Raw genomic sequence first — 55,847 nt, 5'->3', positions numbered from 1 at the left:
GCGGCGACCGCCGCCCCGTCGGGCCGCGCCGTCGCGCCGGCGCCGAGCAGCAGCATCGGCCGCTCGGCCGCCGAGAGGATCGGGGCGAAGTCGCCCTTGCCGGCGGCGAGGTCGGCGAGCGTGTCCGGGCCGGCGCCGAGATAGTGCACCGGATAGGTGAGGTCGACGCGCGGGCCGATCAGGCCGACCGCGAACGGCCCCATGCGCCAGCGCTTGCGGATGCGGGCGTTGAGGACCGCCGCCTCGCGCCGCGGATCGGCGCCGACCACGACCAGCGCGTCGGCCTTCTCGATGCCGGCGATGGTCGGGTTGAACAGATAGGTGCCGCGACCGAGCGCCGGGTCGAACGCCGCGCCGTCCTGGCGGCAGTCGATGTTCGCCGAGCCGAGCCCGGAGAGCAGCTCCTTGAGCGCGAACATCTCCTCGACGGTCGCGAGATCGCCCGCGATGGCGCCGATGCGGCCCGGGCCGGTGGTGTCGATCCTGGCGGCGATCGCCTTGAACGCCTCCGCCCACGAGGCCGGCCGCAGCCGGCCGTTCTCGCGCACATAGGGGCGATCGAGGCGCTGGACCCGCAGCCCGTCGACGACGTGGCGGGTCTTGTCTGAGATCCACTCCTCGTTCACGTCCTCGTTGAGGCGCGGCAGGATGCGCAGCACCTCGCGGCCGCGCGAGTCGACCCGGATGGCCGAGCCGACCGCGTCCATCACGTCGACCGACTGGGTCTTGGACAGCTCCCACGGCCGCGCCGTGAAGGCGTAGGGCTTGGAGGTGAGCGCACCGACCGGGCAGAGGTCGACCACGTTGCCCTGCAGCTCGGAGGTCAGCGCCTGCTCGAGATAGCTGGTGATCTCCATGTCCTCGCCGCGCCCGATGGCGCCGAGCTCGGGCACGCCGGCCACCTCGGTGACGAAGCGCACGCAGCGGGTGCACTGGATGCACCGGTTCATCGAGGTCTTGACCAGGGCGCCCAGGTACTTGTCCTCGACGGCCCGCTTGTTCTCCTGGAACCGCGAGGAGTCGACCCCGTAGGCCATCGCCTGGTCCTGCAGGTCGCACTCGCCGCCCTGGTCGCAGATCGGACAGTCGAGCGGATGGTTGATCAGCAGGAACTCCATCACGCCTTCGCGCGCCTTGCGGACCATCGGCGAGCGGGTCTCGACCTGCGGCGGCTCGCCGTTCGGGCCCGGCCGGCAGTCGCGCACGCCCCAGGCGCAGCTGGCGACGGGCTTCGGCGAGCCCTTCAGCTCGACCAGGCACATGCGGCAGTTGCCGGCGATCGACAGGCGCTCGTGGAAGCAGAAGCGCGGAATCTCGGCGCCCGCCGCCTCGCACGCCTGCAACAGCGTGTATTCGGGCGGGACGTCCACTTCGATGCCGTCGACGACGATCTTGGTCATCGCGCTTCCCTTGTCCTCTCCATCGTCACGCCCCGCCCGGTGCCGGGCATCCATGATCCGAAACCGTGGACGGCCGGGACGAGCCCGGCCATGACGTCAAATCCCCTGCCTACGCGTCCGATGGCTCGAGCCGGCGCTCGACGCGCTCCAGTCTCTGCTCGAACCGATCCATCCGGCGATACACGCCCGCGAAACCGTCCTCGATCGCCGTCACCCGAACCTTCAGATCGTGAAGGTCCTGGGCCATGCGCCCGGTCCGCTCGTCGATGCGACGCAGCGGGACGAGCATCGGGCTTTCGGGAGCGTCGGCCATCGCCCTACTCCGCCGCCTCGGCGACCGTGTCGGGATCGCGCACGCCCTCGTCGTCGGGACGCCCCGCGTACTCGTCGATGCGCTTCTCGATCTCGTGGCGGAAATGGGTTATCAGGCCCTGGATCGGCCACGCCGCGGCGTCGCCGAGGGCGCAGATGGTGTGGCCCTCGACCTGCTTCGACACCTCAAGCAGCATGTCGATCTCGCGCTTGTGCGCCCGCCCCTCCGCCATCCGGGAGACGACGCGCCACATCCACCCCGTCCCCTCGCGGCACGGCGTGCACTGACCGCAGCTCTCGTGGCGATAGAAGTAGGAGATGCGCGCGATCGCCCGGACGATGTCGGTCGACTTGTCCATCACGATCACGGCGGCGGTGCCGAGACCCGACTTCAGCTTCATCAGCGAGTCGAAGTCCATCGGCAGGTCGTTGCAGAGATCGGCCGGCAGGCAGCGCACCGAAGAGCCGCCCGGGATGACGGCGAGCAGGTTGTCCCAGCCGCCGCGCACGCCGCCGGCATGGCGGTCGATCAGCTCCCGCAGCGGAATGCCCATCTCCTCCTCGACGTTGCACGGCTTCTCGACGTGCCCGGAGATGCAGAAGAGCTTGGTGCCGGTGTTGTTGGGCCGGCCGATGGAGGAGAACCACGACGCGCCGCGCCGCAGGATGGTCGGACCGACCGCGATGCTCTCGACGTTGTTGACCGTGGTCGGGCAGCCGTAGAGGCCGACATTGGCCGGGAACGGCGGCTTCAGCCGCGGCATGCCCTTCTTGCCCTCGAGGCTCTCCAGCAGCGCCGTCTCCTCGCCGCAGATATAAGCGCCGGCGCCGTGATGGACGTAGAGCTCGAAGTCGTAGCCGTGGATGTTGTTCTTGCCGATCAGCCGGGCCTCGTAGGCCTGGTCGATCGCCGCCTGCAAGCGCTCGCGCTCGCGGATGAACTCGCCGCGCACGTAGATGTAGCCGGCGCTGGCGCCCATGGCGAAGCCGGCGACCAGGCATCCCTCGACGAGCAGATGCGGGTCGTGGCGCAGGATCTCGCGGTCCTTGCAGGTGCCTGGCTCGGACTCGTCGGCGTTGACGACGAGATAGCTCGGCCGGCCGTCCGCCGAGGTCTTCGGCATGAACGACCATTTGAGGCCGGTCGGGAAGCCGGCGCCGCCACGGCCGCGCAGGCCGGACGCCTTGATCTCGTTGATGATGCCGTCGCGCCCCTTCTCCAGGAGCGCCTTGGTGCCGTCCCAGGCGCCGCGCTTGCGCGCGCCCTCGAGCCCCCAGTCGTGGAGGCCGTACAGATTGGTGAAGATGCGATCGCGATCGTGCAGCATCATTCCCGCCTGGTGGTCTTGCGGCGCTTGGATCCGTCGCCGACCGGCGGCTTCGGGGTGCCCTCGTCACGCACGTTGGCGGCCTCGCCCGGCCGCTTGGCGTCGGCATCGGCGAGCGCCGGCTCCTTCGCGGGCGCCGGCCCGCCGGTCCCGACCTCGCCGGTCAGCGTCGTCGGCCCGCCGACCGGTGCCGAGAACTGCCGGTCGATCTGCGGTCCGGTCTTCACCTCGCGACCCGCCGCCAGATCGTCGAGCAGCCTGGAGAAGTTCTCCGGCGTCAGATCCTCGTAGTAGTCGTAGTTGATCTGGGCCATCGGGGCGTTGACGCAGGCGCCCAGGCACTCGACCTCGACCCAGGAGAAGGTGCCGTCGGCGGAGACGTGGTGCTCGTCGCCGATCTTCTCCTTGCAGACTTTCTTGAGCGCGTCGGCGCCGCGCAGCACGCAGGGCGTGGTGCCGCAGAGCTGGACGTGGTGCCTGCCGACCGGCTCGAGGTTGAACATCGTGTAGAAGGTCGCGACCTCGAGCACCCGGATGGTCGGCATGCCGAGCAGCGCCGCGACGTGCTCGATCGCCTTCTGCGGCACCCAGCCGCCGGCCTGCTCCTGGGCCCGCCACAACAACGGGATCACGGCGGAGGCCTGGCGCCCTTCCGGATACTTGGCGATCTGGCCCTTGGCCCAGTCGAGATTCTCGGCCGTGAAGGCGAACTCCTTCGGCTGCTTCTCGGCGGGAGCGAGACGACGGACGGCCATCTAGTGGATCTCCTTCGCAGCCGGAGCCGGCCCGAGCAGCGACGCGACCGCGACCGTGATGCCGGGCGGGTCGAGCACGATGTCGCCATCCTTGACGATGCGGGTGTCGATGGTGCCTTGGTCGTTGCGACGGTGATGGATGACGGTCCGCTTTTCCGAGAACACGATCAGATAGTGGCGGATCGTCGGAACGACGAAATAATCGATGAACTTGGTCTGCACGTCGTCGCGCTCGCTCGACGGCGACACCACCTCGACGACGATGCACGGCGCCTCGATCAGCATCGAGTCGAGATCGACGTCGCCCCCGCACTGAACGGCGGCATCGGGCTCGCGGACGGTCCGCTCGTCGATCGCCACACTGGCTCCGTCGGTGAAGACCGTGCAAGGCACTCCGGCGCGGCGGACCGCTTCGCGCAGGGCGATAGCGACCTCGAGCTTCACCAGGTTGTGGCGATTGCGTTCCGGCGACATGGCGACGACCTTCCCATCGACCAGCTCGTAGCGGTCGGTCTCGGGCTGCCGCTCGCTCCAGGCCAGGAACTCCGGCACCGTCATGGGGACCGAGGGAAGCGGCGCGTTCATCGGTCGACCTCCCCGAACACCAGGTCGAGCGAGCCGATGATGGCGGTCATGTCGGCCAGCATGTGGCCCTTGCTGATGTGGTCGATCGAGCTCAGATGGGCGAAGCCGGTCGCCCGGATCTTGCACTTGTAGGGCTTGTTGGTGCCGTCGGACACGAGATAGACGCCGAGCTCGCCCTTGGGCGTCTCGGCGGCGGCGTAGACCTCGCCGGCCGGGACATGGAAGCCCTCGGTGTAGAGCTTGAAATGGTGGATGAGCGACTCCATCGAGCGCTTCATCTCGCCCCGCCGCGGCGGCGTGATCTTGTTGTCCTCGGCGAGCACCGGCCCCTGCCCGTCCGGCTGCTTCAGCTTGGCGAGGCACTGGCGCATGATGCGGATCGACTGCCGCATCTCCTCCATGCGCACCAGGTAGCGGTCGTAGCAGTCGCCGTGCTTGCCGACCGGGATGTCGAACTCCATCTCGTCGTAGCACTCGTAGGGCTGCGCGCGGCGCAGGTCCCAGGCACCGCCGGCGGCCCGCACCAGCGGCCCCGAATAGCCCCAGCCCCAGCACTCGTCGAGCGTCATGATGCCGATGTCGACCATGCGCTGCTTGAAGATGCGGTTCTCGGTCAGCAGCGCGTCCAGATCCGCGATCATGTCGAGGCACGGATCGCAGAACGCCTCGATGTCGTCGAGCAGCTTCTGCGGGACGTCCTGGTGCACGCCGCCGGGCCGGAAGTAGTTCGCGTGCATGCGGGCTCCCGAGGCGCGCTCGTAGAAGCCCATGATCTGCTCGCGGAACTCGAAGCCCCACAGCGGCGGCGTCAGCGCGCCGATGTCGAGCGCGCCCGTGGTGATGTTGAGGATGTGGTTCTTGATGCGGGTCAGCTCGAGGAACAGCACCCGCAGGAGCTGGCCGCGGCGCGGCACCTCGAGACCGAGCAGCTTCTCGATCGCCATGCAGAAGACGTGCTCCTGCGACATCGGCGACGAATAGTCGAGGCGATCGAAATACGGGATCGCCTGCATGTAGGTCTTGTACTCGATCAGCTTCTCGGTGCCGCGATGCAGGAGCCCGACATGCGCGTCGGCCCGCTCCACCACCTCGCCGTCGAGGTCGAGCAGCAGCCGCAGCACGCCGTGCGCGGACGGATGCTGCGGACCGAAGTTGATCGTGAAGCTACGAACCGAAGTCTCGGCCATTTCGACCCTCTAAACCCCGGCGGCCTGCGCCGCGCGCGCCTTCTCGCCCACCCGGGCATTGAACTTGTCCCACGCGACGACCACCCGCTCGTGGCGGCCCTCGCCGATCGCGTCGACCCCGTCGTGCGCCCTGACCCGGAAGCCGAGCTTGCGGCCCTCGACCGAGACGCACTCCGCCTCGACCGTGACGGTCAGGCCGGGCGGCGTCGCCGCCAGGTGGCTGACGTCGATGTGGGTGCCCAGGCTGCCCTCGCCCGCATCGAGATGCGGGGCGAGGAGCTGGACGCAGGTCCACTCCATCAGCCCGACCATGAAACCGGTGGCGAACACCTCCGGCATGGCCTGGAACTCGGGCGCCTCCGGATAGAGGTGCGGCACCGTCTTGCTCGCCGGAACGGCGAACGAGAAGCGATGCGTCAGCCCGGGCTGAAGGGTGGGTTTCATGCTCGATCCGGCCCTCACTTCGCCTTCTCGTCGCCCGGCAGCACGTAGTCGGTCCCTTCCCAGGGCGACAGGAAGTCGAAGTTGCGGAACTCCTGGCCGAGCTGCACCTTCTCGTAGACGACCCGCTTCTGCTCGTCGTCCCAGCGCACCTCGAGGAAGCCGGTGAGCGGGAAGTCCTTGCGCAGCGGATGCCCTTCGAAGCCGTAGTCGGTGAGGATGCGGCGGAGATCCGGATGGCCCTCGAACACCACGCCGTAGAGGTCGAACGCCTCGCGCTCGAACCAGTCGGCGCCCGGGAACACCGAGATGATCGACGGCACCGGCGTCGTCTCGTCGGTCTCGGTCTTGATCCGCACCCGCCAGTTCCTGGTCGGCGAGAGCAGATGGTAGACCACGTCGAAGCGCTTCGCGCGCTGCGGCCAGTCGACAGCCGTCACGTCGACGAAGCCGACGAAGGCGAACTCCGGATCGTCGCGCAGCCGTGTCGTCACCGCGACGATCTCGGACGCCTTCGCCGTCACGGTGAGCTCGCCCACCGCGACCGTGTAGCCCGTCACCGCGCCGGGCAGCGCGCGCAGGATGGCCTGTCCGAGCTCGTCGAGCCTGTCCACGACGACCTTGTCGTCCATGACGCTGACCTCGCGCCTATCGTTCGATTGTGCCGGTACGGCGGATCTTCTTCTGGAGCAGCAGCACGCCGTAGAGAAGCGCCTCCGCGCTCGGCGGGCAGCCCGGGACGTAGACGTCCACCGGGACGATGCGGTCGCATCCCCGCACCACCGAGTAGGAGTAGTAGTAGTATCCGCCGCCGTTGGCGCAGGAGCCCATGGAGATGACGTAGCGCGGCTCCGGCATCTGGTCGTAGACCTTGCGCATCGCCGGCGCCATCTTGTTGGTCAGCGTGCCGGCCACGATCATCACGTCGGACTGGCGCGGCGAGGCACGCGGCGCGAAGCCGAAGCGCTCAAGATCGTAGCGCGGCATCGCCGCGTGGATCATCTCGATGGCGCAGCAGGCGAGGCCGAACTGCATCCACATCAGCGAGCCGGTGCGGGCCCAGTTGATGATCTCGTCGGTCGCCGTGACGATGAAGCCCTTGTCGGCGAGCTCGTCGTTGACCCCGACGAAGAACGGATCGTCGGCGCCGACCGGCTTGCCGGTGCGCGGGTCGAGAACTCCGGTCGCGGCGGGCGCCACCAAGGTCCGGTCGGCTTGGGTCCGATCGGTCAGTCCCATTCGAGGGCTCCCTTCTTCCATTCGTAGACGAAGCCGATGGTCAGGACTCCGAGAAAGACCATCATCGACCAGAAACCGAACAAGCCGATCTCGCCGAATGCCGCCGCCCAGGGAAAAAGGAAGGAAACCTCGAGGTCGAAAATGATGAACAGGATGGAGATGAGGTAGAATCGGACGTCGAATTTCATGCGGGCGTCGTCGAATGCGTTGAACCCGCATTCATAGGCCGAAAGCTTCTCCGCGTCGGGATTCTTGTGGGCGAGCAGGAACGGCGCGACCATCAGGCCGAGCACGATGACCAGCGAAATGCCGATGAACACCACGATGGGCAGATAGTCGAGCAGCAAGGCGTTCATTCGAGACCCCTGATCGCGATCGACATCCCGACGGGAGGGAGGTCCCTGCCGGCGGTCGTTTTCGTGTTTCTGGTCCCGGACGGCTCCAGTCCGGTCATCCCCGCTGTGCCCGCGTCGCGGCCGCTCGGTCCTGCTTTTGAGCGGTTCCAGGGCGGTGTCGCGTGACGCTTACCGCAGTGCCCCCACGGCCGCAAGCGGCGCCGATGCCACAAGAAGTGGCAGCGGCCTTGCAGCGGCGGACCGGTCGCCCGGGCGGTGGCGTGGAGGATGGCGGCGGGCGCCCGGGAGACCAGAAAATAGACACGTCCGTCGGCTTTTCCAGCCGGCGGCGAGAGATTTTCGCAGCGCCGGCCGCGGCTGCCGGACCGGCACCGCGACGATGGTGCCTCGATCCAGAACGCCGCGATGCTGCGGTGCGGTGCGCGCCGAATCAGGCGCCGCGGCCGATCGAACCCGCGGTCCGGCGACGCCCGCCCCGCCCCTGCCCCGCGGCCGGGTCACTCCGCGGCGCTCGCGACCGCCCCGGCGGCGGTCAGGTCGAGCACGACCTTGCACAGGCCCGGGTCCTCGGGATCGTGCTCGATGCGGAAGCCGAGATCCGTGCACATGCGGAGCATCGTGGTGTTGTCGCGCAGCACCTGGCCCTCCACCTCCGCGAGTCCCTCGGCCCTGGCGTAGTCGATCATCCGCTGCATCAGGATCCAGCCGAGCCCGCGCCCCTTGAGGTCGGAGCGCACCAGCACGGCGTACTCGCCCTTCTGGTAGTTCGCGTCGGAGTGGATGCGCACGCCGCCCAGCATCTCGCCGGTGCGCTCCTCGATGGCGACGAACGCCATGGCGCGGGCGTAGTCGATCTGTGTCATGCGGGCGATGAAGGTGTGGCTGAACTCCTTCACCGGGGCGAAGAACCGCAGCCGCAGGTCGTTCTCGCTGACGTGCCTGAAGAAGTCGAGATAGAGGTTCTCGTCCTCCGGGCGCACCGGGCGCAGCAGCACCGGATGGCCGTCCCAGCCCGGAACATGCGTCTCCAGCTCCTTCGGATAGGGCCGCACCGCGAACCGGGTCCGCGCCCCGGCGGCGACCGGCGCGATGGTGACGCGGGCGTCGACCGCGATCACGCCGCTGTCGTCGGCCAGCACCGGGTTGAGGTCCATCTCGCGCACCTCGGGCACGTCGGCGAGGAGCTGCGACACCTTCACCAGCACCAGCTCGATCGCCTGCCGGTCGGCCGGCGGGACGTTGCGGTAGGCGCCGAGCAGCGGGCCGGCGCCGGTGCGGTCGATCAGATCGCGGGCGAGCTTCATGTCGAGCGGCGGCAGCGCCAGCGCCTTGTCGTTGAGCACCTCGACGGCCATGCCGCCGCGGCCGAACACCACCACGGGCCCGAACACCGGGTCGTCGGTGGTGCCGACGATCAGCTCGCGGGCCTTCGGCCGCACCACCATGGGATGGACCGTGACGCCGATCAGGCGCGCCTGCGGATGCGTCCTGCGGGCGCGCGTCAGGATGTCGTCGGCCTCGCGGCGGACCGCCTCCTCGTTGAGGATGTTGAGCCGGACACCGTCGATCTCCGACTTGTGGACGATGTCGGGCGACAGGATCTTGAGCACCACGGCCTGCCCCTTGGCGAAATACGGCCGGGCGGCGCGCGCCGCCTCGAAGCCGTTGCGGGCCAGGTGGCTCGGCGCGATCGGGATGCCGTAGGCGCCGAGCAGCGTCTCGATCTCCATCGGGTCGAGCCAGGTCTTGCCGGCGGCGAGCGCCCGGGTCACCACCTCGCGCGCCGTCTCGGTGTCGGAGACGAACTGGGTCGGGACGCTGGGCGGCGTCTCCATCAGCGAGTCGTTCGCCTCGCGGTAGCGGACGAGGTGCATGAAGCCGCGGATCGCCTCGGTCTCGCTGTCGTAATGCGGGATGCCGGCGGCGTCGAAGATGCGGGTCGCCTCGCCGCGGTCGCCGACCCACACGCACAGCACCGGCTTGCGGGTCATGCTGCGGGCGCGCTCGCGCTGGATCACCTCGACGACGGCGGCCGCCGACTCGGCCGGCGAGGCGAGGCCGGTCGGACAGTTCATCACCAGCACGGCGTCGTTGTCGCGGTCGGCGACCAGCTGCTCGAGCGCCGCCCGGTACCGCCTGGCGTCGGCGTCGCCGATGATGTCGACCGGGTTGCCGTGCGACCAGCTCTTCGGCAGCACCGCGTCGAGCTCGGCGATGCGCTTCTCCGACAGGGTCGCCAGCGTGCCGCCGAAGTCGACCAGCCGGTCGACCGCCAGCACGCCGATGCCGCCGCCATTGGTCAGGATGGCCAGCCGCTTGCCCTCGAACGGGCTGAGATGGCCGAGCGTCTCGGCGGCGGCGAACAGCTCGTCGAGGTCGAGCACCCGCAGCAGGCCGGCGCGCCGGAAGGCGGCGTCGTAGACGGCGTCGGCGCCGGCCAGCGCACCGGTGTGGGTGGCAGCCGCCTGGGCGGCGAGCGGATGGCGGCCCGACTTGACCACGATGACCGGCTTGACGCGGGCGGCGGCGCGGGCCGCCGACATGAACTTGCGCACGTCGGTGATCGACTCGACGTACATCAGGATGGCGCGGGTCTTGCGGTCGAGGGCGAAGTAGTCGAGCAGGTCGCCGAAGTCGACGTCGACCGCGTCGCCCATCGAGGCGACGGCCGAGAAGCCGATCGAGCGGCTGCCGGCCCATTCGACCAGGCTGGAGGCGATGGCGCCCGACTGCGAGATCAGCGCCAGGTCGCCGACCTTCGGCATGCGGGTGGCGAAGCTGGCGTTGAGCGCGAGGCTCGGCACCAGGACGCCGAGGCAGTTGGGGCCGAGGACGCGCAGGCCGTGCGGCCGCGCCGCCTGGGCGGTCGCCTCGGCGAGCGATCCCGGGCCGTGGCCGAGCCCCGAGGTGATGATGACGGCGGCCGGAATGCCGCGCGCGCCCGCCTGGGCGACGAGGCCCGGCACCTCGCCCGGCGGCGCCGTGATCACCAGCATGTCCGGGAGGCCGTCGAGCCTGTCGAGCCCGGCGACCGACGGCACCCCGTCGATCTCGGCATGGCGCGGGTTGACGAGCTGCAGCCTGCCCTTGAATCCGCCCTCGCGGATGTTTCGTAGAACAATACGGCCGAGCGAGAGGTCGCGCGGGCTCGCTCCGGCGAGCGCCAGCGACCTCGGGGCGAAGAGCGACTGAAGGCGGTAGGTGCTCATGAATTCGCCTCGTCTGGAACCTGGGGGCCGCGGCTGTCGGCCGCCCGGCGGAAGGGTCGTCGGCTCGATGCGACGAGCGCGCGGCACGACGCGACAGGGCTGCGACGCAAAAATACTGGCGGGATGCGAAAACAGAAAGGCGACGGACGCGAGGGAGGGGCGACAGGCTGTCTCGGGTGACCGACCACGCGGGGGACCTGCACTCGCACGACACCGGACGCGGCCGCCGGCGAAGCGATCGGCCACGGGCGTGTCTAGACCGACTCGCACTCATGGCGCGTGCGCAGTTTCCCGGAGCGCGACCCAGCGCCGCGCCGCAGCATGCGCCCGCGGCGGCGGGTCACGCGGGAGCGGCGCGGCCGTAGGTGTCGATCCGGTCCGGGCCGAGCCGCGCGGTCGCCCGCAGGGCCAGGGCCGGCCCGCCGGTGAGGGCGGCGAGCGGCAGGCCCTCCAGCGGGTCGAGCCCGTCCGGCCCGATCGGCCGCTCCCCGGTGAGCAGCACGGCAGCGTCCACGAGGTCGGCCCGCACCAGGACGGCCGCGACGGTCGGGCCGCCCTCCACCAGCAGCCGGGTCACGCCGAGGGCGCCGAGGGCGCGCAGCGCGGCATCCGGGTCCACCCCGGGACCGCCGGCGGCGGGCGCCACATGGATCAGGTGGGCGCCGGCGGCGCGCAGCCGCGCGGCGGCCTCGGCCGGCGCGTCGGGGCGGGTCACGATCCACAGCGGCGTCTCGCCGGCGGTCCGCACCAGCCGCGCGGCGGCAGGCAGCCGCAGGCCCGCGTCGACCACCACCCGCACCGGCGAGCGGTGCGCGAGGCCGGGCAGCCGGCAGGTCAGGAGCGGGTCGTCGGACAGCGCCGTGCCGATGCCGACTAGAATGGCGTCGTGCATGGCCCGCATCATGTGGACGCGGGCGTTCGCCGCCTCGGCCGTGATGGCGACCGGCCGCCGGCCGGCGAGCGCCACCTTGCCGTCGGCCGACAGCGCCATCTTCAGGGTGACGTGCGGCCGGCCGTCGAGGATGCGGCGGACGTGGCCGGCATGGGCCTCGCGCGCCGCGTCGGCGCCCACCCCGACGTCCACGACGAGGCCGGCCGCGCGGAGAATCGCGTGGCCGCGCCCGGCCACCCGGGTGTCCGGGTCCTCGATCGCCGAGACGACCCGGGCGATGCCGGCGGCCCGGATGGCGTCGACGCAGGGCGGCGTCTTGCCGTGATGCGAGCACGGCTCCAGCGTCACGTAGAGGGTGGCGCCGCGGGCCGCCCCGCCCGCCCGCTTCAGCGCCTCGGTCTCGGCATGCGGGCGGCCGCCCGGCTGGGTCCAGCCGCGGCCGACGATCCGCGGCGTCCCGCCGTCGAACCGGACCACCACGGCGCCCACCGCCGGGTTCGGCCAGGTGTTGCCGAGGCCGCGCCGGCCGAGCGCCAGCGCCAGCGCCATGAAGCGGGCGTCGACGGCGGGGTCGGATCGGTCGGCGGGCGCGGGCGGGGCCGCGGCGGGGTCGGAGCGGTGCATCAGGGCTGCGACCATGCCGGCGCCGCGCCGCCGCGGCAAGGGCCGGGCGGCGCGCCGGCCAGGCGTGTCGCGCGAAATCCGCATCGTCGCTGCGGGGCCGCCCGCATGGACGGCCGCGGTGCCGCGGTGTGTAATCCCCCCACCCCCGCCTCATGGCCGCGACTCGCGCGGCATTCCGGAGTGCAATCGATGAAGACCTTCGTGCTGGTGCACGGGGCGTGGCACGGCGGCTGGTGCTGGCGCCGCGTCTCCGACCTGCTCGTCGCCCAGGGACACCGCGTCTTCGCCCCGACCCTGACCGGGCTCGGCGAGCGTTCGCATCTGCTGAGCCCCGCGGTCGGGCTCGACACGCACATCGCCGACGTCGTCAACGTGATCAAGTGGGAGCGGCTCGAGGACGTGATCCTGGTCGGCCACTCCTATGGCGGCTTCATCATCTCGGGCGCCGCCGAGGCGGTCGGCCCGTCGATCGGGGCGCTGGTCTATCTCGACGCCTTCATGCCGGAGAACGGCGCCGCCATGATCGACGGCACCTCGCAGGGCATGCGCGACGCCATCGCCAACGCGCCGAAGACCGGCGAGATCGCGCTGAAGCCCTACCCGGCCGCCGCGCTCGGGGTCGCCGAGGCGGACCGGCCGTGGGTCGACGGCCTGTGCACGCTGCACCCGATGAAGACCTACACGGACCGCATCGCCCTCACCGGCGCGGCCGACCGGGTGGCCCGGAAGGTGTTCATCCGCGCCAAGGGCTTCCCGAGCGCCCCGTTCGACGCCGTGGTGGCGAAGCTCGCCGCCGACCCGTCCTGGCGGGTGGAAGAGCTCGCCTGCGGCCACGACGCCATGGTGGCCGACCCGGACGGGGTGGCGCGGATTCTCGCGGCGGTGTGAGGCAGATAGAGCCGGAGGGCCGGGTATCGCAGCCTTCCCCCTCATGGTGAGGAGCGTTCCGAAGGAACGCGTCTCGAACCACGAGGCCTGGACTCCGGTCCGCCCTCGCCCTTCGAGACGCCCGCTGCGCGGGTTCTTCAGGGTGAGGGCGGAAACGGCGTTCGCCGTATGGAGCGAGTCAGAACGAGTCCGGTCGACCAGTCGTCATTCCGGGGCGCAGCGAAGCTGCGAACCCGGAATCCAGCGGCGAGTTCTGCAGTCGGGGTTGGATTCCGGGTTCGGCGCTGCGCGCCGCCCCGGAATGACCACCGAAGGGATCGGGCGGATGCCGGGTCAGAACACGCGGACGGCCGAGTCGACGATCGCTCTTTTCAGTGCGGGATGCAGGCTGTCCCGGGTCGTGAGATCGACCTCGACACCGAGTTCTTCTTCGAGGAACAACTTGATGCCGACGAGGTCGACCAGGGAGAATTTCTTTTCGGGATCGTAGTCGAGGAACAGATCGAGGTCACTGTCCGGCTCGGCCTCGTCTCGCGCCGTCGCCCCGAACAGGTAGAGCGCCGTCGCCCCGCGGGCCATCACGGCGCCGGCGTGCTCCTTGAGGCGTGCAATGGCATCGGCGCGATGCTTGTTGTCACCCTCCCTCGTGGTCCTCCGCGGCCGGAGTCGCCGGCTCCGGCCCTACCGCCCGGTCGGGGCCGGCTCGTCCTCGTCGCCGGCGAGCTCCGCGAGCGCCTGCTCGAAATCCTTGGCCTCGCGGAAGTTCTTGTAGACCGAGGCGAACCGCACATAGGCGACGTCGTCGAGATCCTTGAGGTGGGCCATGACGGTCTCGCCGATCGTCTCGGCCGTCACCTCGCCCTCGCCCAGGCTCTCCAGCTCGCGGACGATCCTGGAGATCGTCTGCTCCACCCGGTCGGGATCGACGTTTCGCTTTCTGAGCGCGATCTCGATCGAGCGGGCGAGCTTGTCGCGGTCGAACGGCACCCGCCGGCCGTTGCGCTTGATCACCGTGAGCTCGCGCAGCTGCACGCGCTCGAAGGTGGTGAAGCGGAAGCCGCAGGCGAGGCAGAGCCGCCGGCGGCGAATGGCGGAGGAGTCCTCGGTGGGACGCGAGTCCTTCACCTGGGTATCGAGGCTGCCGCAGCTCGGACAGCGCATTCCGCGTCCCCCGTCCTCTCTCCGGCGGCCCGCCGGCCCGGTCCCGACCTAGGTGGTGTAGATCGGGAAGCGGGCGACCAGCCGCGACACCTTCTCGCGCACCGCGCCCTCGACGAGGGCGTCCTCGTCGGCGTTCTTCTGCGACAGCACGTCGAGCACCTCGGAGATCATCTCGCCGATCTCCTTGAACTCGGCGACCCCGAAGCCCCGGGTGGTGCCGGCCGGCGTGCCGAGCCGGACGCCAGACGTCACCATCGGCTTCTCGGGATCGAACGGAATGCCGTTCTTGTTGCAGGTGATGTGGGCCCGCCCGAGCGCCGCCTCGGCGACCTTGCCGGTCAGCCGCTTCGGCCGGAGATCGACCAGCATCAGGTGCGTGTCGGTGCCGCCCGAGACGATGTCGAAGCCGCGCGATTTCAGGGTTTCCGCAAGCGCCTTCGCGTTCTCGACGACGTTCTTCGCGTAGATCTTGAAGGACGGCCGCAGCGCCTCGCCGAACGCCACCGCCTTGGCCGCGATGACGTGCATCAGCGGGCCGCCCTGCATGCCGGGGAAGACGGCCGAGTTGATCTTCTTGGCCAGCGCCTCGTCGTCCGACAGGATGACGCCGCCACGCGGGCCGCGCAGCGTCTTGTGGGTCGTGGTGGTCACGACATGGGCATGCGGGAACGGGCTCGGATGCGCCCCGCCCGCCACCAGTCCGGCGAAATGCGCCATGTCGACGAACAGATAGGCCCCGACCTCGTCGGCGATCTCGCGGAAGGCGCGGAAGTCGATCACCCGCGGATAGGCCGAGCCGCCGGCGACGATGACCTTCGGCTTGTTGGCGCGGGCGAGCTCGCGCACCTGGTCCATGTCGATGCGGTGGTCGTCCGGCCGCACCGTGTACGGCACCACCTTGAACCACTTGCCCGAGACGTTGACGGGCGAGCCGTGGGTGAGGTGGCCGCCGGCGGCGAGATTGAGCCCCATGAAGGTGTCGCCCGGATTCATCAGGGCGAAGAACACGGCGGCGTTGGCCGAGGCGCCGGAATGCGGCTGCACGTTGGCGAAGCCACATCCGAAAAGCTTCGTAACCCGCTCGATCGCCATGCGTTCCACGACGTCGACATACTGGCAGCCGCCGTAGTAGCGCTTGCCCGGCAGGCCTTCCGCGTACTTGTTGGTGAGCACCGAGCCCTGCGCCTCGAGGACGGCGCGGCTGACGATGTTCTCGGAGGCGATCAGCTCGATCTCGTCGCGCTGGCGGCCGAGCTCCTGCTCGATGGCGCCGAAGATCTCGGGGTCGGCCTCGCGGACGGACGCGGAAAAGAAGGCTTCGGCTTCGCGCGAAGCCGGGTTGGTCACGGACATCATGGTCTCCTGGCGCCGCGGAACGCGCAAAGAAGCGCCTGCGACAGGCGTGTGCCGGGGTGTTTGGGCCGCCGGATTAGCACATCGGCCGCCAAGCGCCAAGTTGTGGGACGGCGGCACGGCGCCGGGCTCAATATCTGGGGTCTCCGGGATCGCGGCTGCATTCGTGGGCCGCCCCCGCGGCTCAGCGGCCGCCGCCCTGCCCGCCGCCCTGCCCGCCGCCTTCCTGGGCGAGCCGGCGCTCCAGCTTGCGCATGGCGAGGCGCTGCAGCTCCCAGCGCGGCGCCGTCAGCGGGCCCATGACGGTGACCTCGATGCCGGTGGCGGCGTCGATCGCCACCACCCGGACGGTGCCGCCGACCGTCATCATCTCGAACAGCACCTCGCGACCCGCTGATTCGTCCGCCATCCCGGCCTCGTGCAGTGGAGCCGGGAGGCTAGCAGATTTCCGCCCCGGGACGACGGCGCCGATCGTCGCCGCCCCGGCGGGAGCGGACGGCCGCCTGCGGGCCGCCCGGCCCGGCCTCAGGGCCGCGCCTCCAGCACCATGTTGAACGGCGTCGTCACGGTGCGGCGGACGTGGGAGAAGCCGCCCTCGCGCAGCACGGCGGCGAGCCGGGCCTCGCCGGCCTGGGCGCCGAGCGCGGCGCCGACCTCCTGGCTCAGCGAGGCCGGCACGCACAGGCTGGTCGAGTAGGCGTAGAAGGCGCGGCCGACCGGGCCGAGGTTCTCGGCGAGCGAGTCGCCGGCGGCCGGCTCGACCACCATCAAGGTGCCGTCGGGCGCCAGGCTGTCGCGGATGTGGCGGGCGGCCCCGGCCGGATCGCCCATGTCGTGCAGGGCGTCGAACAGGGTGGCGAAGTCGAAGCCGTGGCCGGCGAAGTCCTGCGCCCGCGCCACCTCGAAGCGGACGTTGCGGCGACCCTCCAGGTGCGAGCGGGCGTGGTCGATCGACGGGGCGTGGAAGTCGATGCCGACGAACGCGGAGCGCGGGAAGGCATCGGCCATGATCAGGGTCGAGGCGCCGTGGCCGCAGCCGACGTCGACGACGCGGGCGCCGGCCTCGAGCTTCGCCACCACGCCGGCGAGCGACGGCAGCCACTCGGCGACGAGATGCGCCCGGTAGCCGGGGCGGAAGAACCGCTCGGTGCCGCAGAACAGGCAGGCGCAGTGCTCGCCCCAGCCGATGCCCTCGCCGCTCCGGAACGCGGCGGCGAGCCGGTCCTCGCCGGCATAGACGGCGCCGAGCCCGGAAAAGCCGCCGCCCATGAACACCGGGCTGTCCTCGTCGGCCAGCACGGCCGCCTGCTCGGCGGTGAGCCGGAAGGTCCCGTCCGCCGCCTCCCAGGTCACGAAGCCGGAGGCCGCCTGGGCCGACAGCCATTCGCGCACGTAGCGCTCCTGCGTGCCGGTCGCCCGCGCCAGCGCCGCGCTGGTGAGCGGCCCGTGCCGGTGCAGGGCCCGCCAGAGGCCGAGCCGGTCGCCGAGGCTGACGAGCACGCCGTTGGCGGCGGCGCCGAGCTCGACGACCATGGTTCCGAGCAGCGCGTTCAGGCGCTGCGTGTCGAGGGTCATGCTGTCCATCGGGGGGTCCTTTCGGGTTCGTCGCACGGCCGCGCGCGGCCACGGACGGCCCGCGCCGCGCGCGGTCCGCCGCACGGCACGGTTGGTATCGCTGGCGCGGTTCGTCGTTCAGGGGCAGACTGGCCGGGACCGGGGGGTATCGAGCCAACAGGGAGCGGTGCCGTGCCGACCACGCCGCTGCGCGTCAGCATCCCGGTCTTCCCGGAATGCGATCCGTCGATCGTCTACGGCGTGTTCGACACGCTGTGGGCCGCCGGACGGGTGTGGGACATGCTCCAGGGCCGCCCCGCGGGGCCGCCGCTGTTCGAGCCTCGCATCGTCGCCGCCACCACGGATCCGCTGGTGCTCTTCACCGGGGTGAGCATCGTGCCGCAGGACGCCGCCGCGGACATCGGCGAGACCGACATCGTCTTCGTCCCCAACGTGATGGTCGACACCCCGGAGTCGCTGGACCGGCTCGATCCCGCCCTGGTCGCGTGGATCGCCCGCATGCATGCGGGCGGCGCCCATCTCTACGCCGCCTGCGGCGGTTCGCTGGTGCTGGCCGCCGCCGGCCTGCTCGACGGGCTGGAGACGACGACGCACTGGGCCTATGCGCCGCTGCTGCGCAAGGCCTTCCCGACCGTGCGGGTGCACGCGGACCGCATCCTGGTCCAGGCCGGCGAGGGCCATCGCATCGTCTGCTGCGGCGGCGCCTCGTCGTGGCAGGATCTGAGCCTGCTGCTGATCGCCCGCCACGCCGGCACCGAGGAGGCGCTGCGCATCTCGAAGGTCTTTCTGTACCAGTGGCACCGGGAGGGGCAGCTCCCCTACGCGTCGCTGCTCGCCAACACGAGCCACGAGGACGCGGTGGTCGGCGCCCTGCAGACCTGGCTGGCCGAGAACTACGGGCGGCACGACGTGCTGACCGAGATGCTGCGCCGCGCCGCGCTGCCCAAGCGCACCTTCGACCGGCGCTTCAAGCGCGCCACCGGCTACGCGCCGCTCGCCTATGTGCAGGCGCTGCGGATCGAGGAGGCGAAGCAGCTCCTGGAGACCAGCGAGGCCTCGGTGGAGGCCGTCGCGGCCGAGGTCGGCTACGAGGACGTGTCCTATTTCCGCCGGCTGTTCCTGCGGCTCACCGGCATGCGGCCGGGCGACTACCGCCGCAAGTTCCAGCTGCCGCGGCTCGTCGCCGGGCGCGGCGCGCCGGGGCGGCCAGCCGCCGGCGGCGCGGAGGATGCCGAAGCGGGGTGTGGCGAAGCCGGGCGCGGCGGTGCCGCCGCCCCCTACCCGCGCGTCGCGCCGGCCGTGCTGGCGGCGAGGCCGTCGCGGGAATAGATGTCGTCGCGGAACTGGACGACGCCGTCGGGCGTCACCCAGGCGGTCACGTAGACCCAGTAGAGCGGCACCGGGCTCGACAGGCGGGCGTCCTTGCGCTCGCCCGACTTGATCACCGCGTCGATCTCGGCGCGCGTCCAGCCGGGCGTGTCGGCGAGCAGCCAGACCACCAGCTCGCGGACGTTCTGCACCCGCATGCAGCCCGAGGAGTGGAACCGGAAGTCCTCGCCGAACAGGTTCTTGGACGGCGTGTCGTGCATGTAGACGCCGTCCTTCGAGGGGAAGTTGATGCGGATCGAGCCGAGCGAGTTGAAGTCGCCGGGATCCTGCTTGAAGCGGTAGTTCACCGCCTCGTTGGTGTTCCAGTTGATCTGGGTCGGCTGCAGCTCGGTGCCGCGGCCGTCGAAGATGCGGATGTGATTCTTGGTGAGATAGTCCGGCTCCTCCTGCATGCGCGGGATCAGGTCCTTGCGCACGATCGAGACCGGCACGGTCCAGTACGGGTTGAAGTTGACCTCGACGATGCGGGTCTGCAGGTCGGGCGACGGGCGGTCCGGCTTGCCGGCCACGGTGACGTGACGCGACACCACGACGCCGCTGTCGATCGCCTCGATCTGGGCGGCCGGGATGTTGGCGACCACCAGCTTGGAGCCGAGATTCTGCGACAGCGTGCGCAGCCGCACCACGTTGATGCGCAGCTGGGCGAGCCGCACCTGGGCCGGTACGTTGAGGGCCTTGAGGGTCTGCTGGCGCACCACCCCGTCGACGGTCAGGCCGTGGCGCGCCTGGAAGCGCCGCACCGCCGCCTCGACATAGGAATCGTAGACGTCGCCCGCCCCCGCCGCGGCCGGATCGATGTCGCCCGACACCGCGAGCCGCTCGCGCAGCACCGGGACGGCGGGATTGCGGTTGCCGAGCCGCAGCCGCTCGACCTGCGGCACCGCCGGCCAGCCGCCCTGCGCCACGATCGCCTCGTAGCGCGGGATGAACTGCTCGGTGGTCTGCGCCGTCGACGGGTCGAGGGTCGGCAGCGAGGCCTTGGGCATCAGGATGGTGCGCGAGGCCGAATCGAAGCCCTGGCCGAAATTGCGCCCCTGGCTCTGCTGGATGAGCTGCTCGAGCACGGCGTCCTGGGCGCCGGCGCTGCCGATCCCGGCGATGCCGGCCGCCCCGCCCGCCAGGGCGCGCAGGACCGTCCGCCGGTCGAAGCCAGGGATCCGCGGCGACATCGGCTGCGCGCCATCGTTCCGGTGGAGCCCCGCCGCGCCACCGTGGTTCTTCACGTCCCCGTCCATCTCACCTCGCAGCGACCTCTGAGGCGCGCCCCGACACTGCCGCGCCTCGCCCGTCCGCATCCCGAAGATCCCGGCCATTACGGAGCCGAGCCGGCGTTTTTATGTCACCTCGGCAACGATCGTGCACGCACGACGATGCTCTGCAGCTCTGCAGCCCTGCATGGTGATCGCGAGAAACGTGTCGGGGCGCGAGCATTGACGGTATTCCAGGGTGTTCCGTAAGTTCGCCGCGCACCGATGCGCGAGTCCGTCCGCCCCGGCGAGGGCCGCGCATCGCAACCCCCGAACGGCAATGGAGCCGATCTCAATGAGAATGACCGTTCTGTCCGCCGCGGCCCTCGTCTCGATGGTCGCGACGACGGCGCTCGCGCAGAGCCGGCAGGACTTCACGCTCGTCAACCGCACCGGCTACGACATCAGCGAGGTCTACGTCTCGCCGAGCAAGGCCGACGACTGGGAAGAGGACGTCCTGGGCGACGACACCCTGGAGGACGGCGAACGCGCCAACATCACGTTCAGCCGCGCCGGCAAGACCTGCCTGTGGGACCTCAAGGTCGTCTACAGCGACGACGACTCCTCCGCCGTCTGGCACGACATCAACCTGTGCCGGGTCGAGCGGGTCACGCTCCGCTACAACAGCAAGACCGACACCACCTCCGCGACGTTCGACTGAGAGCGGGCCGGGCTCGTCCCGCCCATTCGGCATGCGGGCGTGGCCCGAAAACGCACGAAGCCCCGGTCCGCCGAAGGCGGCCGGGGCGTTCGTCCGGGGGGTCGGGTGCGGAGCACCCGCCGGTGTTCGACGGATCGGACCCGCGATCAGAGCCGATAGAGGATCTGGTCGGTCCAGAATCGCTCGAGCCGATGCAGCGCCTTGTTGAGGGTGGCGAACTCCTCGGCGTTGACGCCGCCCACCTGCTCCACCGTGCGCACGTGCTTCTGGTAGAGCGCCTCGATGATGTTGCGCACCTCGCGGCCCTTGTCGGTCAGCTTGATGCGCACCGAGCGGCGGTCGACGCGCGAGCGCTGGTGATCGAGGAAGCCCATCTCGACGAGCTTCTTCAGGTTGTAGGAGACGTTCGAGCCCAGGTAGTAGCCGCGCGTGCGCAGCTCGCCCGCGGTGAGCTCCTTGTCGCCGATGTTGTAGAGCAGCAGCGCCTGCACGGAGTTGATGTCGGCGCGGCCGCGGCGGTCGAACTCGTCCTTGATGACGTCGAGAAGCCGGCGGTGCAGCCTCTCGACGAGCGTCAGCGATTCCAGGTAGAGCGGCCGGATATGGTCGAAGCGCATATCCCGCTCGGCGGGTTCCGCCGGCCTAGCGACTGCTTTCATGACGACGCCTGTTGGTTGTTGTACGACGAGGCCCTGTATTCCTCGTTCGTCCTATTCCTACGTGACACGCTCTAAAAACGGTTTAAACAATACAATAAAGAACCCGTTTATTTGCCGAGGTAAACCAACGACTAAGGATGGAATCCGAGGGGTTGGTTTTACCTTGCGTTCACCGCTTTTCGACTGGACCGTGGAACCGGCAAGTCCGGTCGGGCGCACGGGTTTTTCGTTCACCCGAAAACGATCGCGGCGGCCCCTGGAGCCGCCGCGATTGCCTGCCGGGTCGCTCCGGACGCGGACCGCAGGTCCGCCGGCCCGGGAAGATGCGTCGCGTCAGTTCACCCGGGTCCAGGTCTGGCCGCCGCAGAACATGCCGCCGAAGGCACAGCCCTGCACCCGCATCCGGTCGTCGCCCTTCATGGCGAGGGTCGAGTCGTAGATGCCGCCGCCACCATTGCGGGTGTCCTTGATGCGGCCCTTCCAAACGCTGCCGGACGGCTTCATGTCGATCAGCACCTTCTGGCCGTTGCGGCCGGTCTTCTCGTCGACCGCGTAGCCGCAGAGATTCGGGCCGCAGGCCTCGACCCGCACCATGCCCTCCTTCTTCTCGGTCGCCCACAGGCCGATCGGGCCGGTGGCGGCGGCCGCCGGAGCGGGCGTCGGAGCGGGTGCGGGCGGCAGCGCGGCGACGCGCGGCTCGGGCTGCGGCGCCACGGCCGGGGCCGGAGCGGGCGGTGGAGCGGCCGCGGCAGCCGGCGGCGTCACCGTGACGGGCGCCGGATCGGAGCGCCCGGTGACGGGCGGAGGCGCCGGCGGCGGGGGCGGCACGGCGACGACGCCCGCGGTGGCCGGGGCCGGAGCCGTGGTGGTCGGCTGCGGCGGCGGGGCGGCCGGCGCGGTCGCGGTCCCGGTGCCCGGGCGCGAGCGCCACTGCGGCGCCGGCACCGTGGCCGTCTCGGTCTCCTCCTCGTCGTCGTCCTTGCCGAGGCCGCCGAAGCCGCCGAGCTTGCCCTTGGCGAGGCTCTCGATGTCCTTCCAGCCGATCCCGGGCAGGTCGTAGCGCTGGGCGTCGCGGGCGCCGCGCTCGCGCCAGGTGACCGAGCCGCACAGCCTGTCGCGGCAGCGCTCGTCGATGTCGAAGCGGACCGTGCCGCCGTTGACCGGGACGCTGAACGAGCCGGCCTGGGCGGCGCCGCCCAGGACCACGAAGGCGGCGGCGAGACCGAACGTCCGACCCAGCGTGCGGCCAAGAGCGCGAGCAAGGGTGTTCATGGGATCCTCCCGTCGATGGGCCCGGCGGCCCGTGTCGAAGGCGAGGATGCGCCGCAGCCGGCGCCACAACCGTGAGGTGGATCACACGCGGCCGGCGCCGCCGTCGGCCGGCCGAACCGCCGGGCGTGACGCGACAGGGCGGATCCCGGCGACCCGCCCTGCCCGCCCGTCGCCGCGCGGTGGGTCCGCCTCGCGGCGGCTCAGTGGCCGTTGACCGGGAGGGCCGGTGCGGTCGAGACGGCCGGGCGATCGACCTCGTCGATCGAGATGCCGGCGCGCGACACCTGGGTCGCCCACAGCGGCATGTCGAGCTCGAGGAAGGCCGAGAAGGCTTCGATCGGGGCGCGCACCGGCTCGGCGCCGCTCGCCGTCAGGTTCTCCTTGAACAGCCGCGACTCGAGGGCGCGGCCGATCGCGTTGGCGAGCTCGCGCTGGATCTCGGTCGGCACGCCGCGCGGCGCCATCAGGCCGAACCACAGGCTGACGTCGACGCCGGCGACGCCGGTCTCGGCCAGCGTCGGCAGCTGCGGCGCCACCGCGCTGCGGCGCGCGCCGGTGACGGCGAGCTGGACGATGCGGCGGTCGGCCGCGATGCCGGCGATGGTCGGCAGCGGCGCGAACAGCACCTCGAGCCGCCCGGCGACCAGGTCGGCGGCGGCCTCGTGACTGCCGCGATAGGAGACGTGCTCCAGCCGGATGCCGGCGGAGGCCTTGAACAGCTCGGCGGCGATGTGCGGGCCGGTCGCCAGCCCGGAGGTGCCGTAGCGCAGGGCGCCGGGCCGCGCCTTGGCGAGCGCCACCAGCTCCCGGATCGAGCCGACGCCGAGCGCGCGGTTGACCACCACGACGGTCGGCACCCGCCCGAGCAGCGCGATCGGCGCGAAGGCGTTCGGGAACGCGAAGGGCTGCTCCGGCAGCAGCGCCGCATTGGCCGACTGGGCGTTGCTGGCGACGAACAGCGTGTAGCCGTCCGGCTCGGCGATCGCCGCCGCGGCGGCCGCGTCGTTGCTCGAATGGCCGGGGATGTTCTCGACGATGAAGCGCTGGTTGAAGTACTCGGTCAGCTTGTCGGCGTAGATGCGGGCCAGGATGTCGGTCGTCGAACCGGCTGGGAAGCCGACCACGATGTGGACCGGGCGGATGGGATAGATCTGGGCCTCGGAGACGGCCGTCGAGGCTCCTCCGGCGAGGAGCACCACGGCGATCAGGGCCAGCAGTCGGCGCAACACGGTCGTCTCCCGTCACGGGCCCTCTCGCGGGCTCCGTCTCGCGGCGCACGCCGTCGCCTCTCGCATGTCGGGGGACGATCGGCGGTGGGAGGGACTTCGAACGTGTCCGCCGACACGCGGGGAGCGGCGCACGGGCCGTCCGGGATCTATTTAACCTCGCCTGCAACCAGTTGAATCTGTCGGATCACGTAGACCCGCATGCGTATCATCGCGGACAGACGCGCGCCCCGCGCCGGTCTCCGCGAACCGAATATTCACGAATCGTGAACCATATGACGCGGGCGCGCGGACACCCGGCCCGCCGCGCCCGCGTGCCGCGGTCAGAAGCGGACCGCGAGGGTGCCGCGCACGCCGTGGTCGGTGATGTCGGGCCCGTACTGGCCGCGCCACGACACCCCGGCCGTGACGTTGGCGGCGACCGCGACGTCGAGCCCGAGATCGCCGACGAAGGCGTCGCGGGCGATCGGCGCGCCGGCGACCGTGAAGGCGCTGCCGCCGGCGAGCGCCAGCGTCGCCAGCGGGCTCGTGTCGCCGAAGGCGTGCCGCCAGCCGACCGTCCCGCGAAGCTTGGCGAGCGCGGCGCCGAGGGTCACGTCGGCGGAGCCGTGCAGGCCGAGCGTCGTGAAGGTCACGGCGGTGTCGTCGGAGCCGGCCGCCAGCGCCGCGCCGTTGCCGCTCTCCGCGAAGGCGTCGGTGTGCAGGTTCACATGGGCGAGCGCCGCGAACGGCTCCAGCACGGTGCGGCCCGCCGGCAGCTTCCAGCCGAGCTCGACGAAGCCCTGCGCCATGCCGGCGCCGTAGTCGGCGGTCGGCAGGTCGGAGAAGCCGCTCATGATCACGGCGCGCGACGTGGCGATGTCGTCGTGCGTGTAGGCGGCGCCGGCGCGCAGGCCGAGCGCGCCCCACTGGCGGCCGCCATAGGCGCCGACGTGATAGCCGTCGGCGCTCGCCGATCCGGCCGCGCCCGACATGGTGGTGCGGCTGTAGCCGGCGAGCAGGCCGAGGCGCCAGCCGTCGAGCACGACGCCGTCGCCGCCGACCACGAAGCCGCCGGTCGAGCGGTCGAACGCACGGGCGTTGCCGTCGCCCTGCGCCGTGCCCCACATGCCGAAGCTGCGGCTCCACAGCGTGGTCGCGCCGACCTGCGGCCCGACCGCGTCGAAGGCGCCACGCACGCGGTCGAGGGCGGCGTCGCGGACGAGCCCGCCGGTCTCGATCAGGGCGCCCTTCAGCGAGGCGTGCACCTCGCCCGAGATCTGGTCGAAGGCCTGCTGCGCGGCCGCGTCGCTCGGCAGGAACGCCACCGCGTTGTAGAGCGCGCTCGCATTGGTCAGCCCGCCGACCGCGCCCGCCGCGGCGGCCTGGTTGGCGGTCGCGGCGGCCGCCGTGAAGGCGCGGGTGAGCGCCACGTCGAGATAGACGTTGGTGCTGTCGTAATCGAGGGTCGCGGTGGCGAAGGCCGACACCGCACCGCCGTTGGCGACGGCGTCGTAGGTGCCGGTCACGCCGCCGTCGGCGGTCAGGATGGTGTAGCGGGTGCCGACCGTGGCGATCCCGTAGGTCGTCACCGCGACGGTGCCGCCCTGGATGTCCGCCGTGCCGGTGGCGTGGATCAGGTCGGAGGTGCCGTTCGCCCCGATCTCGACCGCGTAGGTCGTGGACGCCCACTGTGTGTAGGTCCCCGCGACCGTCAGGGTGCCGATCGAGTTGCCGGGCGCCACCGTGCCGCCAGACGTCACGATGGTGTCGCCGATCGTGCCGGAACCATTCAGGGTGCCGGTCTCGCCGACCACCACGGCGCCGTCGACGGTGCCGTTCACGTTCAGGGTGCCGTCGACCTGCACGGTGGTGGCCGTCAGGCTGGCGCCGGCCGCGATGGAGAGCACACCCTCGTTGTAGAAGGTGGTCCCGATCAGGTTCAGGCTCGATCCGGCGCCGAGCGAGATCAGTCCCGAGGCCGTGTTGGTGAAGGTGGTCAGGCCGTCGAGTGTCGCGGAGCCGCCGGCCGCCACGGTGACCAGGCCCTCGTTGGTGAAGCTCGACGTGCCGGTCAGGGTCCAGCTGGCGCTCGTGACGCCGGTCGGCAGCAGGTTCCAGGTGCCCTGGTTGACGATCTCGTTGGTGCCGCCGGCCGTGGTGAGGCCGCCGTTGACGGTGCCGGTGTTGGTGAAGGTCGCCGTGCCGGTGGTCACCGACAGCGCGACGGCGACCGGATCGGTCGCCGCGGTCGCCGTGACGATGCCGGAGTTCGTGACCGTCACGTCGCCGTCGCTGCTCTCCGCCCGGATGCCGCCGAGCGCCGTGACGGTGCCGGCATTGGTGACGGTGACGTCGCCTGACGCCGTCAGCGCGACGATGCCGTAGCCGCTCGGCGCCGAGATGGTGCCGGTCGCCGTGTTGGTGACGACGACATCGCCGGAGGTGCCGGCCTCGGCCCAGATGCCGACATGACCGTACGTGCCGGCATCCGTCACGGTCGTGTCGTCGTAGGTGAACAGGCTGCCGCTGTTGGTCACCGTGACGGTGCCGGTCTCGGCCACCGCCTGCACGGCGACGTCGTCGTAGGCCGTGACGGTGCCGGAGTTGACGATGGTCGCGTCGCCGGCCGCCGACCACGCGACGAGGCCCTGGCGGGTGGTCGCGGTGACGGTGCCGGAGTTGTCGATGGACGACAGGCCCTGCCAGTTGACCGCGCGGATGCCGGCCAGATAGCCCGAGACCGTCCCGGAGTTGGTGACCGACACCGTGACCGGATCGGCACTGGTGTTGTTGTAGCCGCCGTCGGCGTAGATGCCGCGGTCGTCGGTCGAGACGACGGTCCCCGAATTGGTGATCGAGACCGCGCCGAGATTGGTGGTCGCCGTGATGCCCGGCCCGCCCGTCGCCGTGACGGTGGCGGCGCTGTCGATGGTGATGTCGCCCGACGTCTCGTTGCGGATCCACACGGCGCCGAAGCCGGCGAGCGACGTGATCGACACGCCGGAGCCGAGATTGACCACGATGTCGTGGTCGGGCGCATCGGCGTAGGAGTAGACGGCGCTGTAGCTCGGGTTGGAGACGATGGTCGTCCCCGTGAGGGTCAGCGTGTGGCTGGTCGGCGTGGTCGCGCCGGTGGCGGGCGCCAGGAAGACGCCGACCGTCGTCATGTCCGTGACGGTGAGCGAGGTGGCGCCGGTGCCGGTGCGGACGTCGACGAAGCTCGCGTCGCACTGGCTCGACACAACGGCCACGTCGCCGGTGATGGTGCAGCCGGCGACGGCCGCGTCGGACAGCGCCGCCTGCAGGGCGGCGAGCGCGACTCCGCTCGCGAGGATCGTCCGCACCGAGCGGCACGGGGACGAAGACGCCCGGCGCGCGCTCGACGCGACGGGGAGAGACCGGCTCGGGATCACGGGGGCACCTCGGGGCGTGGCAGGGGGCGCGCGGACACGCGCCGACGACGAGGCTAGAGAGCCGCCGCCGCCGCCGCCAACCCGCGAACGCCGACGGAGCCTCGTCCCGGGGGGTTAGCTCCCGGGTTGTAGCTTCCGTGCAACAGATCGTGCCGGACCCGCGCTCGCGTTCGGACGCGAGGCCGTCGAGCGCCTACCCTGACGTGCCGAAACGAATGCGGCGGCCGGGGCTTGGCCCGGCCGCCGCAACCGAAATCGCAAGATCCGGCAGTGATTCGCGCCGCGCCGCCAGCCGCGCCGGCTAGCTGCGGCGCTCCGCCGTCCAGGTGCCGGCGCAGGCGCCGCCCGTCCACTTGCCGGTGCCGGATTCGCCCGACAGGCGGCCCTGGCCGGTGGCGCTCTTGCCGCCGTAGCTCAGCCGGACGATCAGCTTGCCGTCGCGGGCGACCTTGCCGGAGATGTCGAACGAGGTGCTGCCGGCGTTGATCAGGCTGCCGTCGTTGTTGATGCGGATGGGGTACCGGTAGGCGCGGTCGCAGTCGCCCTGCTCGGTGACGACCACCACGCTCCAGATCCCGTCGAAGCCGGTGCGCGCATCCGCCGGCTGCGCGCCGGCCAGCACGGTCCCGATCGAACCCGCGGCGAGCGCCGCCACGGCGCAACGAACGAAAGCAGTCTTCATCTGTCGATGTCTCCCCTCGAAACGACCGGGTGCGAAACGACCGGGTGCGCGACAATGCGCGACATCGGTGAAAACCTGGTTTCTTTCCACCGACCGTCCCCCGCTTCGTCGGACGGGGTAACCACAAGGTTCAGCAATGGTTCCCGATCACCGCGAATTTTATTAACCATTGTTTCCCGGTCGGGCCGCAGGCGCGCCCGTCACGCCCAGGCGAGGCCGCCGAGCGCGAGACTCGCGTCCCACAGCCGGCGGGCGACGGCGTCGTCGCGGGCCGCCGCCGAGGGCTCGGCGAGGCGCGAGCGCACCACATAGGCGCCGGTCGTCGTGTCGAACTCCGGCGCCGAGGCGACATGGATCGAGGTCGCGGCGCCCTCGGCCAGCGGCAGCGCGAACAGCTTGGCGATCCGGATGCCGAGGCCGTAGAGGCCGCGATTGTTGTCGCCGAAGCCGGTGGCGACGAAGCCGGGATGCAGGCAGTTCGCCGTCACGCCGGTGCCGGCGAGCCGGCGGGCGAGCTCGCGGGTGAACAGGATGTTGGCGAGCTTGGAGCGGCGATAGACCGGCCAGCCGCCGTAGCCGCGCGCCGCCTGGAGGTCGTCGAGATCGAGCGTCGCGCCGCGATGCGCCTCGGAGGCGACGTTGACGACCCGGGCCGGCGCCGAACGGACCAGCGTGTCGCGCAGCAGCACGGTCAGCGCCACATAGGCCATGTGATTGAGCGCGAAGGTGCGCTCCAGCCCGTCCGCCGTCACCTCGCGGCGGGCGAACATGCCGCCGGCATTGTTGAGCAGCACGTCGACGCGGGGCCGCGCCGCGAGCCGCGCGGCGAGCGCCCGGAGATCGTCGAGTCGCGCCAGGTCGGCGTAGTCGATCTCGGCCTCGGCGCCGGGCACGAGCTGCCGCAGGCGGGCGAGCGCCGCCTCGCCGCGAGCCCGGTCGCGGCCGACCAGCACCAGCCGGGCGCCCTTCCGGGCCAGCCCGACCGCGGTCTCGAGCCCGATCCCGCCGGTCGCGCCGGTGATCACCACGGTCTTGCCGGACAGTGACCCGTCCGCCGCTGTCGTTCCGGTCGTCGTCCCGGTCGCCGCCATGCCGCCCTCCCGCCCTAGCTCAGGCCCGGGATGTGGCGGCGCCGACGGCCGCCGGCAAGGCCTTACCGGGAGCTCGCCGGGCCGCAGGCCGGCGGCCGTGGACCCGGCGCCGGCTCAGCGGCGGGCGCGCCGGCCCTTGCGGGGCGAGCCCATCAGGCCCTGCATGGAGCGCCAGTCGATGGCGCTCATCATGCCCATCATCGACCCCATGTCCATGCCGCCCATGCCGCCGCCGAAGCCCCCGCCCATCCCGCCGAAGCCGGCCGGGGAGACGCCTCCGCCGGAGCCTCCACCGAAACCGCCGAAGCCAACGCCTCCGCCGCCGCCTCCGTCCATCATGTCGGCCATCATCGGCCCGAAGGCCTGCATCAGCTGGGCGTAGCGCTTCTTGCCCATGCGCTGCTTCATCATCTCCATCAGCGGCGCCATCTGGCTCATCATCTGCTCGCCTCCGAAGCCGCCCATGCCGCCGCCCCCGAAGCCGCCGAAGCCCGCCATCTGGGCCCGCGCCGGGACCGGCCCGGCCAGCACCAGGATCGCCACCGCGGCGGCGCCGGACAGGCCGGCCGCCCGCCGCGCACGCCGCTTCGAAAGTGCCGCCTTCGACAATCCATCCATGCGAAGTCCTCCTCGGACGGCGCGGGCCGTCGCCTGCAGGGGTTGCCCCCTCCGCGGATCCCCGTTCGGCGATCGGTGCCGCGACCCGGGCGGGCGGTTCACGCATGCACGCGCGTTCCGTTCTGAAGTCCGGAACGCCGGCGGCCGGCGGGCCGCCTCTCTCGCGAGGCTGCCTTATTCGTGCAATCTGCGGACCGCACAATTCGGTGAGGGCCGGCCCGACTCGCGCCGGCGCCGCTGCGGGAGGGGACCCCCATGCCGGACACCGCCGGTCGCTTCGACGTGTTCACGGCCTTCGGCACCATGCATCTCGTCACGGTGCTGTGCTGCTTCGCGGCGATCGCCGCCGTGGTGACGCTCGGCCGCCGGCTGGCGCCGGAGGGCGAGCGGCGGCTGCGGCAGGGCCTGGTCGCCTTCGCGGCCACGATCTGGGTCGTCTACAACATCGCCTGGAACTGGGGCGGCATCGACGTGGCGAGCGGCCTGCCGCTGCACATCTGCGACGTCGGCGGCGTGATCGCCCCGCTGGCGCTGCTCACCCAGCGCCGCTTCCTGCGCGCCGCCCTGTACTTCTGGGCCTTCGCCCTGACCACCCAGGCCTTCATCCAGCCGACCCTGGTCCAGGGCCCCGCCTCGCCGCTGTTCTGGTGCTTCTGGATCGCCCACTCGATCATCCTGGGCTACGCCGTCTACGACATCGCGGTGCTCGGCTTCCGCCCCGACTGGGCCGACTTCCGCCGCGCCGCCGTGTTCACGGTGGCCTATGTGGCGGTGGTGTTCGTGGTGAACATCGCGCTCGGCTCCAACTACGCCTATGTCGGCAATCCGGCCGACCCGAAGCTGGTGCCGCCCTTCGTCGCCCTGCTCGGCCCGTGGCCGCTCCGGGTGCCGGTGATGGCCGCCCTCGCCGGGCTCGGCTTCCTGCTGGTGTTCCTGCCCTGGCGTTTTTTGCGGAAGCCCGCCGTCGAGGCGGAGGTGGAGCCTGAGGCGGCGTGAACGGCTGAGCGGCTCGTCCCGAGGGCCGCGCGACGAGCGACACTGCGTGCCCCGGACAAGGCGCGGCGGGCCGCAGGCCCGATGCGCCGCCGAGCCGGGGCCCAGGGGCGGCGTGGCACCGCCTCGGTGGCCCCCCTGGGTCCCGGCTCGCGGTGCGTCGCACCGCGTCCGGGACACGAGGCCTTCTCCCCGGAACGACGGGGGCGGCTTCCCAAGGGCCGCCCGTTGCTCTAGGAAGCGGCCCTTCCGCAACCGAACGGCCCCGATCTCGATGCAGACCCCCGCCCCGACCCTGCCCGCCCCGGCCGCCGAGGCGTCCGCGCCCGACACGGCGGCCGCGCGCAAAGTGAGCTTCGTGTCGCTCGGCTGCCCGAAGGCGCTGGTCGATTCCGAGCGCATCATCACCCGGCTGCGTGCCGAGGGCTACGAGCTGACCCGCACCCACACGGGTGCCGACCTGGTGCTGGTCAACACCTGCGGGTTCCTGGACTCGGCCAAGGCGGAGTCGCTCGCCGCGATCGGCGACGCGCTGGCCCAGAACGGCAAGGTGGTGGTGACCGGCTGCATGGGCGCCGAGCCCGAGGCGATCACCGAGAAGTTTCCCAACGTGCTGGCCGTCACCGGACCGCAGCAGTACGAGAGCGTGATGGAGGCGGTGCATCGCGCCGCCCCGCCGGCGCACGCGCCGTTCGTCGACCTGGTGCCGCCGCAGGGCATCAAGCTGACGCCGCGCCACTACGCCTATCTGAAGATTTCGGAGGGCTGCAACAACCGTTGCAGCTTCTGCATCATCCCCAAGCTGCGCGGCGACCTGGTGTCCCGCCCGGCCGCCGACGTCCTGCGCGAGGCCGAGAAGCTGGTCGCGGCCGGTGTCAAGGAGCTGCTGGTCATCTCGCAGGACACCTCGGCCTACGGCGTCGACCTGAAATATGCGGCGAGCGTCTGGCGCGACCGCGAGGTGCGGGCGAAATTCCTCGACCTGTCGAGCGCGCTCGGCGAGCTCGGCGTGTGGGTGCGGCTGCACTACGTCTACCCCTACCCGCATGTCGACGAGGTGATCCCGCTGATGGCGGAGGGGCGCGTGCTGCCCTATCTCGACATCCCGCTCCAGCACGGCGTGCAAGGCGTGCTCCAGCGCATGCGCCGCCCGGCCGCGCAGGAGAAGACGCTGGCCCGCATCGCACGGTGGCGCGAGATCTGCCCCGACATCACGCTGCGCTCGACCTTCATCGTCGGCTTCCCGGGCGAGACCGAGCAGGAGTTCGAGGAACTGCTCGCCTGGCTCGACGAGGCCTCGCTCGACCGCGTCGGCTGCTTCAAGTTCGAGCCCGTGAAGGGCGCGCCGGCGAACGATCTCGACGGCGCCGTGCCCGAGCCGGTGAAGGAGGAGCGCTGGCACCGCTTCATGCAGCGCCAGCAGGCGATCTCGGCGCGGCGCCTGAAGCGCAAGGTCGGCACCCGACAGCAGGTGATCATCGACGAGGTCGGCCCGAACGTCGCAAAGGGCCGCAGCAAGGCCGACGCGCCGGAGATCGACGGCGCCGTCTACGTCGCCTCGCGCCGCCCGCTGCGGGTCGGCGAGATCGCCACCGTCAGGATCGAGCGCGCCGACGCCTACGACCTGCACGGGACGGCCGTGGGGTTCTGATCAGTTCGGTGTCATTCCGGGGCGCCCGCAGGTGCGAACCCGGAATCGAGCGGAAAGCTCTGAATTCTCGGTTGGATTCCGGGTTCGGCGCTACGCGCCGCCCCGCAATGACGGTGCCTACACCTCCTCCACCAGCAGCGGCGGAGAGTGCAGGTAGGCGGCGACGCGGCGCTTCGAGGCGATGTCGCGCCAGACGCGCGCGATCTGGTCGGGCGCGAGGCCGACCGCCGGGGCGGCGACCGCGGCCGGGACGGCGTGGTTCAGGGCGTAGAGGCAGAGATCCATGCGGTCCCAGGGCAGCGCGAAGTAGAACTCCTCCTGGGTCTGGGCGAGCGACCAGGTGTCGGTGGTCGGCGGGCGGCGGCGGATCTCGTCGGGCACGCCGAGATGGGCGGCGAGCGCGTAAACCTGGGTCTTGTAGAGATGCGCGATCGGCTTGAGGTCGGCGGCGCCGTCGCCGTTCTTGACGAAGAAGCCCTGGTCGTATTCGAGCCGGTTGGGCGTGCCGGCGACGGCGCGGTTCAGCCGGTCGGCGTGGAAGTATTCGAGCTGCTTGCGCGTCCGCTGCTTCATGTTGGTGGCGGCGACGAGGCCGAGATAGGCGTCGAGCGGCAGGCGGAGCTTGCGCTGCTCGCCGTCCGGCGCCTGCACGACCAGCGCGGTGAGGCTGTAGGGCGCGCCGTCGGCGGCCGCGGCGATCACCACCTTGCAGCCCCAGCCGTCGCCGAACTCCGGCACCAGCGTCCGGATCAGCGCGTCGCGCCGGGCGTAGCAGCCGGCCGCGTCGAGCATCGGGGCGATGTCCTCGACCACGGTCGCGATGCCGAGCGTCTCGGCGAGCGCGCGGCCGAGCCGCAGGCTGTCGGGGTCGGAGTCGCGTTCCGGCATCAGCACGCCGAGCACGCGGCCGGGGCCGAGGGCGCGGACGCACAGCGCCGCCGTGACGCTCGAGTCGATGCCGCCCGACAGGCCGAGCACGACGCCGCGCCTGCGCAGCGTGCGCAGCACCTGGGTCTCGATCGCGGCGGCGATGCGGGCCGTCTCGGCGGCCGCGTCGATGGCGAGCACGGCGGCCGAGAACGGCGGCGCGGCGCCGTCCGGCCCGGCCGGGACATCGTCGATGGCGTGCTGGCGGAGCGGCGTGGTCATTCGGCGGCGTCCATGAGCGGGGCCGCGAGCGCGCGGCGGTCGATCTTTCCGTTGTCGAGCTTCGGCAGCGCGTCGCGGAACTCGACGTGCTTCGGCACCATCACGTCCTCGAGCACGCGGGCGCAGTGGCGGATCACGTCCTGGGCCGTCAGCGCGCCCGGCGCGGCGACCACGATCGCCTTCACGGCCTGGCCGAGGATCGGATCGTCGACGCCGAGCACCGCGGCCTCGCGCACGCCGGGCAGCGCATGCAGCGCCCGCTCGACCTCCTGCGGGCTCACCTTCTCGCCGCGCGACTTGATGATGTCGTCCTTGCGGGCGACGAAGTAGAAAAAGCCCTCGGCGTCGGCCCGGAACAGGTCGCCGGTGTGCAGCACCCGCTCCCACGGATACGGCCCCGGCCGCAGCGCCCTGGCGGTCGCGGCGGGATCGTCCCAGTAGCCCTGCATCACGTGCGGCCCGCGCACCACCAGCTCGCCGACCTCGCCGGGCGGCAGCGGCGCGCCGGTCTCGTCGGCCACCCACACCTCGGTGCCGGGCAGCGCGACGCCGACCGAGTCGGGCCGGCGCATCAGCTCGTCGGGCGGCAGCCAGGTGCAGCGCTTGCACTCGGTGAGCCCGTACATGGAATGCAGCCGCGCCGCCGGGAACAGGGTGCGCAGCCGCAGGATATGGCCGATCGGCAGCGCCGCCGCCGTGTTGGTGAAGGTGCGCAGCGTCGGCAGGTCGCCGGTCTTCAGATCCTTCAGCTGCAGGAGCAGCGCCGCGATGGTCGGCACCAGCGGGAAGACGGTGGCCCGCTCCGCCGCGATCCGCTGCACCACGGCCTGCGGGAAGGCGAACGACTTCTCCAGCACCAGCGTGGCGCCGGAGCGCGCCGCCAGGAACACCTGATAGAGCCCGTAATTGAACGACAGCGGCAGCACGCTGAGGATCACGTCGTCCTCGCGGCTGTCGATGCAGGCGGCGACCGCGCCCGCCGCCGCCAGCATGTTCTGGTGGGTCATCATCACGCCCTTGGGCCTGCCGGTGGTGCCCGAGGTGTAGATCAGCATGGCGAGGTCGAGGGCGATGCCCGGTGCGGGCGGCGGCGCCGCGTCGGCCGACAGCGCCGCATCGTAGCGCAGCCAGGACGGCGGCGCGCCGTCGCGCGGCTCGGCCACCATCACGGTCCCGACGGCCGGCGCCTGCGCCAGCGCGGCCGCGGCGACGCGGGCGAGCCGGCCGAGCGTGACCAGCCCGGCGGCCCGGCAGTTGTTCAGCACGTAGGCGAGCTTGTCGGCCTTGGTCGACGGGTGGATCGGGCTGAACACGCCGCCGGCCTTGAGGATCGCGAAGATCGCGACCACGGCCTCGGCGCAGTTGTCCATGAACACGACGACGCGGTCGCCGCGCCGGATGCCGTGCGCCGCCAGCGCGCCGGCGAGCCGGTCGGAGGCGCGGTCGAGATCCCGCCAGGTCAGCCGCCGCTCGCCGGCGACCAGCGCGACCTTGTCGGGCCGCCGGGCGGCGCTCGCGCTCAGGAAGGTCTCGACCCGCATGGATGTGTCCCGCTGTGCTGTCAGGCCCCGGTCAGGCCGCGCGCGCCGTGGCGAGCTTCACCTCGACGAAGGCCGCGATGCGGTCGATCGAGTCGAGATTCTCCGGGACGATGTCGGCGTCGGCGATCGCCAGCCCGAAGTCCTGCTCGAGGAAGGCGACGAGCTCGAGGATGCCGGTCGAGTCGATCAGCCCGAGATCGAGCAGCGAGTCGCCGTCGGCGATCGCCTCCAGGTCTTCGCGGAACAGGAAATTGTCGCGGATGAAATCACGGATCTTGTCACGGCGGGAGGACGGCATGGACTCTGGCCCGGTCTGTTGCGGAAGATGAATCGGCGGCCGCCCGTCGCACGAAGCGGCCGTGGAGAATCTGGGTGGAGAGGATGCCGATCAGCGCGGCGTTGTCGCGGGCGCCCGGCGCCGGCGCCGTCTCGCATTTGCGGACGAGCTTCGCGACCGCGCCGGCGTCGAACAGCCCCGCCGCGGCGAGCGCCGCCGGCGCCAGCGCCGTGTCGACGCAGGCCGCGCGCGGCCGCAGGACGGCGGCGCTCTCCGGCGCCCGGTAGGGCTGCTTCGGCCGGGTGGCGATCGCGGCGGGCAGCAGGTCGGCCGTCGCCTCGCGCAGGATGTGCTTCTCGCGCAGCACCTTCAGCTTGAGATGCGGCGGCAGCCGGGTGGCGAAGTCGATCACCCGCGGATCGAGGAACGGGTAGCGGCCCTCGACCGCGTGCGCCATCGACACCCGGTCGCCCTGCGACGACAGGATGAAGCCGGGCAGCAGCACCGTCGTCTCGAGATACTGGGCCTGCGACAGCGGGTGCCAGCGCGCGAACTCCGGCGGCAGCCGGTCGCGCAGCGCGGCGAGCGCGTCGTGGCCGGCCAGCGCGGCGCGCAGGTCGCCGGCGTAGAACTGCTCGAGCCCCCGCAGCGTGCGCACCCGCGGCAGATGCGAGAACAGCGGGTCGGCGAGATCGTCGGCGGTGCCGAGGAAGAACGCCTCGCGATAGCGCTGCGACTGCGCCTTGAGCTGCGGCAGGTACGGATAGAGGCGCTGCAGCAGCAGCGGCCGGCGCCGCGAGCCGGGCTGCGCGGCGCAGAAGCGGCGCAGCTTCGCCTCCTTGAACAGGTCGTAGCCGGCGAACATCTCGTCGGCGCCCTCGCCGGTGAGCACCACCTTGAGCCCCTGCTCGCGTACGTGGCGCGACAGCGCGTAGAGCGGCGCCGGGCCGGTGCGCACCATCGGCCGCTCGGCATGGCCGACGACCGCGGGAAACACTTCGCCGATATCGGCGGTCGCGCAGGTCACGACGTGATGCGCGGTGCCGAGCGCCGCCGCCATCGTCTCCTGGAACGGCCGCTCGTCGAACGCCGCGTCCTCGAAGGCCACCGAGAAGGTCTCCAGGCGGTCGGGCGCGTGGCGCTTCATCAGCGCCGTGACGATCGCCGAGTCGAGGCCACCGGACAGATAGGCGCCGACCGGCACGTCGGCGCGCAGCCGGATGCGGGTGGCGTCGTCGAGCAGCGCGCGCAGCTCGGCGGCGATCTCGCGCGGATCGCGGCGGTCGAGCGCCGCGTGGTCGTCGGCGTCGGGAAACTCCAGCCGCCAGTACGGCCGCAGCGTGACGCCGTCGCGGTCGGCGAGCAGCACGTGGCCGGGCGGCAGCTCGTCGATGCCGGCGAAGATCGTGCGCGGCGCCAGCGGAGCCCACAGCGTCAGCACCTGGTCGAGCGCGACCGGGTCGATCGCGGCGTCGATGCCCGGCACGGCGAGCAGCGCCTTGATCTCGGAGCCGAACCACAGCGCGTCGGGACGCGCCGTGTAGAACAGCGGCCGCACGCCGACGCGGTCGCGCGCCAGCATCAGCCGGCGGCGGCGCCGGTCCCACAGGGCGAAGGCGAAGTCGCCGTTGAGCTTCTCCACGCAGTCCGGGCCCCAGGCCCGATACGCCTCGAGGATCACCTCGGTGTCGGAGGCGGTGCGGAAACGGCCGCCGCGCGCCAGGAGCTCGGCACGCAGCTCGACATAGTTGAAGATTTCCCCGTTGAAGCTGATCACGAGGTCGCCGTCGACGTCCGCCATCGGCTGGGCGCCGCCGTCGAGATCCAGGATGCTCAGGCGCGCATGGGCGAGCCCGACGCCGTCCTCGACATGAAATCCCTTCGCGTCCGGCCCGCGATGCGCCACCGCGTCGATCATCCGCGCGAGCAGCCGCCGCGGCGGCTGCGGTGCATCGGCATGTCCGAGATATCCGGCGAATCCGCACAAGGGGACGGTTCCTTCGCTGGGCGACGCGGCGCGTCCGGGGGCGCCTGCGTCACGGACCGTATGTCACCAGACGGTCTAATTCAGCGCGTTTCGAGGGTTAACCTTAAACCTCCGGCTGCGGAGATGCCGACCGGGGCGCATGCCGTCGTTTCGCCGACCGTGATAACCTTCTCCGGACAAATCGGCTACACCGGCCGCCCCGGCCGGCCGCGATCTGGTATTTGGTTCCGGTGCGGCGCCGCCGGGTTCGACCGGCCGTGCGCCGGAATACGGCGGCGCCGGATGTCCGCGAGCGCGTGAAGCATGAGAACGGCCCTGTCCTCCCCGGTGCGCCGGGCGACCGATCTTCCCGCCCCGGCCGTGCAGGCGGCGCGCACCGCGATCCGTGCGCTCGCGGCGGCCGACGTGCCGGCGGTGGCGCGGCTGTTCAAGTCGACGTTCCGGGCCGGCGACGCCGTGCCGACCGAGATCGTCGCCGCCTATCTCCAGCGCCTCTTTCTCGACGGCCCGGATCACGATCCGGCGTCGCCGTCGCTCGTCCACGCCACCGCGGCCGGCGACGTCACCGGCTTCATCGGCTCGCTGGCGCAGCCGATGGTCGTGAACGGCCGGTCGATCCGGGCCGCCCACGCCTGCAGCCTGATGGTCGCCGACCCGGCGCACGATCACCTCGCCGGCGCCCGGCTGCTGCGCTCCTTCGTCGGCGGGCCGCAAGATCTGTCGTTCAGCGAGACGTCGAGCCCGCTGTCGCGCAAGCTGTGGTCGCGCCTCGGCGGCCGGTCGGTCGCCGCCTACAGCATGAAATGGGTGCGCCTGCTGCGCCCGGCCGCCGCCGCCGTGGCGCTCGCCGCGACGCACTGGCGGCGCGCCGCCCTGCTGAGCCCGCTCGCCTCCGGGCTCGACCGGCTGGTGTCGCGCCGCGTCGACGGCGTCTTCTGGGCGCTGCCGCCGGCACCCGCCGGCGTGGTGACGACGCCAGTCGACCGCGCCGCGCTGGCACCGGCGATCGCCGCGCTGGTACGGCGCTTCGCGCTGGCGCCGGCCTGGACGGCGGCGCAGCTCGACAGCCGGCTCGCCCACGCGGCCCACCTGCCGGCCTACGGCGAGCTCGTCGGCGCCGTGGTGAGCGACCGCGCCGGGCCGGCCGGCGCCTTCGTCTATCACGTCCGCCGCAACGGCCTCGCCCATGTGCTGCAGGTGCTGGCGCGCGACGGCGGCGCCGACGCCGTGGTCGCCAGCCTGATCCGCGACGCCGATGCGCACGGCGCCGCCGCCCTGGTCGGGCGCAGCGACCCGGCGATCATGGAGGCGCTGCTCTACGCCAACAGCGTCATCCTGCACCGCGGCGCCACCACGGTGCATTCGCGCGACCCGGAGGTGCTCGACGCCATCGCGCGCGGCGACGCCATGCTGACCGGACTGGCCGGCGAATCCTGGAGCGAGCTGATCGGCGGCCTCACGGCCGTCCCGCATCGAGGGCCCTGAGCAGCGTCAGGATCGCGCGGTTGAACGGCACCGCGATGCCGTGCCGCTCCGCCGTGCGCACCACCGCGCCGGTGATGAACTCGTGCTCCATCGGCCGGCCGGCGAGCCGGTCGTACAGCATCGAGGTGCCGGTCGACGGATTGTAGGTGCGGTGCAGATGGAGCGTGTGGGCGACGTCGTCCGCGCCGATCTTCGCGCCCTCCGCCTGCCCGACCGCGACGGCCTCGGCGATCAGCGTCTCGCCCAGCGCCGCCACCTCGTCGTCCTGGAAGATGCCGATGCGGCGCAGCGTCAGCGCGGTGATCGGGTTGGCCGCCACATTGGTCAGCACCTTGCGCCACAGCGCGGTGACGAAGTCCGGCTCGTGCGCGACCGCGATGCCGGAGCCCGCCATCAGCGCCGCGAAGGCCTCGCCGACCGGCCCGGCCGGCACCGTGACTCGGCCCTCGGTGTGCAGGCGGATGTGCCCGGCCGCGACCCGCTCGACCCCGGAATAGATCAGCGCCGGCAGCACGGCCGCACCGCCGACGAACGGCGCGACCCGCTCGGCATGGCCGATGCCGTTCTGCACCACCACCACGGTGGTGCCGGGGCCGCACAGCGCCGCGAGCCACGGGCCGGCCGCCGCGGTGTCCTGCGACTTCACCGTGACCAGCACCCACGGCACCGGCGTCACGTCGCCGGGCGTCGCGGCGATGCGGGCCGGAACCGTGTCGCTCCGGCCGCCGCGCTCGACCACCAGCCGCTCGAACGGCGTGCGCACGCACAGGGTCACGGCGTGCCCGGCCTCGCAGAGATGGGCGGCCAACAGGCCGCCGATCGCGCCGCCGCCGATCACGGCGACGCGCGTTCCGGACGCAGTCTCGGTCATGGTTCGCTCAGCACTGTCACGATGGCGCCGGTGAGCCGGGCCAGATCCTCCGCGCCGATCGTGAAGGCCGGCGTGAGATAGACGATCCGTCCGAACGGGCGGACATAGACGCCCTCGGCGACGAAGCGCGCCTTGAGGCGGGGAATGTCGATGGTCGACAGCTCGACCACTCCGATGGCACCGCGCACCCGCACGTCGACGACATTCGGGAGACCGCGGCACGGCGCCAGCCCGGCCGTCATCTGCGTCTCGATCGCCTTCACCTGGTCGAGCCGCGGCTCGCGCTCGAAGAGATCCAGCGAGGCATTGGCGGCGGCGCAGGCGAGCGCATTGCCCATGAAGGTCGGCCCGTGCATCAGCGCCTGCATGGGATCGTCCGACCAGAAGGCCCGGAAGACGCGCTCGCTCGCCACCGTGGCGGCGAGCGGCAGGGTGCCGCCCGACAGCGCCTTGCCGAGGGTGACGATGTCCGGCACCACGCCGGCCGCATCGCAGGCGAACATGGATCCGGTGCGGCCGAAGCCGGTGAACACCTCGTCGAAGATCAGCAGCGTGCCGTGGCGGTCGGCGAGCGCGCGCAGGCGGCGCAGCACCGCGGCGTCGTGGAACAGCATGCCGCCGGCCCCCTGGACCAGCGGCTCCACCAGGATCCCGGCGATCGCGTCGGCACGCTCGCCGAGCAGCCGGTCGAGCGCCGCCGTGGTCGCCTCGTCGCGCGGCAGGTCGGTGATCAGGTGCTCGGGCAGCAGGCCCTTGAACAGCCGGTGCATGCCCTCGTCCGGATCGCACACCGCCATGGTGGCCGTGGTGTCGCCGTGATAGCCGCCCCGGAACGCGACGAACTTCGTCCGGCCGCGCACGCCGTTGTTGATCCAGTACTGGACCGCCATCTTCATGGCGACCTCGACGGCGACCGAGCCCGAATCGGAGAAGAACACCCGACCGAGATCGCCGGGCAGCAGCGCCGCGAGCCGCTCCGCCAGCCGCGCCGCCGGCTCGTGCAGCAGCCCGCCCAGCATCACATGCGGCATCGTCTCCAGCTGACGGGCGATCTCTATTCTCATATGCGGATGATTGTAACCGTGGCAGGCCGTCCACCACGAGGCGACACCGTCGACCAGCTCGCGCCCGTCGGCGAGCCGGATGCGGCTGCCGTTCGTGGCCACGACCGGCAGTGGCGGCGGCGCCGTCTTCATCTGGGCATAGGGGAGCCACACCCGATCACGACCGCGTGTGAACCAGGATGGCGGATCTGCGGACCCGGCATGGCGCAATTCGCCCGTCGGCGCAGCATCATGCGGGCCATGCATGGCGTGCCCCACACCATCGTCGGTTGCTCTTGTCATCGCGGACGGCCACCCTGCCGGTTCGACCGACGGGACAGCCCCGCCCGGCCGACGGTCCAAGCACCGCACCCACTAGCGCACCGCCACCCGGGGCGAAACCCGTTTCGCCATCACGCCAGCGACCCAGTACCGACCCGATGACATCTCTCGACGCCTTCGCCACCGCCAAGCTCGACGCCCTCGCGGCGCAGAGCCTGCGGCGGACCCTCGTCCACACCGCCCGCGCGCCGGGCGTCGTGGTCGAGCGCGACGGACGGCGCTATCTCTCCTTCTCCTGCAACGACTACCTGAACCTGTCGCATCATCCGGCCGTGCTGGCCGCCGCGCACGCGGCGCTCGACCTCTACGGCATCGGCTCCGGCGCCTCGCGGCTGGTCACCGGCAACCACCCGCTCTACGGCGCGCTGGAGGAGCGTCTCGCCCGCCTCAAGGGCGCCGAGGCGTGCTGCGTGTTCGGCTCCGGCTACCTCACCAACACCGGCGTGATTCCGGCGCTCGCCGGCCCGGGCGACCTGATCGTCGTCGACGAATGGGCGCATGCCTGCATCATGGCCGGCAGCCGGATGAGCGGCGCCACCGTGCAGGTGTTCCGCCACAACGACGTCGGCCACGCCGGGGAGCTGCTGGCGGCGCATCGCGGCGCGCACCGCAACGCGCTGCTGCTCACCGACGGCGTGTTCTCGATGGACGGCGACCTGGCGCCGCTGCCGGCGCTCGGCCGTCTCGCGAAGGAGCACGACACCTGGCTGATGGCCGACGACGCCCACGGCATCGGCGTGCTGGCCGGCGGCCGCGGCTCCACCTACGCGTTCGACGAGCCCGCCGACGTGCCGCTGCAGATGGGCACGCTGTCGAAGGCGATCGGCGCCTATGGCGGCTATCTGTGCGCCTCGCGCCCGGTCGTCGAGCTGATGAAGAGCCGGGCCCGCACCCTCGTCTACTCGACCGGGCTGCCGCCGCCCGTGGTCGCCGCCGCGATCGCGGCGATCGACCTGATCGAGGCGGATCCGCGTCTCGCCGAGGCACCGATCGACAAGGCGCGGCTGTTCACCCGGCGCGTCGGGCTCCCCGATCCGCAGAGCCCGATCGTGCCGGTGCTGGTCGGCGAAGCCGAGGCGGCGCTCGCCGCCTCGCGCATGCTCGCCGAGGAGGGGTTCCTGGTGGTGGCGATCCGGCCGCCGACCGTGCCGCCCGGGACGGCACGGCTGCGGCTGACCTTCACGCCCGCCCACCCGGACCAGGACATCGAGCGGCTCGCGGACCTCGTCCGCGACCGCGTACTGGGGAACGTGCCATGACAGTCGTTTTCGTCAGCGCCACCGGAACCGAGGTGGGCAAGACGTTCGTGTCCCGCGGCCTGATCAGGGCCCTCAAGACGAAGGGACGCACCGTCGAGGCGCTGAAGCCGGTCCAGAGCGGCTACGATCCGCGCGAGGCCGAAGGGAGCGACGCCGGCCTGCTGATCGCCGCCACCGGCGCCGAGCCGAACGAGGAGACCATCGCGGCGGCCGCGCCGTGGCGGTTCGAGGCCCCGCTGTCGCCGCATCTCGCGGCGCGGCGCGAGAACCGCAGCATCGACGCCGACGCGGTGATCGCCTTCTGCCGCGACCGCGTCGCGAAGAAGCAGGACGCCATGGTGATCGAGGGCGTCGGCGGCATCATGGCGCCGCTCGACGAGACCCGCACCGTGCTCGACCTGATGGTCGCGGTCGGCGCCCCCGTGGTGCTGGTCGCCGGCAGCTATCTGGGCACCATCAGCCACACGCTGACGGCGCTCGACGTGCTGGCCCGGCGCGGCCTCGGCGTCCTGGCCGTGGTGGTCAGCCAGACCGCCGACAGCTCGATCCCGCTCGACGAGACGGCGTCGACGCTGACCACCTTCGCCAAGGGCGTCCCGGTGCTGAAGCTGCCGCGCCTGCCGCCCGAGAGCGCCCCCGAGCACCCGGTGCTCGACCGGCTCGCCGCCATGGTGTGACGGCGGGTCCCGGGCCCCGGCCCGGCCGCAGGGTGGCGCGCCGCGCCGCCCCGTGATCCACTCGGCGCCGTCATCGCGGGACGGGGCGGCGCCATGGATCTCTCCTACACCCAGAACATGGAAGACCATCACGTCTGGCTCGCCTTCGGCGGGCGGACGCCGGGCACCTATGTCGACGTCGGCGCCGGCCATCCGGTCGCCGACAACGTCACGTTTCGGCTCTACGAGCGCGGCTGGCGCGGCCTGGTGATCGAGCCGCAGGCCGACCTGCTCGCCCTCTACGGCCGGCTGCGGCCGCGCGACGTCGCGCTCGGCACCCTGGTCGGCGCCACCGACGGCGAGGCCGCGTTCCACGTGGTCGACCGCCTGCACGGCTTCTCCACCACGATCGCGGCGCACGCCCGCCAGGCCGGCGAGTTCGGGGCGGCCTTCACCACCGAGCGGCGGCCGATGGCGCGGCTGGCGACCCTGCTGGCCGCGCACGACCTCGGCCCGATCGATCTCCTCAAGGTCGACGTCGAGGGCGGCGAGGCCGACGTGCTGGCCGGCAACGACTGGACCCGGTTCCGGCCGAAGCTGGTGCTGGTCGAGGCGGTGGCGCCGGTGACCAACGCGCCGACCCACGCGGCGTGGGAGCCGCTGCTGCTCGCCGCCGGCTACCGCTTCGCGCTCGACGACACGCTCAACCGCTTCTACGTCGCGCAGGAGTGCCCGGACGTCTGGGAGCGCATGCCCCGGCAGCGCGCCGACTGGCACGCGGTGCGTCACATGTACGAGATCGGCCGCGCCCCGGAGAACGCCCTGCATCCCGACCACGCCCTGGCGAAGGCCCTGGTGCGCGGCTTCCTGGCGAGCCTGCCCTGGCTCGACGACGCGACCCTCGCGGCGGTGCTGAAGCGCGGCCTCGCCGACGGTCGCGGCGAGGGCGCCGCCCTGCCCGACCTCGGCAGCGAGGCGTTCCGCTTCGCCCTCGGCCGCATCGCCTGCGGCTACGACGGCGGGCAGATCCACGAGGAGTGACGACGGCGGTCTTCGGCACAACGTCGCGCCGTCACTCTGAGGCGCTCGGGCGAAGCCCGAGCCTCGAGGGGCGACGGCCCCGATTCGGACGTCGCCGACACAATCGAAATCCAGCGATGTCCGGAGCGGCTGGAGCCCTTCGGAACGGGCCCGGGCCGCATCCTTCGAGGCTCGCCTTCGGCGCGCGCCTCAGGATGACGGGTCCAAGTTCGAGCCGCGGGCACGAGCCCTCGTCCTCGCGGCCCTACCCCGCCATCAGCATGGTCTCGATCGTCCCCTCGAGATTGAGGAGGACGTGGAGCAGGATCACCAACGTGGTCGAGCCGGTCCGCCAGCGCAGCCAGCCGAGCAGCAGGCCGACGGCGAAGATCAGCAGGATGCCGACCCAGTCGTACTGCACGTGCAGGAGCGCGAAGACGAAGGCCGTCAGCACGATGGTGGGCATCGCGCCGGTGTCCGAGCGGGCGCAGCCGCGGAACACGAAGCCGCGGAACAGGAGCTCCTCGCCGATCGGGGCGACGATCACCAGGGCGAACCACAGCAGCGGCAGCACGCCCTGCGCGGCGGCGCTGCGCCAGGTGGCGATCTGCACCGGCGGGACGAGGTCGCGGCCCGCCGCGACGGTGGCGATGTCGGCGACCACCACCAGCGCGACCAGGCTGGCGACGCCGACCAGCACGTCGCGCCGGCCCGGCACGTCGAGGCCCAGATAGGCGACGGCCGCGCCGCCCCGCACCCGCGCCGCGAGCACCAGCGTGACGGTCTGGATCAGGTTGGCGGCGAGCACCACCAGCACGACGGCGGTGCCGTCGGTCGGCAGTGCCGGCCCGGCGAGGGCCGCCGGGCCGAGCCACGCCGACAGGCCGACCGCCGCCACCGCCTGCCCGAGCCCGAAGGCCAGGACCGCGATGGCGAGGGTCGCCGGGATGCCCCAGGGCGGCGCCCCGGCGTCTTCGGCGGCGCTCAAGGCACCAGGATCGACGAGCCGGTGGTCGCCCGCGACTCGAGGTCGACATGGGCCTGCCGGGCGTCCTTCAGGGCGTAGCTCGTCTGCACCGGGATCCTGACGGCGCCGCTCCGCACCACCTCGAACAGCTCGTTCGCCAGCCCCTCGTAGTCGGGACGGGTCGCGGCGTAGTGGTTGAGGGTCGGCCGCGTCGCGAACAGCGAGCCCTTGGCCTGCAGCAGGTTGATGTTGAAGGCCTCGACCGGGCCCGACGCGCTGCCGAACGAGACGAACATGCCGAGCGGCCGGATGCAGTCGAGCGACGCCGGAAACGTCGTCTTGCCGACGCCGTCGTAGACGACGTCGCACAGCGCCCCGCCGGTGATCTCCTTGACCCGGGCGACGAAGTCCTCGTCGCGGTAGTACACGACGTGGTCGCAGCCGAGCGAGGTGGCGATCTCGCCCTTGTCCTTCGAGCCGACCGTGCCGATCACGGTGGCGCCGAGATGCTTGGCCCACTGGCAGACGATCTGGCCGACGCCGCCGGCCGCGGCGTGGATCAGGATGGTGTGGCCCTTCTCGACCTTGAAGGTGCGGCGCAGCAGGTAGCAGACCGTCATGCCCTTGAGCATCATGCCGCCGGCCTCGGCGAGGTCGACGCCGTCCGGCACCTTCAGGGCGCGCGCCGCCGGCAGGATGCGCTCCTCGGCGTAGCCGCCGAGCGTGATCACATAGGCGACCCTGTCGCCGACCGCGAAATCGGTCACGTCCGGGCCGACCGCCGTGACGGTGCCGGCCCCCTCGTTGCCGACCACGAAGGGCAGCCCGGTCGGCGAGGCGTACATGCCCTGGCGGAAATAGGTGTCGATGAAGTTGATGCCGCAGGCCGCCTGCCTGATGCGGATCTGGCCCGGACCCGGCGCCGGAACGTCGACCTCCTCGAAGGTCAGCACTTCGGGTCCGCCGACCTTGTGCACACGCACGGCAGCCACCATGGACGTCTCCTCCGGATTGCATCCCGGGACGCTCGGCCCGGGCCGATTGTGCGGAAAGACCGGCGGCGGGCCGCCCCCGGGAGCCCGATCATAGGAAACGGGTCCGGCCGCGCAAGCACGACCATGGCCCGAGGCCGGGCGCCGGTTGCAGGGCTGTCATGGGAAGAACAGCGACCGGGTGCGGGCGCCGCGCCGGGACGGGCCTCGTGTCCCGGGCGCGGCGCACCGCGCCGCGACCCGGGACGCAGACCCCGGGACAGGAGGCCAGGACCGGGGCCCGGCTCGGTCGGACGAGGCGGTCAAGATCCGTGCCGGGGCACGCGACCGAGAGTCAGGGACGCGGTTTCATCTCTCGGTCGGCGCCCCAGCCGATGGCCGGCTCACACCGGCTTCTGCGGCTCGATCAGCCGGCGGCGGCGGCGCTTGCGCAGCGCGATGATGTTGAACGCCTCGACGGCGCCGGCGAACGCCATGGCGAAGTAGATGTAGCCGCGCGGGATGTGGACCTCGAAGCCGTCGGCGACGAGCGCGACGCCGATCAGCACCAGGAAGGCCAGCGCCAGCATCTTGGTGGTCGGATGCGCGGCGACGAAGCGCGCCACCGGCCCGGACGCCACGAACATCACCGTCACGGCGATCAGCACGGCCGCGACCATGATGCGGATGTCCTGCGCCATGCCGATCGCCGTGACGATCGAGTCGATCGAGAAGACCAGGTCGATGACGATGATCTGCAGGATGATCAGGCCGAACGCCGCCTTGATGGCGGCGGACTCGACGCCCTCCTCCTCGTCGGCCGCCGCCTCGATCTCGGCGTGCATCTCGTGGGTCGCCTTGGCGATCAGGAACAGGCCGCCGGCGATCAGGATGATGTCGTGCCAGGAGAACGCCCGCCCCATCGCCGAGAACAGCGGCGCCGACAGGCTCATCAGCCAGGTCAGCGTGAACAGGAGCAGGATGCGGAAGACCAGGGCGAGGCCGAGGCCGAGCTTGCGCGCCTTGTCGGCGATCTTCGGGTCGAGCCTGGAGACCAGGATCGAGATGAAGACGACATTGTCGATGCCGAGGACGATCTCGAGCGCGCTCAGGGTGACGAGGGCGGCCCAGGCGTGCGGGTCGGTCAGGAGGTCGAGCATGTCGGCGCGGCTCTCTCGGGACGGCCGGTGACGCGATCGACCGGCGAAGGATCGGAGGTGCAGGAACTCTGGTTTATCCGGGGAGGTCCGGCCGGACGCAAGAGTTCCGCCCTGCGGCGTCGGGCCGCGTCAGCCTGCCGCATCCGGGCCGTGTGGTCCGGCTAGCCCGCCGGCGGGCAGGTAGACGCCGGCTCGCCGTCCAGCTCCGGCGCGGTGGCCGGCGCCAAGCGTTCGGCCAGCCAGGCCAGCAGCGCCCGGAGGACCGGCTGGTCGATCTTGGCTTCGGGGACTACCGCCTTGATCAGCATGTCCGGCACGGCGTAGTCGGGCAGCACGGGGACCAAGCGGCCGTCGCGGAGCGGCGCCGCGCAGGCGTAGCGCGACAGCAGGCCGATGCCGTTTCCCTCGACCGCGGCCGCGACCAGGAGCTGGCCGTCGTTGCTGGCGAAACGCGGCCGCACCTCCACGCTGATCGGCCCCTGCGGCCCGGTGAAGTCCCACACAGTGCCGGAGGGCGTGAACACCAGGCAGTCCTGGGTGACGAGGTTGCGCGGATGCTTCGGATGGCCGCGCCGGTTCAGATAGGCGGGCGCCGCGCACACGACCCGGCGCAGCGGGCACAGCGGCACGTCGACGACGTCCGGGAAGGTCGGCGCGAAGGCGCCGATCGCGACGTCGTATCCCTCCTCGATCGGATTGACCGGCCCGTCGATCAGCACAACTTCCATGCTGACCAGCGGATGCGCGCTCTGGAAGCCGCCGAACAGCCCGCCGAGCCGCGTGACGGTCAGCGTGGTCGGCGACTTGATCCGGATGTGCCCCTCGAGGTGCTTCCGGGGCCGCCGCATGGTGGCGAAGGTGTCCTCGAAATCGCTGATCAGCGCGCGAACGCGCGGCAGGAACCGGCGGCCGGCGTCGGTGAGCTCGACCCGCCGGGTCGAGCGCACGAACAGGCTGCGGCGGATCTCGTGCTCGAGCTGACCGACGCGTTTGGTGACCACCGACGGCGCCACCCCGAGCTCGCGTGCCGCCCGCGAGAAGCTGCCGGTTCGGGCCGTCGCCACGAACGCCTTCAGGTTGGTCATCGCGTCCATATTGTTCTCGATTCGCGAAAGCAGATGCCTCGTGTCGGCTGTTTTTAGCGCAGATTGGAGGAGCCTACAGTCCGCCCGCAAGAAAAACACAACGAAGGGGCGGGCATGGTTTCCGAACCGAGACGAAACGCGGTGTCGACGCTGGTCGAGCCGGAGCGCCGCGTCGAGGTGCTGGGCGAGTACGAGGTGGTGGTTCTCGGCGGTGGCCCCGCCGGCATCGCCGCCGCCGTCGCCGCCGCGCAAGCGGGCCGCACGACGATCCTGATCGAGCGCTACGGCTTCCTCGGCGGCATGGGCACGGCCGCCGGCGTCACCAATTTCTGCGGACTGCACGCCACCGTGCACGGCGAGATGCGCACTGTCGTGCACGGCGTCGCCGACGCCCTGCTCGACCGCATCGACCGGCTGGGCGGCCTCAACGCGCCGCACAAGGTGATGAACCGAATCATGGCGCAGGCCTACGACGTCTCGGCCTACAAGGCCGCGGCCGACGACCTCCTGCTGTCGCACGGGGTCCATCTGCTGTTCCATGCGGTCGGGGCGGGCGTCGTGATGGCGGCGGACGGCGTCGTCGACGCCCTCCTGGTCGAGACCAAGTCGGGCCGCCGGGCCATCCGGGGCGGGGTGTTCGTCGACGCCTCGGGCGACGGCGATCTCGCCGCCTGGGCGGGCGCGCCGTTCGAGAAGGGCGACGGTCGCGGCAATCTGCTGTTCCCGTCGATGATGTTCCGGGTCAACGGCGTCGACCCGGCACGCGCCGGCGACATCTGGCGCGAGGTCGACCGCCTGATGCAGGAGGCCGAGGCGCGCGGCGAGTTCCGGTTCCCGCGCAAGGGCGCGGTGCTGCGGCCGCAGAAGCGCGCCATCGAGTGGCGCGTCAACATCACACAGCAGCGCAATCCGGACGGCTCCGCGGTCGACGGGACCGACGCCGCGAGCCTGAGCCACGGCGAGATCGAGGGCCGCCGCCAGGCCTTCGAGATCCTGCGGTTCCTGCGCACGCTGCCCGGCTTCGAGGACTGCTACATCGTCGAGATCGGACCGCAGGTCGGCATCCGCGAGACGCGCCGGATCGTCGGCGACTATCAGCTCTCCGAGTCCGACGTGCTCGACGCGGCGAGCTTCGCCGACACGGTGGGAGTCAACGGCTGGCCCGTCGAGGCACATCTCGACGGCGCCGTCGTCTACCGCTGGCACAGCGATCCGCAGGGGCGAGGCTTCAACCACCTGCCCTACCGGATGATCCTGCCGAAGGGCGTCGACAACCTCCTCGTCGCCGGCCGCTGCGCCTCGATGACCCACGAGGGACAGTCGGCCGCGCGGGTGACCGGCGCCTGTTTCGTGATGGGCCAGGCGGCCGGCACGGCCGCGGCCCTGGCGCTCGACCGCGCCGTGGCGCCGCGCGACCTCGCGGTCGCGCAACTGCAGCGGCGCCTGGAAGCGGACGGCGCCTATCTCGGCACACAGTGGTGAGGATTTCTCGATGACGGATTCGATCCTGCAGGGCGCGGTCGCGGCGCCCGCGAAGCCGGCGGCACGCTGGGGCGTGCTGTTCGTCGCCTGGTTCTCGTTCCTGCTGACCTTCGTCGACCGCCTCGCCTGGGGCAACGTCGCCATCGAGGTCGGCCACGGGCTGTCGCTGCCGCTGGCGGCGCTCGGCGTCTTCGTCACGGCCTTCTATGTCGGCTACGTCGTCTCCAACGCCATCGGCGGCGTCGCCTGCGATCGCCTCGGCCCGCGTGCCACCCTGACGGTCACGCTGGTGGCGCTCGCGGCGTCGACATTCCTGTTCAGCTTCACCGCGTCGGTCGCCTGGGGCCTCGCGGCCCAGGCCGTCATGGGCCTGTCGGCCGGCGCCAACCCAACCGCCTGCGTCAAGCTGATGATGATGTGGTTCGGCAAGCTCGAGCGCGGCCGCGCGATGGGCCTGCTCACCTCGGCGACATCGCTCGGCGTGGTGGTCGCCAACGCCACGGTCCCGACCCTGACGGCGCTGTTCGGCTGGCAGGGCGTCTACCGCATGCTCGGGCTGGTGACGCTCTCCGGCGCGGTCCTCGCCTGGATCGTGCTCGGCCGCCGTCCGCCCGCCCTCGAGGACGGCCCCAAGGCGGGCGCCGAAACCTCGATCCGGGACCTCGTGGCGAACCGCAACCTGCTTCTGCTCGCCGCCGCCGGCTTCGGCGCCATGTGGGGCACCTGGGGATTCGCGTTCTGGGCCAACGCGCTGATGATCCGCGGCTACCACGTCTCGGCCATCGAGGCCGGCGCGATCGTGTCGATGTTCGGCATCGGCGCCGTGTTCGCCAAGCCGCTGATCGGACTGCTGTCGGACTGGCTCGGCGGCGACCGGAAGAAGCCGCTGGTGATCGGCTGCTTCCTCGGCTTCTCGGTGGTCCTGATCCTGTTCGGCCATGCCGACAGCATCGTCCTGTTCCGCTGGCTGGCGCCCTTCCTCGGAGTGTTCGCCTTCGTGTACACGCCGCTGATGTTCGCGCTGATCGGCGAGGCGGCCGGCGTCGCCCGGGCCGGCGCCGCGACCGGCTTCACCAACGCGATCTGGCAGATCGGCAGCGTCATCGTGCCGAGCGTGGTCGGGCTGCTGTACCAGGCGAGCAGCTCGTTCACGGTCGCCTTCCTGGCGCTCGCGGTCGGCCCGTTCCTGGCCGCCGTGTGCATGCTGTTCGTGACCGAAGCGCACGCGGAGCCGCGGTCGCCCGCCTGAGCGGCCGGCCGGCCGCGCAGCTAGCCCGCCCGCGCGGCCGGCCAGTGGGCCATCACGGCGTCGCCGATCATCCAGGCGCCGATGGCCAGGAACACCACGCCGATCGCCTTGGAGAAGCGGGTCGTCACGGCGATCTTCTCGGCCCCCATGACGATGCCGAGCAGCGCCATCCAGACCACGTTCATCACCCCGACCGCGAACATCACCAGCATCATGGCCCAGCAGCAGCCGAGGCAGAGCAGCCCCTGCCGCATGCCGAGCCGGACGACGCCGCCGGCCCGGCTGGTCCAGTGCAGCAGGAAGAACGGGAACGGCCGCTGGCAGCGCGTCACGCAGGCGTATTTCAGCGGCGAGAACTGGTAGACCCCGGCCCCGACGAACACGGCGCCGGAGAACAGCGGGCTCGCCGAGGCCATGGCCGGATCGAGGAGGGCGAGGCGGGCGAGGCCGGCCTGGAGAGCGGCGGCGACCAGCGCGAAGGCGAGCCACACCCCGGCATAGCCGACGATCAGGGCGACCGGCGACACGGTCGGCTCGCCGCGGCGCGCCGCCGTGGCGGCGATCTCGGCATAGGAGAGGATCATCGGGCCGGCGGTCGGCAGCATCATGGCGAGCGCCATGGCGGCCCACATGCCGGCCAGCGTCGCCAGCTCGGCCAGACCGACGCCCGCCTGCTGGCCGAAGCTCGGGCTGCAGATCGCCTCGGCCAGCGCCTTGGCGAAGCCGTCGAGCGGCACGCCGCCGCCGAGGAGGTCGAACAGGCCCATGCCGGGCCCCATCGCGGCGACCGAGCCCGCCCCGGCCATCCCGGCCACCATCAGCCCGAGATAGAGCCAGCCGAGGCCGGCCAGCACCACCAGGCAGGCGAGCGCGACCACCACCGGGCGGGCGAGCAGCGGCACCTCGGGCGGGCCGCTCGGCGGGTCGACGAGGTCGGAGCGATGCGGGGTGTCGGTCATGATCGGGCTCGGGGCCGGCCGGGCCGGCGGCTGCGGGGGATCGCCACACATCGTCCATAGCGCATTCGACCGGGCCGCGCATGCGGGCGGCTGCGGACCCGGCCGGCTCGCGCCGCTCGACGCGCGCCGGATCGCCCGACCGGCGCCGGGCCGGCGCTCAGGCGACCAGGGCGGCGAAGGCCCGTGCCGCCATACTTTGATACCGCTCGCGGTGACGCAGCAGGTGGAAGTCGCGCATCGGCAGCGCGAAGGGCGCGCGCACCAGCTGGCCGGACCGCAGCCCGGGCGCGGCGACCAGCTCGGAGACGACCGTGACGCCGCCGCCCGCCTCGACGGCAGCCCGCACCGCCTCGTTCGACGGCAGCTCCAGGGCGACCCGCAGCCGGCCCGGATCGACGCCGGCGGCGCGCAGCGCCTCCTCGAACTCCGAGCGGGTGCCGGAGCCCGGCTCGCGCAGGATCACGTCGGCATCGAGCAGGTCGGCCGGCGCGATCGCGGCGCGGTCGGCGAAGGCATGGCCGGGCGGCACCACCAGGATCAGCCGGTCGCCCGGGAACGGCCGGTCACTCAGCGCCGGCACGTCGATGGCGCCCTCGACCAGGCCGACATCGGCGTCGCCGTCGACCACGGCGGCGGCGACCTGCGCCGTGTTGCCGACCACCAGCCGGACCGCGACCTGGGGGTGGGCACGGCGGAACTCCACCAGCCGGGCCGGCAGCCAGTAGCCGGCGATGGTCTGGCTCGCCGCGACGGTCAGGCTGCCGCGGGCGAGGCCGGAGGTCTCGGCGAGCGCCAGCTCGGCGGCGGCGGCCCGCGCCAGCACGGCCCTCGCCTCGGGCAGGAAGACGCGGCCCGCCTCGGTCAGCTCGATGCGCCGCCCGACCCGGTGGAACAGCACCGTGGCGTGGCGGGCCTCGAGCGCCGCGACGGCGGCGCTGACCGCCGACTGGACGAGGCCGAGCGCCTCGGCGGCGCGGGTCATGTGCTGGCGCTCGGCGACGGCGACGAAGATGCGCAGCTGCTCCAGCGTCACGGCCGCCTCCAACAGGCGGCCCGGCGGCCCCGGCCGGTCAGCCGAGGATTTCGACCAGCCCCAGGCTGAACACCGCGATGAAGGCGGTGGCGGCGGCGCCGAGCAGGAGCGGCCGCAGGCCCTTGGCGGCGAGCTTGCGGATGTCGGTCTCCAGCCCCATGGCGGCGAGCGCCACGGTCAGCAGCACCGTGGTGGCGAGCACGATCCAGCCGCGCACGTCCGGATCGACGGCGATCACGCTGTTCAGCCCGCACAGCGCCAGGAACCCGAACACGAACCACGGGACCGGCGGGCGCGCCCTCGCCCCGCCCTGCTCCGTCGCGCCCTGCTCCGCCCGGCCCGACGCGGCCGCGGCCCGCGTCGTCCAGACGCCGAGCAGCAGCACCACGGGCGCCAGCATCATGACCCGGGACAGCTTGGCGATGGTGCCGACATGGCCGGCCTCGCCGCCCGCCTGGAACGCCGCCGCCACCACCTGGGCGATCTCGTGGATCGAGGCGCCGGCCCACAGGCCGTACGCGCGCGGGCCGAGATGCAGCAGCTCCGGCAGCAGCGGATACAGCACCATGGCGAGCGAGCCGAACAGGGTGACGCAGGCGACCGCGTAGGCGACGTCCTCGTCGCTCGCCCGGGTCGCCGTGTTGGCGGCGACCACGGCCGAGGCCCCGCAGATCGAGGTGCCGGCCGCCACCAGCCGGGCGAGCCCCGGCTCGACGCCGAGCCGGCGCCCCAGCCATTCGGTGAACAGGAAGGTCGCGGTGAGCGTCGCCACAAGCACGGCGGCGCTCGACCAGCCGAGCTCGACGATGTCGGCCGCGGTCAGCTGCAGGCCGAGCAGCACGATGGCGAAGCGCAGCACCCGCCGCATCGCGAAGCCGAGCCCCGGCTGGGCCGCCGCCGGCGTCCCGACCAGGTTGCGCACCGCGATGCCGATGACGATCGCCAGGATCATCGGGCTGAGCACCGCTACGCCCGGCAGGGTGCGCAGCGCCAGGGCGAGCGCCGCGACCCCGCCGGCGAGGGCGAGCCCGGGCCAGAGGCCGCGGAGCAGTCCGGGTCGGGTGGTCGCAGGGCATGGAACGGGGGCCGGAACGGTGTCTGGGGTGGTCTCTCGAACGGGCGGCATCGGCCTCTCCTCGGCTGTCGGGCCAGAGAAGCCGCACCGCATCCGTTCGATCCAACAAGTTATTTCGCTCGTATCGATCTGTAAATCAGATTGATTACGAGCCCGCGACGTCGGCGCCCTTCGACCGGGCCGGCGGATCGACTAAGACGGTCGCGGTCCCCGTTCGTCGGGAGCCGGGGACGAAGGGACGACGCGATGGTGGACGACGGGGCAAAGGCGACGGCGTGCGACGTGGTGGTGGTCGGTGGCGGACCGGCCGGGCTGATGGCGGCCGTGGCGATCGCCTCGACCGGGGCCGCCACCGTGCTGGTCGCCGGCCGGCCTGTGGCGCGCGACAACCGGACGACGGCGCTGCTCGCCGGCTCGGTCGACGCGCTGACGGCGCTCGGCGTGTGGGACGGCTGCCGGGAGGCCGCCGCGCCGCTGCGCGCCATGCGGATCGTCGACGACACCGGCCGCCTGTGGCGCGCCCCCGAGGTGCGGTTCGAGGCGCACGAGATCGGGCTCGACGCGTTCGGCTGGAACATCGCCAACCGCGACCTCGTCGCCGCCCTGGAGGCGCGGGCGGCCGGGTTCGCCAACCTCGCCGTGATCCGCGACGACGCCGCCGCGGTGGCGATCGGCGCCGACGCCGTGACGGTCTCGGTCGCCGACGGCCGCACCGTCCGGGCGCGGCTCGCGATCGGCGCGGACGGCCGGCGGTCGCCGGTGCGGGAGGCCGCCGGGATCGCCACCCGGGGCTGGCGCTACCCCCAGACGGCGCTCACCTTCAACCTGAGCACGTCTCGCGATCACCACGACATCTCGACCGAATTTCATTCGCCCGAGGGCCCGTTCACGCTCGTGCCGCTGCCTGGGCGGCGGGTCAGCGTGGTGTGCGTCGTGTCGCCCGCCGAGGCCGAGCGGCTGCAGGCGCTCGACGGCCCGGCGCTCGACGCCGAGATGGAGCGGCGCTCCCATTCGATCCTCGGACGGGTGACGGTCGAGCCCGGCCGCGGCGCCTTCCCGCTCGCCGCCGAGACGGCCCGGACGCTCGGCGCGGACCGGGTGGTGCTGGTCGGCGAGGCCGGCCACGTGGTGCCGCCGATCGGCGCCCAGGGCCTCAATCTCGGCTTTCGCGATGCGGCGACGATCGCCGAGCTGGTCGCCGACGCCCGCCGCGACGGCCGCGACCCGGGCGGGCCGGAGGTCACGTCCGACTACGACCGGCGCCGCCGCACCGACGTCACCAGCCGGACGCTGGCCGTCGACCTCCTCAACCGCAGCCTGCTGAGCGACCTGCTGCCGGTGCAGGGCGTCCGCGGCGCCGGCCTGTGGCTGCTCGCCCGCCTCGGCCCGCTGCGCCGCCTGGTGATGCGCGAAGGCGTCGCCCCGGCGCTGGCCGAGCCGAAGCTCCTGCGCGGAGAGCCGCTGGGATAGCAGCTTGGAAAGGGTCATTCCGGGGCACCGCGCAGCGGCGAACCCGGAATCCAGCCGCGATCTCGGAGCGCGGGGCTGGATTCCGGGCCCGCGCTTTCAGCGCGCCCCGGAATGACCAGGCCCCCTACCCCCAGAAGCTCACCGGCACCCGGTGGGTCTTGATCAGCCACAGCACCGCCGTGACGGTGAACACCGAGACGACGATCCCGTACATCACAAGGCTCGACGCCTCGGCCACCCAGGTGTCGTACTGGCGGGCCAGCACGAAGATCGACAGGGCGGTCGGCAGCGCCGCGAGCAGCACGGCCGTGTAGACCCAGGTCTCGGCGAACGGACCGAGCAGCGACAGGATCGCCAGCACGATCAGGGGGTGGACCAGGAGCTTCACCACGATGGCGATCGGCATCTCGGCCGAGACGGCGTCGACCGGGCGCATCGCCACGGTGACGCCCAGCGCGAACAGCGCGCAGGGCGCCGCGGCGTTCTGCAGGAACTGCAGCAGGCGGTCGAGCGCCACCGGGGGCCGGACCTCCAGGGCCGCCGCGGCGACCCCGAGCACGCTCGCGATGATGAAGGG

General features: G+C 71.9%; 51 protein-coding genes (2 of these 51 only partly in view). 12 read left to right on the top strand and 39 right to left on the bottom strand.

Translation table 11 applies throughout. From position 1 onward, the window contains the following. The 12 genes from nuoG to ribD form a co-directional block, all read right to left on the bottom strand. Nucleotides 1–1,400 carry the 5' portion of an NADH-quinone oxidoreductase subunit NuoG gene (nuoG, locus tag J2S22_RS21415; RefSeq protein WP_272777334.1) on the bottom strand. It extends 682 nt beyond the left edge of the window, so the window shows 1,400 of its 2,082 coding nt (coding positions 1–1,400); it begins with the start codon at nt 1,398–1,400; its stop codon lies off the left edge, out of view. A 109-nt stretch (nt 1,401–1,509) separates the two neighbouring features. Beyond that, entirely contained in the window at nt 1,510–1,713 is a 204-nt protein-coding gene (locus J2S22_RS21410) for a hypothetical protein (RefSeq protein WP_272777333.1), read from the bottom strand. A 4-nt stretch (nt 1,714–1,717) separates the two neighbouring features. Then, nucleotides 1,718–3,040: an NADH-quinone oxidoreductase subunit NuoF gene (gene nuoF, locus J2S22_RS21405; protein WP_272777351.1), complete on the bottom strand. Its 1,323-nt coding sequence runs from the start codon at nt 3,038–3,040 to the stop codon at nt 1,718–1,720. Then, a complete protein-coding gene (gene nuoE / locus J2S22_RS21400) occupies nt 3,040–3,795 on the bottom strand; it encodes an NADH-quinone oxidoreductase subunit NuoE (protein ID WP_272777332.1) in 756 nt (251 codons plus the stop codon). Before nuoE ends, nuoF begins: the two co-directional genes overlap by 1 nt. Continuing rightward, a complete protein-coding gene (locus tag J2S22_RS21395; RefSeq protein WP_272777331.1) occupies nt 3,796–4,380 on the bottom strand; it encodes a Uma2 family endonuclease in 585 nt (194 codons plus the stop codon). After that, nucleotides 4,377–5,567, bottom strand: coding sequence for an NADH-quinone oxidoreductase subunit D (locus tag J2S22_RS21390; protein WP_272777330.1), 1,191 nt, complete (start codon nt 5,565–5,567; stop codon nt 4,377–4,379). Before J2S22_RS21390 ends, J2S22_RS21395 begins: the two co-directional genes overlap by 4 nt. A 9-nt stretch (nt 5,568–5,576) precedes the next feature. Continuing rightward, a complete protein-coding gene (locus tag J2S22_RS21385; protein WP_272777329.1) occupies nt 5,577–6,011 on the bottom strand; it encodes a thioesterase family protein in 435 nt (144 codons plus the stop codon). 14 nt (nt 6,012–6,025) lie between these two features. Beyond that, nucleotides 6,026–6,640, bottom strand: a complete 615-nt coding sequence (locus J2S22_RS21380; protein WP_272777328.1) for an NADH-quinone oxidoreductase subunit C — start codon at nt 6,638–6,640, stop codon at nt 6,026–6,028. 16 nt (nt 6,641–6,656) lie between these two features. Beyond that, nucleotides 6,657–7,268 (bottom strand): NuoB/complex I 20 kDa subunit family protein, encoded by a 612-nt coding sequence (locus J2S22_RS21375; RefSeq protein ID WP_370878232.1) that lies wholly within the window; start codon nt 7,266–7,268, stop codon nt 6,657–6,659. Beyond that, nucleotides 7,238–7,603: an NADH-quinone oxidoreductase subunit A gene (locus J2S22_RS21370; protein WP_272777326.1), complete on the bottom strand. Its 366-nt coding sequence runs from the start codon at nt 7,601–7,603 to the stop codon at nt 7,238–7,240. Before J2S22_RS21370 ends, J2S22_RS21375 begins: the two co-directional genes overlap by 31 nt. Before the next feature lie 497 nt (nt 7,604–8,100). Further along, nucleotides 8,101–10,812, bottom strand: coding sequence for a bifunctional acetate--CoA ligase family protein/GNAT family N-acetyltransferase (locus tag J2S22_RS21365; RefSeq protein ID WP_272777325.1), 2,712 nt, complete (start codon nt 10,810–10,812; stop codon nt 8,101–8,103). A gap of 340 nt (nt 10,813–11,152) precedes the next feature. Beyond that, nucleotides 11,153–12,253, bottom strand: a complete 1,101-nt coding sequence (gene ribD / locus J2S22_RS21360; protein WP_272777350.1) for a bifunctional diaminohydroxyphosphoribosylaminopyrimidine deaminase/5-amino-6-(5-phosphoribosylamino)uracil reductase RibD — start codon at nt 12,251–12,253, stop codon at nt 11,153–11,155. Nucleotides 12,254–12,517: 264 nt separating this feature from the next. On the opposite strand from ribD, the gene J2S22_RS21355 reads away from it, so the two are divergent. Next, nucleotides 12,518–13,216: an alpha/beta fold hydrolase gene (locus tag J2S22_RS21355; RefSeq protein ID WP_272777324.1), complete on the top strand. Its 699-nt coding sequence runs from the start codon at nt 12,518–12,520 to the stop codon at nt 13,214–13,216. A gap of 333 nt (nt 13,217–13,549) precedes the next feature. Here J2S22_RS21355 and J2S22_RS21350 read toward each other — a convergent pair whose 3' ends face one another. The 5 genes from J2S22_RS21350 to J2S22_RS21330 form a co-directional block, all read right to left on the bottom strand. Then, nucleotides 13,550–13,795: a nucleotidyltransferase family protein gene (locus J2S22_RS21350; protein WP_272777349.1), complete on the bottom strand. Its 246-nt coding sequence runs from the start codon at nt 13,793–13,795 to the stop codon at nt 13,550–13,552. Nucleotides 13,796–13,897: 102 nt separating this feature from the next. Further along, nucleotides 13,898–14,377, bottom strand: coding sequence for a transcriptional regulator NrdR (nrdR, locus tag J2S22_RS21345; RefSeq protein WP_272777323.1), 480 nt, complete (start codon nt 14,375–14,377; stop codon nt 13,898–13,900). Nucleotides 14,378–14,425: 48 nt separating this feature from the next. Continuing rightward, a complete protein-coding gene (gene glyA, locus J2S22_RS21340; RefSeq protein ID WP_272777348.1) occupies nt 14,426–15,730 on the bottom strand; it encodes a serine hydroxymethyltransferase in 1,305 nt (434 codons plus the stop codon). Nucleotides 15,731–15,914: 184 nt separating this feature from the next. Continuing rightward, nucleotides 15,915–16,139 (bottom strand): DUF6898 family protein, encoded by a 225-nt coding sequence (locus tag J2S22_RS21335; RefSeq protein ID WP_272777322.1) that lies wholly within the window; start codon nt 16,137–16,139, stop codon nt 15,915–15,917. A gap of 116 nt (nt 16,140–16,255) precedes the next feature. Beyond that, the gene (locus J2S22_RS21330; RefSeq protein WP_272777347.1) at nt 16,256–17,305 is read right to left on the bottom strand and encodes a class I SAM-dependent methyltransferase; all 1,050 of its coding nucleotides are present in this window, start codon (nt 17,303–17,305) and stop codon (nt 16,256–16,258) included. 171 nt (nt 17,306–17,476) lie between these two features. On the opposite strand from J2S22_RS21330, the gene J2S22_RS21325 reads away from it, so the two are divergent. Further along, nucleotides 17,477–18,634: a GlxA family transcriptional regulator gene (locus J2S22_RS21325; RefSeq protein WP_272777321.1), complete on the top strand. Its 1,158-nt coding sequence runs from the start codon at nt 17,477–17,479 to the stop codon at nt 18,632–18,634. Here the strand turns inward: J2S22_RS21325 and J2S22_RS21320 are convergent. Beyond that, nucleotides 18,583–19,863: a L,D-transpeptidase family protein gene (locus J2S22_RS21320; RefSeq protein WP_272777320.1), complete on the bottom strand. Its 1,281-nt coding sequence runs from the start codon at nt 19,861–19,863 to the stop codon at nt 18,583–18,585. The two genes, J2S22_RS21325 and J2S22_RS21320, sit on opposite strands and share 52 nt — an antisense overlap. 379 nt (nt 19,864–20,242) lie before the next feature. On the opposite strand from J2S22_RS21320, the gene J2S22_RS21315 reads away from it, so the two are divergent. After that, complete coding sequence (locus J2S22_RS21315; RefSeq protein WP_272777319.1) at nt 20,243–20,602, top strand: hypothetical protein; 360 nt, start codon at nt 20,243–20,245, stop codon at nt 20,600–20,602. 146 nt (nt 20,603–20,748) lie between these two features. On the opposite strand, the gene ldtR is transcribed toward J2S22_RS21315, so the two are convergent. The 7 genes from ldtR to J2S22_RS21280 form a co-directional block, all read right to left on the bottom strand. Continuing rightward, nucleotides 20,749–21,261 carry a transcriptional regulator LdtR gene (gene ldtR / locus J2S22_RS21310; RefSeq protein ID WP_111360698.1) on the bottom strand — a complete coding sequence of 171 codons (513 nt, stop codon included), beginning with the start codon at nt 21,259–21,261 and terminating at the stop codon, nt 20,749–20,751. Nucleotides 21,262–21,594: 333 nt separating this feature from the next. After that, the gene (locus tag J2S22_RS21305; protein WP_272777318.1) at nt 21,595–22,533 is read right to left on the bottom strand and encodes a DUF2147 domain-containing protein; all 939 of its coding nucleotides are present in this window, start codon (nt 22,531–22,533) and stop codon (nt 21,595–21,597) included. 200 nt (nt 22,534–22,733) lie between these two features. Continuing rightward, complete coding sequence (locus J2S22_RS21300) at nt 22,734–23,762, bottom strand: Bug family tripartite tricarboxylate transporter substrate binding protein (RefSeq protein WP_272777317.1); 1,029 nt, start codon at nt 23,760–23,762, stop codon at nt 22,734–22,736. Nucleotides 23,763–24,082: 320 nt separating this feature from the next. After that, nucleotides 24,083–27,085, bottom strand: coding sequence for an autotransporter outer membrane beta-barrel domain-containing protein (locus J2S22_RS21295; protein ID WP_272777316.1), 3,003 nt, complete (start codon nt 27,083–27,085; stop codon nt 24,083–24,085). 370 nt (nt 27,086–27,455) lie between these two features. Continuing rightward, the gene (locus J2S22_RS21290) at nt 27,456–27,836 is read right to left on the bottom strand and encodes a hypothetical protein (RefSeq protein WP_272777315.1); all 381 of its coding nucleotides are present in this window, start codon (nt 27,834–27,836) and stop codon (nt 27,456–27,458) included. A 200-nt stretch (nt 27,837–28,036) separates the two neighbouring features. Further along, complete coding sequence (locus tag J2S22_RS21285; RefSeq protein WP_272777314.1) at nt 28,037–28,927, bottom strand: SDR family NAD(P)-dependent oxidoreductase; 891 nt, start codon at nt 28,925–28,927, stop codon at nt 28,037–28,039. Nucleotides 28,928–29,041: 114 nt separating this feature from the next. Further along, nucleotides 29,042–29,545: a hypothetical protein gene (locus J2S22_RS21280; protein WP_272777313.1), complete on the bottom strand. Its 504-nt coding sequence runs from the start codon at nt 29,543–29,545 to the stop codon at nt 29,042–29,044. Between the two features lie 255 nt (nt 29,546–29,800). Here J2S22_RS21280 and J2S22_RS21275 point away from each other — a divergent pair, with 255 nt between their 5' ends. Both J2S22_RS21275 and rimO read left to right on the top strand, forming a co-directional pair. Continuing rightward, nucleotides 29,801–30,541, top strand: a complete 741-nt coding sequence (locus J2S22_RS21275) for a YwaF family protein (RefSeq protein WP_272777312.1) — start codon at nt 29,801–29,803, stop codon at nt 30,539–30,541. Between the two features lie 271 nt (nt 30,542–30,812). Then, entirely contained in the window at nt 30,813–32,189 is a 1,377-nt protein-coding gene (gene rimO / locus J2S22_RS21270; RefSeq protein ID WP_272777311.1) for a 30S ribosomal protein S12 methylthiotransferase RimO, read from the top strand. Between the two features lie 117 nt (nt 32,190–32,306). Here rimO and nadE read toward each other — a convergent pair whose 3' ends face one another. From nadE to asnB, 4 genes are read right to left on the bottom strand one after another with little or no spacing between them, the layout of a single operon-like run. Then, nucleotides 32,307–33,338 (bottom strand): NAD(+) synthase, encoded by a 1,032-nt coding sequence (gene nadE / locus J2S22_RS21265; RefSeq protein ID WP_272777310.1) that lies wholly within the window; start codon nt 33,336–33,338, stop codon nt 32,307–32,309. Continuing rightward, nucleotides 33,335–34,879 (bottom strand): class I adenylate-forming enzyme family protein, encoded by a 1,545-nt coding sequence (locus J2S22_RS21260; RefSeq protein WP_272777309.1) that lies wholly within the window; start codon nt 34,877–34,879, stop codon nt 33,335–33,337. Before J2S22_RS21260 ends, nadE begins: the two co-directional genes overlap by 4 nt. Nucleotides 34,880–34,910: 31 nt before the next feature. Further along, a complete protein-coding gene (locus tag J2S22_RS21255) occupies nt 34,911–35,177 on the bottom strand; it encodes an acyl carrier protein (protein ID WP_272777308.1) in 267 nt (88 codons plus the stop codon). Beyond that, nucleotides 35,158–37,143, bottom strand: a complete 1,986-nt coding sequence (gene asnB / locus J2S22_RS21250) for an asparagine synthase (glutamine-hydrolyzing) (RefSeq protein ID WP_272777307.1) — start codon at nt 37,141–37,143, stop codon at nt 35,158–35,160. The genes J2S22_RS21255 and asnB overlap by 20 nt, the downstream gene beginning before the upstream one ends. Before the next feature lie 303 nt (nt 37,144–37,446). On the opposite strand from asnB, the gene J2S22_RS21245 reads away from it, so the two are divergent. Continuing rightward, nucleotides 37,447–38,628, top strand: coding sequence for a hypothetical protein (locus J2S22_RS21245; protein WP_272777306.1), 1,182 nt, complete (start codon nt 37,447–37,449; stop codon nt 38,626–38,628). On the opposite strand, the gene J2S22_RS21240 is transcribed toward J2S22_RS21245, so the two are convergent. Then, nucleotides 38,600–39,499, bottom strand: coding sequence for a 2-dehydropantoate 2-reductase (locus J2S22_RS21240; RefSeq protein WP_272777305.1), 900 nt, complete (start codon nt 39,497–39,499; stop codon nt 38,600–38,602). The genes J2S22_RS21245 and J2S22_RS21240 overlap by 29 nt on opposite strands. Then, nucleotides 39,496–40,695 (bottom strand): adenosylmethionine--8-amino-7-oxononanoate transaminase, encoded by a 1,200-nt coding sequence (locus J2S22_RS21235; RefSeq protein ID WP_370878233.1) that lies wholly within the window; start codon nt 40,693–40,695, stop codon nt 39,496–39,498. The genes J2S22_RS21240 and J2S22_RS21235 overlap by 4 nt, the downstream gene beginning before the upstream one ends. A gap of 287 nt (nt 40,696–40,982) precedes the next feature. Here J2S22_RS21235 and bioF point away from each other — a divergent pair, with 287 nt between their 5' ends. From bioF to J2S22_RS21220, 3 genes are all read left to right on the top strand, one after another. Next, a complete protein-coding gene (gene bioF, locus J2S22_RS21230) occupies nt 40,983–42,143 on the top strand; it encodes an 8-amino-7-oxononanoate synthase (protein WP_272777303.1) in 1,161 nt (386 codons plus the stop codon). After that, complete coding sequence (bioD, locus tag J2S22_RS21225; protein WP_272777302.1) at nt 42,140–42,820, top strand: dethiobiotin synthase; 681 nt, start codon at nt 42,140–42,142, stop codon at nt 42,818–42,820. The genes bioF and bioD overlap by 4 nt, the downstream gene beginning before the upstream one ends. Nucleotides 42,821–42,913: 93 nt before the next feature. Next, a complete protein-coding gene (locus tag J2S22_RS21220) occupies nt 42,914–43,840 on the top strand; it encodes an FkbM family methyltransferase (protein ID WP_272777301.1) in 927 nt (308 codons plus the stop codon). A gap of 244 nt (nt 43,841–44,084) precedes the next feature. Here the strand turns inward: J2S22_RS21220 and J2S22_RS21215 are convergent, their stop codons facing one another. The 4 genes from J2S22_RS21215 to J2S22_RS21200 all read right to left on the bottom strand — a co-directional run bounded on the left by J2S22_RS21215 (nt 44,085) and on the right by J2S22_RS21200 (nt 48,011). Then, the gene (locus J2S22_RS21215; protein WP_272777300.1) at nt 44,085–44,807 is read right to left on the bottom strand and encodes a CPBP family intramembrane glutamic endopeptidase; all 723 of its coding nucleotides are present in this window, start codon (nt 44,805–44,807) and stop codon (nt 44,085–44,087) included. Then, on the bottom strand, nt 44,804–45,781 hold the full coding sequence (locus tag J2S22_RS21210) for a quinone oxidoreductase family protein (protein ID WP_272777299.1): 978 nt from the start codon (nt 45,779–45,781) through the stop codon (nt 44,804–44,806). The genes J2S22_RS21215 and J2S22_RS21210 overlap by 4 nt, the downstream gene beginning before the upstream one ends. A 380-nt stretch (nt 45,782–46,161) precedes the next feature. Continuing rightward, nucleotides 46,162–46,917, bottom strand: a complete 756-nt coding sequence (locus tag J2S22_RS21205; RefSeq protein ID WP_272777298.1) for a TerC family protein — start codon at nt 46,915–46,917, stop codon at nt 46,162–46,164. Nucleotides 46,918–47,078: 161 nt separating this feature from the next. Next, nucleotides 47,079–48,011: a LysR family transcriptional regulator gene (locus tag J2S22_RS21200; RefSeq protein WP_272777297.1), complete on the bottom strand. Its 933-nt coding sequence runs from the start codon at nt 48,009–48,011 to the stop codon at nt 47,079–47,081. A 105-nt stretch (nt 48,012–48,116) separates the two neighbouring features. Between J2S22_RS21200 and J2S22_RS21195 the strand changes: the two genes are divergently transcribed. Together J2S22_RS21195 and J2S22_RS21190 are read left to right on the top strand one after the other, a co-directional pair. Then, nucleotides 48,117–49,484: an FAD-dependent oxidoreductase gene (locus tag J2S22_RS21195; RefSeq protein ID WP_272777296.1), complete on the top strand. Its 1,368-nt coding sequence runs from the start codon at nt 48,117–48,119 to the stop codon at nt 49,482–49,484. A 10-nt stretch (nt 49,485–49,494) separates the two neighbouring features. Then, nucleotides 49,495–50,733 carry an MFS transporter gene (locus J2S22_RS21190; RefSeq protein WP_272777295.1) on the top strand — a complete coding sequence of 413 codons (1,239 nt, stop codon included), beginning with the start codon at nt 49,495–49,497 and terminating at the stop codon, nt 50,731–50,733. Nucleotides 50,734–50,753: 20 nt separating this feature from the next. On the opposite strand, the gene J2S22_RS21185 is transcribed toward J2S22_RS21190, so the two are convergent. The 3 genes from J2S22_RS21185 to J2S22_RS21175 all read right to left on the bottom strand — a co-directional run bounded on the left by J2S22_RS21185 (nt 50,754) and on the right by J2S22_RS21175 (nt 53,851). After that, nucleotides 50,754–51,692, bottom strand: coding sequence for a DUF2182 domain-containing protein (locus J2S22_RS21185; RefSeq protein WP_272777294.1), 939 nt, complete (start codon nt 51,690–51,692; stop codon nt 50,754–50,756). Between the two features lie 157 nt (nt 51,693–51,849). Then, nucleotides 51,850–52,725 (bottom strand): LysR family transcriptional regulator, encoded by an 876-nt coding sequence (locus J2S22_RS21180; protein WP_272777293.1) that lies wholly within the window; start codon nt 52,723–52,725, stop codon nt 51,850–51,852. Between the two features lie 37 nt (nt 52,726–52,762). Further along, complete coding sequence (locus J2S22_RS21175) at nt 52,763–53,851, bottom strand: YeiH family protein (protein WP_272777291.1); 1,089 nt, start codon at nt 53,849–53,851, stop codon at nt 52,763–52,765. A gap of 195 nt (nt 53,852–54,046) precedes the next feature. Between J2S22_RS21175 and J2S22_RS21170 the strand changes: the two genes are divergently transcribed. Further along, nucleotides 54,047–55,270: a UbiH/UbiF family hydroxylase gene (locus J2S22_RS21170; protein ID WP_272777290.1), complete on the top strand. Its 1,224-nt coding sequence runs from the start codon at nt 54,047–54,049 to the stop codon at nt 55,268–55,270. A 124-nt stretch (nt 55,271–55,394) separates the two neighbouring features. Here the strand turns inward: J2S22_RS21170 and J2S22_RS21165 are convergent, their stop codons facing one another. Beyond that, a protein-coding gene (locus J2S22_RS21165) for an AEC family transporter (protein WP_272777289.1) crosses the window boundary here: on the bottom strand, nt 55,395–55,847 show its end. It continues 507 nt past the right edge of the window; only the last 453 of its 960 coding nucleotides appear in the window; its start codon lies off the right edge, out of view; its stop codon occupies nt 55,395–55,397.

The sequence above is a fragment of the Rhodoplanes tepidamans genome (assembly GCF_030813915.1).
In the GTDB taxonomy this organism is placed as follows: Bacteria; Pseudomonadota; Alphaproteobacteria; order Rhizobiales; family Xanthobacteraceae; genus Rhodoplanes; species Rhodoplanes tepidamans.
This window is presented reverse-complemented; position numbering and strand designations above follow the sequence as displayed.

What these genes read in the sequence shown, in the direction of transcription:
- nuoF (WP_272777351.1), bottom strand. Translation starts at nt 3,040, where the DNA reads ATGCTGCACGATCGCGATCGCATCTTCACCAATCTGTACGGCCTCCAC.
- J2S22_RS21200 (WP_272777297.1), bottom strand. Translation starts at nt 48,011, where the DNA reads ATGGACGCGATGACCAACCTGAAGGCGTTCGTGGCGACGGCCCGAACC.
- J2S22_RS21190 (WP_272777295.1), top strand. Translation starts at nt 49,495, where the DNA reads ATGACGGATTCGATCCTGCAGGGCGCGGTCGCGGCGCCCGCGAAGCCG.
- J2S22_RS21170 (WP_272777290.1), top strand. Translation starts at nt 54,047, where the DNA reads ATGGTGGACGACGGGGCAAAGGCGACGGCGTGCGACGTGGTGGTGGTC.
- J2S22_RS21210 (WP_272777299.1), bottom strand. Translation starts at nt 45,781, where the DNA reads ATGGTGGCTGCCGTGCGTGTGCACAAGGTCGGCGGACCCGAAGTGCTG.
- J2S22_RS21260 (WP_272777309.1), bottom strand. Translation starts at nt 34,879, where the DNA reads ATGCGGGTCGAGACCTTCCTGAGCGCGAGCGCCGCCCGGCGGCCCGAC.
- bioD (WP_272777302.1), top strand. Translation starts at nt 42,140, where the DNA reads ATGACAGTCGTTTTCGTCAGCGCCACCGGAACCGAGGTGGGCAAGACG.
- J2S22_RS21380 (WP_272777328.1), bottom strand. Translation starts at nt 6,640, where the DNA reads ATGGACGACAAGGTCGTCGTGGACAGGCTCGACGAGCTCGGACAGGCC.
- ribD (WP_272777350.1), bottom strand. Translation starts at nt 12,253, where the DNA reads ATGGCGCTGGCGCTGGCGCTCGGCCGGCGCGGCCTCGGCAACACCTGG.
- J2S22_RS21370 (WP_272777326.1), bottom strand. Translation starts at nt 7,603, where the DNA reads ATGAACGCCTTGCTGCTCGACTATCTGCCCATCGTGGTGTTCATCGGC.
- J2S22_RS21185 (WP_272777294.1), bottom strand. Translation starts at nt 51,692, where the DNA reads ATGACCGACACCCCGCATCGCTCCGACCTCGTCGACCCGCCGAGCGGC.
- J2S22_RS21220 (WP_272777301.1), top strand. Translation starts at nt 42,914, where the DNA reads ATGGATCTCTCCTACACCCAGAACATGGAAGACCATCACGTCTGGCTC.
- J2S22_RS21390 (WP_272777330.1), bottom strand. Translation starts at nt 5,567, where the DNA reads ATGGCCGAGACTTCGGTTCGTAGCTTCACGATCAACTTCGGTCCGCAG.
- J2S22_RS21235 (WP_370878233.1), bottom strand. Translation starts at nt 40,695, where the DNA reads ATGAAGACGGCGCCGCCGCCACTGCCGGTCGTGGCCACGAACGGCAGC.
- J2S22_RS21290 (WP_272777315.1), bottom strand. Translation starts at nt 27,836, where the DNA reads ATGAAGACTGCTTTCGTTCGTTGCGCCGTGGCGGCGCTCGCCGCGGGT.
- J2S22_RS21245 (WP_272777306.1), top strand. Translation starts at nt 37,447, where the DNA reads ATGAGAACGGCCCTGTCCTCCCCGGTGCGCCGGGCGACCGATCTTCCC.
- glyA (WP_272777348.1), bottom strand. Translation starts at nt 15,730, where the DNA reads ATGTCCGTGACCAACCCGGCTTCGCGCGAAGCCGAAGCCTTCTTTTCC.
- J2S22_RS21240 (WP_272777305.1), bottom strand. Translation starts at nt 39,499, where the DNA reads ATGACCGAGACTGCGTCCGGAACGCGCGTCGCCGTGATCGGCGGCGGC.
- J2S22_RS21195 (WP_272777296.1), top strand. Translation starts at nt 48,117, where the DNA reads ATGGTTTCCGAACCGAGACGAAACGCGGTGTCGACGCTGGTCGAGCCG.
- J2S22_RS21205 (WP_272777298.1), bottom strand. Translation starts at nt 46,917, where the DNA reads ATGCTCGACCTCCTGACCGACCCGCACGCCTGGGCCGCCCTCGTCACC.
- J2S22_RS21410 (WP_272777333.1), bottom strand. Translation starts at nt 1,713, where the DNA reads ATGGCCGACGCTCCCGAAAGCCCGATGCTCGTCCCGCTGCGTCGCATC.
- J2S22_RS21275 (WP_272777312.1), top strand. Translation starts at nt 29,801, where the DNA reads ATGCCGGACACCGCCGGTCGCTTCGACGTGTTCACGGCCTTCGGCACC.
- J2S22_RS21305 (WP_272777318.1), bottom strand. Translation starts at nt 22,533, where the DNA reads ATGAACACCCTTGCTCGCGCTCTTGGCCGCACGCTGGGTCGGACGTTC.
- J2S22_RS21320 (WP_272777320.1), bottom strand. Translation starts at nt 19,863, where the DNA reads ATGTCGCCGCGGATCCCTGGCTTCGACCGGCGGACGGTCCTGCGCGCC.
- J2S22_RS21355 (WP_272777324.1), top strand. Translation starts at nt 12,518, where the DNA reads ATGAAGACCTTCGTGCTGGTGCACGGGGCGTGGCACGGCGGCTGGTGC.
- J2S22_RS21375 (WP_370878232.1), bottom strand. Translation starts at nt 7,268, where the DNA reads ATGGAAGAAGGGAGCCCTCGAATGGGACTGACCGATCGGACCCAAGCC.
- nrdR (WP_272777323.1), bottom strand. Translation starts at nt 14,377, where the DNA reads ATGCGCTGTCCGAGCTGCGGCAGCCTCGATACCCAGGTGAAGGACTCG.
- J2S22_RS21365 (WP_272777325.1), bottom strand. Translation starts at nt 10,812, where the DNA reads ATGAGCACCTACCGCCTTCAGTCGCTCTTCGCCCCGAGGTCGCTGGCG.
- J2S22_RS21350 (WP_272777349.1), bottom strand. Translation starts at nt 13,795, where the DNA reads ATGGCCCGCGGGGCGACGGCGCTCTACCTGTTCGGGGCGACGGCGCGA.
- nuoE (WP_272777332.1), bottom strand. Translation starts at nt 3,795, where the DNA reads ATGGCCGTCCGTCGTCTCGCTCCCGCCGAGAAGCAGCCGAAGGAGTTC.
- J2S22_RS21255 (WP_272777308.1), bottom strand. Translation starts at nt 35,177, where the DNA reads ATGCCGTCCTCCCGCCGTGACAAGATCCGTGATTTCATCCGCGACAAT.
- J2S22_RS21285 (WP_272777314.1), bottom strand. Translation starts at nt 28,927, where the DNA reads ATGGCGGCGACCGGGACGACGACCGGAACGACAGCGGCGGACGGGTCA.
- J2S22_RS21395 (WP_272777331.1), bottom strand. Translation starts at nt 4,380, where the DNA reads ATGAACGCGCCGCTTCCCTCGGTCCCCATGACGGTGCCGGAGTTCCTG.
- J2S22_RS21280 (WP_272777313.1), bottom strand. Translation starts at nt 29,545, where the DNA reads ATGGATGGATTGTCGAAGGCGGCACTTTCGAAGCGGCGTGCGCGGCGG.
- J2S22_RS21385 (WP_272777329.1), bottom strand. Translation starts at nt 6,011, where the DNA reads ATGAAACCCACCCTTCAGCCCGGGCTGACGCATCGCTTCTCGTTCGCC.
- J2S22_RS21315 (WP_272777319.1), top strand. Translation starts at nt 20,243, where the DNA reads ATGACCGTTCTGTCCGCCGCGGCCCTCGTCTCGATGGTCGCGACGACG.
- J2S22_RS21335 (WP_272777322.1), bottom strand. Translation starts at nt 16,139, where the DNA reads ATGGCGGACGAATCAGCGGGTCGCGAGGTGCTGTTCGAGATGATGACG.
- ldtR (WP_111360698.1), bottom strand. Translation starts at nt 21,261, where the DNA reads ATGAAAGCAGTCGCTAGGCCGGCGGAACCCGCCGAGCGGGATATGCGC.
- bioF (WP_272777303.1), top strand. Translation starts at nt 40,983, where the DNA reads ATGACATCTCTCGACGCCTTCGCCACCGCCAAGCTCGACGCCCTCGCG.
- rimO (WP_272777311.1), top strand. Translation starts at nt 30,813, where the DNA reads ATGCAGACCCCCGCCCCGACCCTGCCCGCCCCGGCCGCCGAGGCGTCC.
- J2S22_RS21175 (WP_272777291.1), bottom strand. Translation starts at nt 53,851, where the DNA reads ATGCCGCCCGTTCGAGAGACCACCCCAGACACCGTTCCGGCCCCCGTT.
- nadE (WP_272777310.1), bottom strand. Translation starts at nt 33,338, where the DNA reads ATGACCACGCCGCTCCGCCAGCACGCCATCGACGATGTCCCGGCCGGG.
- J2S22_RS21330 (WP_272777347.1), bottom strand. Translation starts at nt 17,305, where the DNA reads ATGACCCTCGACACGCAGCGCCTGAACGCGCTGCTCGGAACCATGGTC.